This window comes from Amycolatopsis sp. NPDC059027 (genome assembly GCF_042739735.1).
Classification (GTDB): Bacteria; Actinomycetota; Actinomycetes; order Mycobacteriales; family Pseudonocardiaceae; genus Amycolatopsis.
The window spans coordinates 1-42,018 of record NZ_JBHYIK010000064.1 but is presented as its reverse complement, the minus strand read 5'-3'; the positions used below and the strand labels follow the sequence as shown (position 1 = coordinate 42,018).

30 protein-coding genes and 1 tRNA gene are annotated in these 42,018 nt (G+C 68.5%); 20 read left to right on the top strand and 11 right to left on the bottom strand.

Annotated features, from left to right (window positions below; translation table 11 throughout):
* Positions 1 to 102 precede the first annotated feature (102 nt).
* Positions 103 to 1,071, top strand: coding sequence for a zinc-binding dehydrogenase (locus tag ACFWY9_RS34415; RefSeq protein ID WP_378325280.1), 969 nt, complete (start codon positions 103 to 105; stop codon positions 1,069 to 1,071).
* A 7-nt stretch (positions 1,072 to 1,078) separates the two neighbouring features.
* On the opposite strand, the gene ACFWY9_RS34410 is transcribed toward ACFWY9_RS34415, so the two are convergent.
* The gene (locus tag ACFWY9_RS34410) at positions 1,079 to 1,957 is read right to left on the bottom strand and encodes an alpha/beta fold hydrolase (protein WP_378325278.1); all 879 of its coding nucleotides are present in this window, start codon (positions 1,955 to 1,957) and stop codon (positions 1,079 to 1,081) included.
* A 97-nt stretch (positions 1,958 to 2,054) separates the two neighbouring features.
* Here ACFWY9_RS34410 and ACFWY9_RS34405 point away from each other — a divergent pair, with 97 nt between their 5' ends.
* The 6 genes from ACFWY9_RS34405 (at position 2,055) to ACFWY9_RS34380 (ending at position 9,384) form a co-directional block, all read left to right on the top strand.
* The gene (locus tag ACFWY9_RS34405) at positions 2,055 to 5,198 is read left to right on the top strand and encodes a BTAD domain-containing putative transcriptional regulator (RefSeq protein WP_378340820.1); all 3,144 of its coding nucleotides are present in this window, start codon (positions 2,055 to 2,057) and stop codon (positions 5,196 to 5,198) included.
* A gap of 209 nt (positions 5,199 to 5,407) precedes the next feature.
* The gene (locus tag ACFWY9_RS34400) at positions 5,408 to 6,664 is read left to right on the top strand and encodes a DUF222 domain-containing protein (RefSeq protein ID WP_378340819.1); all 1,257 of its coding nucleotides are present in this window, start codon (positions 5,408 to 5,410) and stop codon (positions 6,662 to 6,664) included.
* Positions 6,665 to 6,778: 114 nt separating this feature from the next.
* Positions 6,779 to 7,123 (top strand): hypothetical protein, encoded by a 345-nt coding sequence (locus ACFWY9_RS34395; RefSeq protein WP_378340829.1) that lies wholly within the window; start codon positions 6,779 to 6,781, stop codon positions 7,121 to 7,123.
* Positions 7,011 to 7,256 carry a DUF397 domain-containing protein gene (locus ACFWY9_RS34390; protein WP_378340818.1) on the top strand — a complete coding sequence of 82 codons (246 nt, stop codon included), beginning with the start codon at positions 7,011 to 7,013 and terminating at the stop codon, positions 7,254 to 7,256. The genes ACFWY9_RS34395 and ACFWY9_RS34390 overlap by 113 nt, the downstream gene beginning before the upstream one ends.
* A complete protein-coding gene (locus tag ACFWY9_RS34385; RefSeq protein ID WP_378340817.1) occupies positions 7,193 to 8,257 on the top strand; it encodes an FkbM family methyltransferase in 1,065 nt (354 codons plus the stop codon). The genes ACFWY9_RS34390 and ACFWY9_RS34385 overlap by 64 nt, the downstream gene beginning before the upstream one ends.
* A gap of 140 nt (positions 8,258 to 8,397) precedes the next feature.
* Positions 8,398 to 9,384: a helix-turn-helix transcriptional regulator gene (locus ACFWY9_RS34380; protein ID WP_378340816.1), complete on the top strand. Its 987-nt coding sequence runs from the start codon at positions 8,398 to 8,400 to the stop codon at positions 9,382 to 9,384.
* Here the strand turns inward: ACFWY9_RS34380 and ACFWY9_RS34375 are convergent.
* The 3 genes from ACFWY9_RS34375 to ACFWY9_RS34365 all read right to left on the bottom strand — a co-directional run bounded on the left by ACFWY9_RS34375 (position 9,370) and on the right by ACFWY9_RS34365 (position 17,248).
* Entirely contained in the window at positions 9,370 to 11,274 is a 1,905-nt protein-coding gene (locus ACFWY9_RS34375; RefSeq protein WP_378340815.1) for an alpha-L-fucosidase, read from the bottom strand. The genes ACFWY9_RS34380 and ACFWY9_RS34375 overlap by 15 nt on opposite strands.
* An 11-nt stretch (positions 11,275 to 11,285) precedes the next feature.
* Positions 11,286 to 13,100, bottom strand: coding sequence for an alpha-L-fucosidase (locus tag ACFWY9_RS34370; RefSeq protein ID WP_378340814.1), 1,815 nt, complete (start codon positions 13,098 to 13,100; stop codon positions 11,286 to 11,288).
* Between the two features lie 122 nt (positions 13,101 to 13,222).
* Positions 13,223 to 17,248, bottom strand: a complete 4,026-nt coding sequence (locus tag ACFWY9_RS34365) for a glycoside hydrolase family 2 TIM barrel-domain containing protein (RefSeq protein ID WP_378340813.1) — start codon at positions 17,246 to 17,248, stop codon at positions 13,223 to 13,225.
* A gap of 329 nt (positions 17,249 to 17,577) precedes the next feature.
* Between ACFWY9_RS34365 and ACFWY9_RS34360 the strand changes: the two genes are divergently transcribed.
* From ACFWY9_RS34360 to ACFWY9_RS34335, 6 genes are all read left to right on the top strand, one after another.
* The gene (locus ACFWY9_RS34360) at positions 17,578 to 18,000 is read left to right on the top strand and encodes a hypothetical protein (RefSeq protein ID WP_378340812.1); all 423 of its coding nucleotides are present in this window, start codon (positions 17,578 to 17,580) and stop codon (positions 17,998 to 18,000) included.
* Between the two features lie 177 nt (positions 18,001 to 18,177).
* A tRNA-Leu gene (locus tag ACFWY9_RS34355) sits at positions 18,178 to 18,261 on the top strand.
* A gap of 118 nt (positions 18,262 to 18,379) precedes the next feature.
* Complete coding sequence (gene drmB, locus ACFWY9_RS34350) at positions 18,380 to 18,958, top strand: DrmB family protein (protein ID WP_378340828.1); 579 nt, start codon at positions 18,380 to 18,382, stop codon at positions 18,956 to 18,958.
* Entirely contained in the window at positions 18,955 to 19,716 is a 762-nt protein-coding gene (gene drmC, locus ACFWY9_RS34345) for a DISARM system phospholipase D-like protein DrmC (protein WP_378325269.1), read from the top strand. Before drmB ends, drmC begins: the two co-directional genes overlap by 4 nt.
* A 69-nt stretch (positions 19,717 to 19,785) precedes the next feature.
* Complete coding sequence (locus ACFWY9_RS34340; protein WP_378325268.1) at positions 19,786 to 22,569, top strand: AAA domain-containing protein; 2,784 nt, start codon at positions 19,786 to 19,788, stop codon at positions 22,567 to 22,569.
* Between the two features lie 332 nt (positions 22,570 to 22,901).
* On the top strand, positions 22,902 to 23,306 hold the full coding sequence (locus ACFWY9_RS34335; RefSeq protein WP_378325266.1) for a hypothetical protein: 405 nt from the start codon (positions 22,902 to 22,904) through the stop codon (positions 23,304 to 23,306).
* Positions 23,307 to 23,752: 446 nt separating this feature from the next.
* Here the strand turns inward: ACFWY9_RS34335 and ACFWY9_RS34330 are convergent, their stop codons facing one another.
* A complete protein-coding gene (locus tag ACFWY9_RS34330) occupies positions 23,753 to 24,325 on the bottom strand; it encodes a zinc ribbon domain-containing protein (protein WP_378325399.1) in 573 nt (190 codons plus the stop codon).
* 313 nt (positions 24,326 to 24,638) lie between these two features.
* Between ACFWY9_RS34330 and ACFWY9_RS34325 the strand changes: the two genes are divergently transcribed.
* On the top strand, positions 24,639 to 25,601 hold the full coding sequence (locus ACFWY9_RS34325; RefSeq protein ID WP_378325265.1) for a helix-turn-helix transcriptional regulator: 963 nt from the start codon (positions 24,639 to 24,641) through the stop codon (positions 25,599 to 25,601).
* A gap of 1,165 nt (positions 25,602 to 26,766) precedes the next feature.
* A complete protein-coding gene (locus ACFWY9_RS34320; protein WP_378340811.1) occupies positions 26,767 to 27,480 on the top strand; it encodes a hypothetical protein in 714 nt (237 codons plus the stop codon).
* A 26-nt stretch (positions 27,481 to 27,506) separates the two neighbouring features.
* On the opposite strand, the gene ACFWY9_RS34315 is transcribed toward ACFWY9_RS34320, so the two are convergent.
* Together ACFWY9_RS34315 and ACFWY9_RS34310 are read right to left on the bottom strand one after the other, a co-directional pair.
* On the bottom strand, positions 27,507 to 28,073 hold the full coding sequence (locus ACFWY9_RS34315) for a TetR/AcrR family transcriptional regulator (RefSeq protein ID WP_378340810.1): 567 nt from the start codon (positions 28,071 to 28,073) through the stop codon (positions 27,507 to 27,509).
* Positions 28,074 to 28,136: 63 nt separating this feature from the next.
* Positions 28,137 to 30,122 carry a BTAD domain-containing putative transcriptional regulator gene (locus ACFWY9_RS34310; RefSeq protein ID WP_378340809.1) on the bottom strand — a complete coding sequence of 662 codons (1,986 nt, stop codon included), beginning with the start codon at positions 30,120 to 30,122 and terminating at the stop codon, positions 28,137 to 28,139.
* 341 nt (positions 30,123 to 30,463) lie between these two features.
* Between ACFWY9_RS34310 and ACFWY9_RS34305 the strand changes: the two genes are divergently transcribed.
* Positions 30,464 to 31,237 (top strand): BTAD domain-containing putative transcriptional regulator, encoded by a 774-nt coding sequence (locus ACFWY9_RS34305; RefSeq protein WP_378340808.1) that lies wholly within the window; start codon positions 30,464 to 30,466, stop codon positions 31,235 to 31,237.
* Between the two features lie 89 nt (positions 31,238 to 31,326).
* Here ACFWY9_RS34305 and ACFWY9_RS34300 read toward each other — a convergent pair whose 3' ends face one another.
* On the bottom strand, positions 31,327 to 31,887 hold the full coding sequence (locus tag ACFWY9_RS34300; RefSeq protein WP_378325241.1) for a TetR/AcrR family transcriptional regulator: 561 nt from the start codon (positions 31,885 to 31,887) through the stop codon (positions 31,327 to 31,329).
* Between the two features lie 84 nt (positions 31,888 to 31,971).
* Here ACFWY9_RS34300 and ACFWY9_RS34295 point away from each other — a divergent pair, with 84 nt between their 5' ends.
* Together ACFWY9_RS34295 and ACFWY9_RS34290 are read left to right on the top strand one after the other, a co-directional pair.
* Positions 31,972 to 32,703, top strand: a complete 732-nt coding sequence (locus tag ACFWY9_RS34295; RefSeq protein WP_378340807.1) for an SDR family oxidoreductase — start codon at positions 31,972 to 31,974, stop codon at positions 32,701 to 32,703.
* 102 nt (positions 32,704 to 32,805) lie between these two features.
* On the top strand, positions 32,806 to 34,263 hold the full coding sequence (locus ACFWY9_RS34290) for an aldehyde dehydrogenase (protein ID WP_378340806.1): 1,458 nt from the start codon (positions 32,806 to 32,808) through the stop codon (positions 34,261 to 34,263).
* 33 nt (positions 34,264 to 34,296) lie between these two features.
* Here ACFWY9_RS34290 and ACFWY9_RS34285 read toward each other — a convergent pair whose 3' ends face one another.
* Together ACFWY9_RS34285 and ACFWY9_RS34280 are read right to left on the bottom strand one after the other, a co-directional pair.
* On the bottom strand, positions 34,297 to 35,460 hold the full coding sequence (locus tag ACFWY9_RS34285) for an acyl-CoA dehydrogenase family protein (RefSeq protein WP_378325238.1): 1,164 nt from the start codon (positions 35,458 to 35,460) through the stop codon (positions 34,297 to 34,299).
* 100 nt (positions 35,461 to 35,560) lie between these two features.
* Positions 35,561 to 36,166, bottom strand: coding sequence for a TetR/AcrR family transcriptional regulator (locus tag ACFWY9_RS34280; protein ID WP_378325237.1), 606 nt, complete (start codon positions 36,164 to 36,166; stop codon positions 35,561 to 35,563).
* 77 nt (positions 36,167 to 36,243) lie between these two features.
* On the opposite strand from ACFWY9_RS34280, the gene ACFWY9_RS34275 reads away from it, so the two are divergent.
* Positions 36,244 to 37,044 (top strand): SDR family NAD(P)-dependent oxidoreductase, encoded by an 801-nt coding sequence (locus ACFWY9_RS34275; RefSeq protein WP_378340805.1) that lies wholly within the window; start codon positions 36,244 to 36,246, stop codon positions 37,042 to 37,044.
* Between the two features lie 682 nt (positions 37,045 to 37,726).
* Here ACFWY9_RS34275 and ACFWY9_RS34270 read toward each other — a convergent pair.
* Positions 37,727 to 38,038 (bottom strand): recombinase zinc beta ribbon domain-containing protein, encoded by a 312-nt coding sequence (locus tag ACFWY9_RS34270; protein WP_378324600.1) that lies wholly within the window; start codon positions 38,036 to 38,038, stop codon positions 37,727 to 37,729.
* A gap of 1,070 nt (positions 38,039 to 39,108) precedes the next feature.
* On the opposite strand from ACFWY9_RS34270, the gene ACFWY9_RS34265 reads away from it, so the two are divergent.
* Positions 39,109 to 41,826, top strand: coding sequence for a GH92 family glycosyl hydrolase (locus tag ACFWY9_RS34265; RefSeq protein ID WP_378340804.1), 2,718 nt, complete (start codon positions 39,109 to 39,111; stop codon positions 41,824 to 41,826).
* Positions 41,827 to 42,018: the final 192 nt, after the last annotated feature.

Here is a 42,018-nt window from a genome sequence, read left to right as displayed (position 1 = left end):
CTGGGGTCCCGTGATGCACCACTCCCCGGCACCCACGGGCGTTAAGTATCCAAACACGGCAGGGCTTGACCTCCAGTTGGCTAGAGGTTCCAGACTCGGGGCATGCGAGCGATCATGGCGACCCGATTCGGCGCCCCCGACGTCCTGGACCTTGTCGAACTGCCCACCCCCGAACCCGGCCCCGGTGAGGTCCGGATCGCCGTGGCCGCGGCCGGGATGGGATGGCTCGACGCCCGGATCCGCTCCGGCGACGGCCCCGACGTCTTCGCGGTGGAGCCGCCGTACATCCCCGGCGGCGCGGTGGCGGGGACCATCGACGCGCTCGGCGCCGGGGTCGACGACCACTGGCTGGGCAGCCGCGTGCTCGCGCAGGCCGGTACGGGATACGGCGGCGGCTACGCCGACACGGCGATCGCGGCCACGGGCACCCTCTTCCCGGTGCCGGACGAACTCGGCCTGCACAGCGCGCTGGCGTTGCTCGACGACGGCAGCACCGCGGTCGCGCTGCTGGAGAAGACGCCGGTGCGTGCCGGGGAACGCGTCCTGGTGGCGCCCGGGGTCGGCGGCCTCGGCAATCTGCTGGTCCAGCTCGCCCTCACCGAGAACGCCCGTGTCATCGCCGCGGTCCGCGGCCCGGAAAAGCTTGCCATAGCACAGGATCTGGGCGCCGCCGCGATCGATTACTCCGCGCCGGACTGGGTCAGGCAGGTCCGGGACCTCACCGGCGACCAGGGGGTGGACGTCGTGTTCGACGGCCTCGGCGGCGACGTCGGCGCGGCGGCGGTGGCACTGCTCGCCGACGGCGGCCGTTTTTCCGGCTACGGCATGGCGAGCGGCGCCGAGACCACCATCGCCGAGGCCGACCGGCGACGCCTGACCGTGGTGGACATGACCCAGCTCCCGGAGTTCTGGCCGGAGACCCCGCGCCGTGTGAAGCACGTCCTCGCCGAGGCCGCGGCGGGTAGGTTACGGCCGGTCGTCGGCCGTACTTACCCCCTCGCCGAGGCCGCCGCGGCACACGCCGACATCGAGGCACGCCGCTTCGTCGGGAAGAGCCTGCTCGTGCCGTGACGCCCGGCTACCTGGCGAGCAACGCGCGCAGCGCCTTGACGACCTGGGTGGGCGCTTCCTCGGCCATGAAGTGCCCCGAGGACATCGTGACGTGCTCGAGGTCGGGTGCCCACGCACGCCAGAGCGCGGCGCCGTCGAAGCCCATCGCCGCGCCCCAGTCCTCCTGCAGCACGGTCACCGGCATCTCCAGCCGCCGTCCCGCCTCCCGGTCGGCGAGGTCGTGCTCGATGTCGATGTTCGCCGTGGCCCGGTAGTCGGCCACGATCGAGTCGACCGCGTCGCGCGACGCGGCGAGGTACTCGGCACGGACGTCGGCCGGAATCGCCCCGGGGTCCCGGCCCCAGAGGTCGAGGAAGTAGCCGAAGAACACGTCCGGGGCGCCGGCGATCAGCTGCTCGGCCAGTCCGGGCGGCTGGGCCATCAGGTAGAGGTGGAACCCGATCGCGGCCTCCCTGCCCTTCATCGCCGCCCACGTGTCCAGCGTGGGCAGCACGTCGAGCAGGGCGAGGTGGCTGATCGCGCCAGGGTGGTCGAGGCCCGCGCGGAAGGCGACCAGCGCGCCCCGGTCGTGTCCGGCCAGCGCGAAGCGGTCGAAGCCGAACTCCCGCGCCACCGCGACGGCGTCGGCGGCCATCGTGCGCTTCGCGTACGTCTCGCCGTCGATGTCCGCCGGCTTGCCGCTGTCGCCGTAGCCACGCAGGTCGGGGCAGATCACGGTGTGGTCCGCGGCCAGATCGGCCGCCACGTGCCGCCACATCAGGTGGGTCTGCGGGAAGCCGTGCAGCAGCACCACGGGACTCCCCGAGCCGCCGACGGCCACGTTGAGCCGCACGCCGTCCGGGGTGGTGACCTCCCGGTAGCCGAATCCGGCGATCTTCGTCTTCACGATGTTTCCTCTCGTCCCCGGCGCCGGTCCGGCGCCTGGTCACCACCCTGCGCGGCGGAGATCAGCACCGGATCAGTGCCGGATTAGGGTGGTCCCCGTGACGGTGGAATTCGGCGTGCTCGGCCCGCTCGTCGCCGCGCGGGGCGGGTCCGGCGTCGACCTCGGCGGACCCCGGCAGCGCGCGGTGGTGGCGCGGCTGATCCTCGCCAAGGGCCGCGTCGTCCCGCTGTCGCGGCTGATCGACGACCTGTGGGAGGAGCCGCCGGAGAACGCCGTCGGCACGATCCGGACGTTCGTCTTCGCGCTGCGCCGCGCGCTCGAACCCGATCGGCCGCCCCGGTCGCCTGCCCGGCTGCTGGTCACCTCCGCGCCCGGGTACGCGCTGCGTGCCGAGGCCGGAGCGGTGGACGCCTGGCGGTTCGAGGCCGCGGTCACCGCCCGGGACGCCACACTGTCCAGTTTGGACGATGCGCTGGCGTTGTGGCGTGGCCCCGCCTACGCCGAGTTCGCCGACGAGTCTTGGGCCCGGGCCGAGATCGACCGTCTCGACGAGCTTCGGTTGCTGGCCGTCGAACGGCGAGCGGAGGCCGCGCTCGCGCTGGGCCGGGCGGACGCGGTCGTGCCCGATCTGGAAGCCCACCTCGCCGAGCGGCCGTGGCGGGAGGCCGCCTGGCGCCTGCTGGTACTGGCGCTCTACCGCGCGGGACGCCAGGGTGACGCCCTCGACGCGCTCCGCCGGGCGAAGAAGATTCTCGACGTCGAGCTGGGCGTCGATCCCGGGCCGGAACTGCGGCAGCTCGAGGCCGACGTCCTCGCCCACGCCCCGCACCTCCTGCCCCGGCAGGCCGCGGACGTCGGGGAAATCGTCCGACCAGGACCCGATGAACGGCCTTTCGTCGGGCGTGACGGGGAGATCGCCGACCTGCGGGCCGCCGCCGCGACAGCCAAGGCGCACGGAAAACTGAGCCTGGCGCTGGTGTCCGGCGAGGCGGGGTCCGGCAAGACCACACTCGCCGAGGCGTTCGGCGAGCGGCTCGCGGCCGAAGGCTGGACCACGGTGTGGGGGCGCAATCCCGAACACGCGGGCGCACCGACCGCGTGGCCGTGGACCGAGTTGCTCGCCGCGCTTGCGCTACCGGCCGTCGAAGCGCCCGACGGCTCCCCCGCTTTCCGCAGGCGCCAAGCCATCGCCGCCGCGTTGAGCACTGCCGCCACGAAGTCGCCGCTGCTGCTCGTACTCGACGATCTGCATTGGGCGGACGAGGAAACCCTCGCGACACTGACCGCGCTGGCCGCCGCCCCGGTGCCGGGACCGATCCTGCTCGTCGGGACCTATCGCACCACCGAGATCTCCGCCGAGCTGACCGCCGCGCTCGGCCGCGTCGCCCGCGCCGGACCCGTCCGGATCCACCTCGGCGGGCTGTCCGAAGCGGACGTCGCGGAGCTGCTGAATTCGACCGCTCACCAGGACGTCGGCCGGGAACTCGCCCGGACGGTCCACCATCGCGCCGGGGGCAACCCGTTCTTCGTCACCGAACTCGCCCGGCTGCTGGATGCCGAAGGGCCCGAGGCGCTGACTTCGGTGCCGGTCGGTGTACGAGACGTCCTCCGGCATCGGCTCGGCACGTTGTCGGAATCAGCCCTCACGACGCTGCGCCAAGCCGCCGTCATCGGTCTCGAACTCGACCTCGACCTGCTGATCCCATTGTCGGGCAACGAAGACGGTGTGCTCGACGCCGTCGAGTCGGCGTTGCTGGCTGGCTTCCTCGTCGACGACGACGGCATCCGGTTCTCGCACGCCCTGGTCCGGGACACGCTGTACGAGGACATCTCCCGGCCGCGCCGCGCGCGCTGGCACGCCGCCGTCGGGGAAACGCTGGAACGCTTGCGCCCCAACGACTTCGACGCTCTCGCCCGGCATTTCCTCCGTGCCGATGGCCGGTCCGCCGCCGCCCGCGCGGCCCGCTACGCCCGCACGGCCGCCGAACAGGCCGAACGACGTTTCGCACCCCACGAAGCGGCGCGGCTCTGGCGCGACGCCGTCGAAGCGCATGACCGTTCCGGCGCCGACGACCCGCTGACCCGGCTCGACTCGGTCATGGGCATGGTGCGGGCGCTGGCGGTCACCGGCAGGCTGGAGTCCGCGCGCACGCACCGCGCGGCGGCGATCACCGCCGCGGAACGGCTCGGCGATCCCGCGCTCACCGCCCGCGTGATCACCGCGTTCGACGTCCCGGCGATCTGGACCCGCAACGACGACCCGGGCCTCTCCCGCCAGGTCGTCGACGCCGCCGAACGCACCCTATCCGCCCTCTCGCCGGAAGAAACCGAACAGCGCTGCCGTCTGCTGAGCACCATCGCGCTGGAACTCCGGGGCATGCCGGACGAGCGCGGACCGCGCGCGGCAGCCGAGGCCGAAACACTCGCCCGGCAGCTCGCGGACCCCGGTCTCCTGGCGTTCGCACTGAACGCCCGTTTCATGCATTCCTTCGCCCACGCCGGGCTCGCCCAGGAACGCGCGGAGATCGGCCGGGAACTGGTCGATCTCGCCGCACGCCACGAATTGATACCCTTCGAGGTCCTCGGACACCTGATCCTGCTGCAAGCTTCGGCGGCGCTCGCGGATTTCGCCGCCGCGGACCGCCACGCGCAGGCGGCGGACGCACTCGGCGAACGACACGAACTCCCGCTCGTGAGCGTCTTCACCGACTGGTACGCCGCACTGCGGCTGGCGGCAGCGGGCCATTCGGCCGAGGCGGAAGCCGCGTATCGCACGGCGGCCGTCCGGCTGCCCAGCACCGGAATGCGCGGAGTGGAGGACGGCCTCCTCCCGCTGGCTCTGCTGTGCCTCCACGTCCAAAGTGGACAGTCCGCTATGGACACTCTGGACTACGGCCCGTACGGACCGTGGGCCCGCCCGGCACTCCTGCTCGCTTCCGGCCGTCGCAACGAAGCAGCGGCTGCTGTACGGGAACTCCCCGACTCGCCCCGCGACCTGCTCTACGAGGCCAGGCTATGCCTCACCGCCGTCGCCGCTTTGGGTGCCGGCGACAAAGCCTTGGCGCGCAAGGCTTATGACGCCCTCTTACCCGCCGCCGATGAACTCGCTGCCGGTAGCGGCCTCGTCACCCTCGGGCCTGTCGCGCATTACCTCGCCGATCTCGCCGATGCCCTGGGGCTGGCCGACGAAGCCGCGCAACACCGCGAACAGGCCCGCAGGCTTCACGTCGCGACCGGATAGCTCTCGTCAGCGAGGCTGACCAGCAGGTCCTCCACACCCCACTCCGGCTGCCGACCACGACGCGTGCGTACGGGCGAAGCGCGCCAAGTCTTCCCCAAGCTCCACAGCTGCATTTTGCCGAAATCCCTTATACGGCAAGGGAAACTGCGCCCTCAAGGTTCACCCGATCGATAGCACACATGTTCGATCGGGCGGGGTATCGTGGTGGCATGTCAGTCGACAGCAGCACCTCCGCAACGCCCACCGAGTGGTGGCGCGTCGATGTCGACTGCCTGCTCTCACGGCTCCTGGAGTCCGAGTCCGTGCAGCGGCGCGAGGCTGCCGTGCAGGGCGAGGTCATGGCCGAACTCGAACGCCGCGGAGTGCGGGACACCACCGGCTACGGAAGTCTTGTGCGGCTGTTGCAGGAGACGCTGAACATCCCGTACGCCGAAGCACGAGCACGCGTGACACGGGCGCTGGCGTTGAACAACACCCACGATCTCACCACCGGCGAACAGCCACCCACGGCACCCGCGACCGCGCAGGCCGCTGCCGAGGGTGCGATCGGCGCCGCCCAGATCGACGAAATCCTGCGCATGCTCGACAAACTCCCCGCCGCCGTCCCGGTGCAGCAACGGGAACAGGCCGAGAAGATCCTCGCCGAGTTAGCCCGAGTCGCCGGACCCCGCGAAATCCGCACCGCCGGACGACGCCTGCTCGCCCAGCTCGACCCCGACGGACGCGAACCCAAAATCCGCGACCCGAAATCCTTCCAACCCGAGTTCTCCATCGCACCGCACCGCGACGGCGGGCAGCAGATCAAAGCCCGCGTCGATGACGAAACCTCCGCGCGCCTGCAAGCGATGCTCGATCCGCTCGCGAAACCCCGCCCCGCCACCGAAGAAGAAGGCCGCGACACCCGAACCCAGTGGGAACGGCAAGGTTGCGCGTTCTCGGAGCTGGTGCGGATGTGGGCTGAACATCCCGACCTGCCCACGCAGGCTGGAGAAGCCACCCACATTGTCGTCACTGTCGGGCTCAAGGAACTGCGGTCCGGGATCGGACAGGCAACTCTTGATCTTCTCGGCGAGATCACCGCGTCCGAGGCACGACGACTGGCGTGTAACGCCAAAATCATCCCCATGGTGCTGGGCTCACACGGCGAACCCCTCGATGTCGGCCGCGCCCAACGCCTTGCCACCCCCGCCATCCGCCGCGCCTTGATCCGCCGCGACGGCGGCTGCGCTTTCCCAGGTTGCGATGCGCCTGCTTACCGTTGTACGCCGCACCACATTGTCTACTGGGCACACCACGGTGAGACCAAAGTGGACAATCTCGTGCTCCTATGTTCCGTCCACCACAAGGTAATCCACCACTCCGAATGGGAAGTCCGCATCGCCACCGACGGGCTCCCGGAGTTCATCCCGCCCGCGTGGCTGGACGCCACCCGCACACCCCGACGCAACACCATCCATAGGACCTGACGGCGGATCAGCGATGTAACACCACCTCCCTTGTGGTGAATCCGCGCGTTCCTGTCATGACGATGGGACGCGGAGTACGTACCGTTCGCGGGCCTGAGGACGAGAGTGGCCGCGATGCGGACCGCTGCCAAACTCAAGGCGCGACGCGAGGCGCAGAGTCTGCGGGAAGTCACCACCAGGATCGATCACAACCCGGGCATGCTTTCCCTGGGGGAACGGGGTTTGCGCACCGTCGAGACCGGGGAGGCCGGGCTCTACCTCGGCGCGTGTCCGACCCCGATGCACGAGAGCCTGCGCATCATCAGCCTCTTCCAACCACCCAGCGACCAGGTCCAGTATCTCGTCCTTGCCGCCATTCTTCCGCACTGCTCGATCCGGGAAGGAAACCAGCGGTTGCGTCGAGGTCGCCCAGATTCCCCCGTTCACCGCGGTCCGCGACTCCACGGCCCCCACCGGTAATCTCACCGTCAGCCACCACGCCTGGGCGCGTTCCGCACCGCCCTCGCTATCGCTGAAAGGTAGGTACGCATGTCGCGTCTCGCTCCGCGTCTGGACGGATTCGACCCGGAGCTGGCGCGCCGGATGGCCATGACCGTGTCCTGCGGGGACGCGGACGCCATCCCGAAGGTCGGCCAGGCCGGGGAATGCCGCGACCACGACGGCGGCCGGGTCCAGGTCATGCACAACGGCCTGCTCGTCGAGGAGGGCGGCTACTACGGCGCGTGGATGGCCGAGATCATCCATGCCCTGCGCGGGCACCACGAACCGCAGGAAGAGCGGGTCTTCCACCGCCTCGTCCAGCGGCTCGCCGCGGACGGCGGTTCGCCGGCGATGATCGAGTTCGGCAGCTTCTGGACCTACTACGGCCTCTGGTTCTGCCACGCGCTCCCCGGCGCCCACGTCGTCGCGATGGAACCCGACCCGAACTACCTCGAGGTCGGCCGCCGGAACGCCGCGCTCAACGGTTACACCGGCCGCGTCACGTTCGTCCACGCGGCGATCGGCGACCGACCCGGCCACGTCCTCCCCTTCCCCGCCGAAAGCGACGGGCGGAACCACGACGTCGTCCAGCACGACCTCGCGTCCCTGATGGACGCCACCGGCCTCGACCACGCCGACCTCGTCCTCGCGGACGTCCAGGGCGCCGAAACCCTCCTGATCGAAAGGGCCGCCCACGACCTTCGCTCCGGCCGCGTGCGGTTCCTCATCGTCTCGACCCACCACCACTCGATCTCCGGTGATCCGCTCACGCACCAGCGCGTCCTGCGGATGCTGACCGACGCCGGCGCACACGTCGTCGCCGAGCACAGCGTCGGGGAATCCGTCAGCGGTGACGGGCTCATCGCCGTCTCGTTCGACCAGCGGGACAAGGACTTCCACGTTCCGGTGAGCCGCGCCCGCTACCGCGACTCGCTGTTCGGCGAACTCGAACACGATCTGGCCGCGGCCACCGCTCCCCTCCGCGCGGAGCTGGCCCGGGTGACCGCCGAACGGGACGACCTCCGGACCCGGCTCGACGCCATCACGGCCACGAAGACCTGGCGCTGGGCCGCCATCCCCCGCCGCGCGTACGCCCGCCTCCGCCGCCGCTGACCCGCACTCTGCTCCATTCGCGTGGCCGTACCGCCCGGGCGATCCAAACTTTCGGTCCAGTGGAGCATGCTGCTCGCTGGCCCGGCGGCGATGGCCGGGCCCCATGTCACCGGCATCCTGTTCGCCAAGGAGTCCTGACCATGGCCGCCACGCCACGGAACCTGCTGTTCGAGACCACCGACCACGACCAGGCGGGGGAGCACCTGACCGGTATCTACGGTGGCAGCATCCGGCTGGGCGGCCGCAAGAACGGCGTCTTCCGGCTCACCCGGCTGGTCACCGACACGTTCGCTGTCAGCACGGCCACCCACGTCGCCGAGATCGGCTACACCCTGGAGTCCCTGCCGATGCTGATGATCGCCCGGCCCCGCACCGCGGTGGTGGACTACCGGTGCGGAAGCGCCGAACGCAGGTTCGGCCCCGGCGAGGTCCATCTGTCCAACACCGCCGCGGACCATCCTCCCATCCAGGCGGGGTGGGACAACGGGGCGGTTCAGGCGGTCACCTTGCCTTTCGCGACGTTGGAGCAGGTGGCGGACGCCGCGCGGACTCGTCGTCCGGAACCGGTCCGGTTCACCGACCTGTGCGCCGTCGGCCCGGGCCCGGAGTACCAGCTCGCCGCGACCATCGACTTCCTCACGGCCAGCCTCGGGGAATACCCCGAAGCCATGAACGAACCCCTCGTGGTCGGCGCGGCGGGCAAGCTGCTGGCGGCGGCGGTACTCAACACGTTCCCCAACACCGCCGTGATCGAGCCCGGCATCGAGGACCGTCACGACGCCCACCCCCGCACCCTCCGAAGAGCCATCACGTTCATCGACGACCACGCCCACCTCGACATCTGTGTCGCCGACATCGCCGCCGCGGTGCACGTGACCATCCGCACGCTGCAGTACGCCTTCCGCCGCCACCTCGGCATCACCCCCATGGGCTACCTGCGCCGGGTACGCCTGCACCACGCCCACCAGGAACTGATGGCCACCGACCCCACCAGCGGCAGCACCGTCACCCAGATCGCCGCGCGGTGGGGTTTCTTCCACCCCGGTCGCTTCGCCACCTACTACCGCACCACCTACGGCCGCCCGCCCTACCGGACCCTCGTCTATCAGTCCTCAGTGGACGCCTAAGCGGGGTTCGACGGTGCGGTACAGCGCGAAGGTGCTCAGGTACGGCCGCGCTCTCGACTGAGTGACCTGCACCCGGACCCGGTCGGTCGTGACCGGCGCGGGCAGCGTCACGATCCGTGAGTAGCCGATCGTCGTCACCGTCGCGACCGTGGTCCACTGGCCGTTCTTCAACGCCTGCACGACGGCACCCTCCACGTGCTGACCGTGACGGATGTCCTCGCCCAGCCGGAGCTGGTCGAACGTTCTGGCCCCGGACAGCGGGATTTCCAACGTTCCTTCTAGCGCACCCCGCTCCGGCGACCACGACGTGGCGAGCGCGTCGTCGGTCACCGCACGTACCGCGGGCGAGGTCGGCTGCCCCGGCGACGGCGCGGTGAGGTTGACCGACTCGGTCCGGCGGATCGCCGTGCCGAACGCGGCCAGCGCGGCCGAGTCCGCCGGGGCGATCGAACCGTCGGTGCCGGGTGGGACGTTGAGCAGCAGGGAGGCGTTGCGGCCCACGGATTCCCGGTAGAGATCCACGAGCTGCCGGGGAGTCTTCGGCTGTTCCGAGGGATGCCAGAACCAGCCAGGCCGGATCGAGACGTCCGCCTCGGCCGGAGCCCATTGGAGGTAGCGGACCGAGGGGTCGGCCAGCACCGCCCTCGAGCCCAGGTCGGCAGCCTCCGCGCCGCCGAGGAACAGTTCCTCGTTGTGCGCGGTCCGCGGATCGCCGGTGGTCGGCAGCGGGCTCCATTCGGTGGTGCGGGCGCGGCCGTTCTCGTTGCCGACCCACCGGACGCCGGCGGGCCCGGCGAACGTGACCGTGTTCGGGGAGAGCTGGTGGATCAGCTTGAACCACGTCGTGAAGTCGTAGTTCTCGGTGACGCCTGCGCCGCGCCACGGGTTGGCGCCGTCAAGCCACATCTCGTCGATCGGGCCGTACTGGGTGAACAGTTCGTACAGCTGGTTGAGGTAGTAGGCGTTGTAGTCGTCTTCGTCGACCGAGAACTTCGGGAGCTTCCCGGCGGCCAGCGCCGCCGCCCGATCGTCGCCCGGGACGAGGGTCGGGATGGTCCGCCGGGTGACCGCGCTGCCGGAGCCGTATCGGCCCTGTCCCGCCGGTTTGTTCGCCCGATCCTCGTAGACGGCTCGTTCCTCGATCGACAGGCTCTCCCCCTTGGCGACCTTCGCCTCGACCGCTTTGACCTCCTCCGCGAAGAAGGACGACGTCAGCTCCGAGCCGTCCGCCGGTGAGAGATAGACACCGATCTTGAGCCCCGCCTTGCGCGCCGACGCCACGTAGTCGGCCAGGATGTCGCCGCGTGCGTTGGCGCATCCCGCGTCGCGGACCTGCCAGTACGCCGACGGGTTGTTCGCGCGCTCACCCTGGGCCTTTTCCCGAGCTGCCTGGACTTCCGGAAGCTTGACGCAGTCCTTTGTGGATAGCCACCACGGGCTCGCGACGACGGAGTGGTTGGTGTAGCGACTGGGATAGAGCACGAACCCGTCGTGGTGCTTGACGGTGAGCATCACCTGGGAGACACCGGCGCTCTTGAGCGAGCGCATCCACTGGTCGGTGTCCACCTTGGACGGCGCGAACGTCTCTTCCTTCTCCGCACCCGAACCCCATTCGCGGTTGGTGAAGGTGTTCATCCCGTAGTGGGTGAACGCGGTGACCGGACGCTGCTGCCAGGCGAGTTGCCCCTCGTCCGGCACCGTGTTGGCGGCCTTCGCGAGAATCCGGGCGAAGTCGTCGCACGGCAGCACGGGGATGATCGACGACGGCGTGATCTGCTGGCCGCACCGGGAATTCGGGGCCGGAGCGGCGCCCGCCGGCGCACCGGGCACCAGCGGAAGCACGGCGGCGAGCGCGACGGCTCCGGTCAGCAGGCGGCGGAAACGGCGCATCGACGATCTCCTCAGGACGCCGGGTAGAGGTTGGCGGCGGGGATGATCCGCTGGGGGGTGTCCGGACTGGACCACAGCAGCTTCATCGTGGATTCCCCACCCTGCTGGGTCTGCTCGACCTTGATCGAGTACCACTGCCCGGCGAGCAGGCGGACGCTCGCCTTGTCGATCGTGGCGTCGTGCGGCGCGGAGTTGTCGATCACCAGCTTGCCGTCGATCCACACCTTCACCGTGTCGTCGGAGATCGCGGTGATCGTGTAGTCCTCCGAGAAGTCCGGGGTGATCGCGCCGGTCCACCGCGAGGAGAACGTCCCGTTCGGCACCGACGGGGCCGGTGAACCGCTGTATTTCCAGCTGTAGTTGACCGCCGGGTCCACTCTGGACACCACGGGCTCACCGGAGAACGTGGCGTTCGGCCAGAACTGGGCGGTCAAGCCGGTCCCGGCGACGGCGGCGGGACGCGGCGTCCGGATGGTCAGTTCGATCTCGGTGGCGGTCGGGTTGGTGGCACTGCCCGACGGCGTGATCACGACCTTGTTCCGGTCCCGCGCCGCGGTCACCTTCTGGGCGCTGCCCAGCACGCGGACGCCGGTGACGTCGAACGGGGCGAGCGCGTCGAGCGTGAGCGGCTTTCCCTCGCCGGGCCACTGGAACACCGACGCGTACAGCTTGTCGCCCTTGCGGCTGACCACGCCCCACGACGGTTCGGCCACCACTCCGGGGCTGCTCGCACCCGCGATCGCCTTGCCCTGCCCGGCGGTGCGCTGCCAGTCCCCGATCGCCTTCAGCCGGTCGATCGACTCGGCGGGCACCGCGCCGTAGCGGTCCGGGCCGATGTTGAGCAGGTAATTGCCACTGCGGCTGGCGATGGACAACAGCTTCCGCGTCAGATCGGCGGGCGACTTCCAGTTGTGGTCGTACTCGGCGAAGCCCCAGTGGTCGTTGAGGGTCATACAGGATTCCCACAGTTGCCCGTCCACCGGCGCGGCCGGGATCTCCTGCTCGGGCGTGCCGGTGTCGCCGTCGGTCACCCGCCGCTTGCCGACCCGGTTGTTGATCACAATGGCCGGATCGAGGCTGCGAACGTAGGCCTGGAGTTCCTCGCCGTCGCGGGCGGACCAGTTGTTGACCGGGTTGTCGGTGTTCCATTCGCCGTCGAACCACAGGATCTTCGGGTGGTAGTTGTCGACGAGCTCCTTGAGCTGGGCGTACATCCGCGCCTTGTACTTCGGGAACGTCGCCGGGTTCGCGAAGTCCGGGTCGTGCCAGTCCCAGATGGAGTAGTACAGGCCGTAGGCGATGCCCGCCTTGTCCGCGGCGGTCTTCATCTCGGCGAGGATGTCGCGCTTGCGGTCGAACGACGAATGGTCGCGCAGGTTCCAGGTGTTGACCTTGGTGGGCCACATCGCGTAGCCCTCATGGTGTTTCGCGGTCTGCACGATGTACTTCTGCCCAGCGGACTTGGCCGCGGCGACGATCTTGGCGGCGTCGAAGTCCTTGGGGTTGAACTGCGACGCGATCGTCTCGTACTGGTCCATCGGGATGCCGCACTGCCGCTTGATCCACTCCGCGTCGCGGCAGACCGTGCCGTCCGGCCGGGTGTAGGTGCCCTGCAGCTGGGAGTACGCGCCGAAGTGGATGAACATCCCGAACCGGTCGTCGCGCCACCACTGCGTGCGCGGCGAGGTGAACGGGTCGTCGATCGCGTAGTTCGTGCCCGGCCCCGGCTGTTCCGCCGGGGCCGCCGTGGCGGCGACTGGGGTACTCAGCGCGGCCACGGCGGCCAGTACCGCCACCAGCCCGCGTCGCATGGTCCGACCGATCATGACGCCCTCCGCGATGAGGTTCCTCGAGACGATCCGACGTTAGCCGATAAACATCCGATGAAACACCCTCCAATGGCGGATCCGCTCCGGATTGTCTCGGGATTCAGGTACAGGACATCGGATCACTGCGTGGTGAACTCCCGCGGTAGCGCCTCGGTGTGCTCGTCGACGACCGCCCTGACCTCCCCCGACATCGTGGGCACCCTGAGTTCGACGGAACTCTCCTGCCCGGCCGGGACCCGGAATGGCCGGACGACGCTCCCGACGAGGACGTTCCCTTCGGAGGCACGTCCGCTGACGCTGGTGAGACGCACCGTCAGCACGGCCTCGCCGCCGTCCCGGCGGGCGGTCACCGCGGTGATCCGGACCGGGCTGGTGAGCACGCGCCAGGCCAGTTTCTCCCCGTTCGCCGCGCGGTCGTAGGTGAGCAGCCCCTTGTTGTGGAAGCCGGGCACCGGGATCGGGTTGCCGCCACCCCCTGCCGGGGTCAGCGCGAACTCGGTGGACGTCCAGTACATCTGGCCGAGGAAGTGCGGTCGGTCCTCCAGCTGCCGGTTGTGGATGTCGACGAACTCCGCCTGGTAGCGCTCGGTTCCCTTGCCGGTGCCCGGCCGGTCCTTCACCGCCTCGGCGCCGTATTCGCTGAGCACCAGGGGTTTGTCCCCGGACAGCCGTTGGAGGGTGTCGACATCCTTGCCGATGTCGGTCGCCTTGCCGTAGTACCAGCCATCGTAGCGATTGAGCGCGACGAAATCGTCGGAGGCGAGCGCCCTGTCCTTGTCGAACCACGCGCTGACATGGGTGAACAACCGCTGCGCGTCCAGTGTGCGACCGTAGCGGATCAGCTCGTCCACATAGGACGCTCCCTCGGCGGTATTCGTGGCGTTCTCGTTCCCGACCGACCAGGCGAAGATCGACGGATGGCCGCGGTCGCGCCGGATCATCCGGGACAGCCGGTCCTTGGCATACGTCCGCGTCTTCTCGCTCGCCAGCTGCGCGGCGTTCGCCTGGGTGACCGGGATCTCCTCCAGCACCAGGATGCCCAGCCGGTCGGCGGCGTCGAGCTCGGCCGGCGTCGTCGGGTAGTGCGCGGGCCGGAAGAGGGTGAATCCCCTGGCGCGCATGACTTCCAGCTCCCGCTCGGCGAGGCCGTCGGGCTGGGTGCGGCCCAGCCCCGGGTAGTCGGCGTGCCGATTGAAGCCACGCAGATCCCGCACGGTCTGTCCATTGAGGACGACGTCGGAGCCGCGCACGGCGATCGTGCGGAACCCGGCGTGGGTCGTCACGGGCCGCCCTGCCGCCGGAGTTACGGAGACTTCGTAGCGCGCGGGATCGGCCATTGACCACAACCTCGGCTTGTCGACCTTCAGCGTCACCGGATCCGCCGCGTCCGAGCCGGCGGGCACGGTGAACGTCTGGTGCGTCCGCAGCGCGATCCGGCCGTCCGGGTCGCGCACGGTCACGTCGGCCGGAACCGCTTTCGGGCCGGCGCCGGGGTTCGCGGCATCGGCACGCACCGTGAGCGTCCCGTCGGCTTCCGCCTGCGCGGTGACCCCGGTCAAGGTGCCCGGGTCGCAGTACTCGAGGCGGACGCCCTGGGTCAGGCCACCCCAGTTCCAGTAGAGATCGGTGTTGATCCCGTACGGACGAATCGTCGAAACCCGGTTGTCCAGCACGACGGCGAGCACGTTGCGGCCCGGTCGCAGCGCGGTGGTGACGTCGAGTTCGACCGGGAGGTATCCGCCGGTCGCGCTGCCGACCTTGGTGCCGTTGACGAAGAACGAGCAGGCGAAGTAGCAGGACTCGAAGACCAGCCTCGCCTGTTTGCCGGGCCTCGCGCTGAACTCCTTGCGATACAAGGCGAGCTGACCCGCGTCGTCATTCCAGCGGGCCCGCACCGCGCCGTAGCTGCTCGGCACCATGATCCGCGACATCGCCCCCTCGTCGAACCCCGGAGCGACGCCGGCCGGCCTATCGCCGTCCAGCGCGCCCGCGGGTAGTTCCGCGGCGGGCGCGAACTTCCAGTCCCCGTCGAGGTTCGTCACGCCCGGTTCGCCGGGCGGACGCCGGGTCGTCACCGTCTTGGTGGCGGTCACCGTGCCCTGACCGGTCACCGCTTCGGCGACCAGCCGGTGGCTGCCAGGCGTGAACCACGAGGCGTCGGTCGCGGTCTTCCACACCGGCGCGAGCCCGGTGCCGTCGGCATAGGTGCGCGTCACCTCGGCGAAAGCCGTGCCGTCCCAGGAGAATCGAACCGATCGGGTGTCGAACGGCGCCGCGACCTCGATGTCGGTCAGTCCGGCGAGATCCGTCCCGGTGGGCTGAGTGAAGCGCACCGCCCGGTCCTGCGGCGGCGCGGCGGCGCCAGCCTGCCCGATCACCCGGCGGGCGTCCTCGGGGAAGCTCGTCAGGCCCATCTGGTTCGGCCCCCATTGCTTGGTGGGGCCCGGGTTGTGCGGCGGCGCGGGCGGCGCGTCGGTCCAGTTGCCGCGGATGATCAGGTTGGTGCTCCACGAGGCCCATGACGAGATCCAGTTGAACTCGGCGGGCACGTTCTTCGCGTTGCGGATCACGTTGGCCGTCGTCGTGTAGTACGAACTCTTCTCGTCGTGGTAGATGCCGTTTCCGTGATCGGTGCCGGCGAAATCGATGTCGTTGCCTTCGACGCGCGAGCCGGGCGACACGGCCTGCGTGTAGATCGCGCCGCCGTCGTACAACTTGCCCATGTGGTACGCGATCCTGTTATGGGTCACCAGAATGTCGCGCTGCGTCGGCGTGTCGCCGACGAAGTTCCAGCCCCAGCCGACCGAGATCCCGGTGTAGGGCACGTGCTCGACGGTGTTGCGATCGACGGTGAGCCCGTCGTTGTAGAGCCCGACGATGCCGACGGCGTCACGAAATTCCCGGCCTATATAGGTGATCGTGTTGCCCCGCACCACATTGCCGGCCGTCTTCGCCCTCGATGCGTGCTGCGTGTCGCCGACGAACACGCCGCCACCGGCGATGTCGGTGAAGACGCTGTTTTCGATGACGCTGTCCCGCGTACCACCGTCCAACGCCAGCCCCGCGCCGCCGAGCCCGGTGAACGTGTCACCGGTGAACCGGACTCTGAGCCCGCCGGTGACCGTGACCGCCGCCGGCGTGCGCGCGTAGTCCTCCCCCGCTCCGCCGATCGTTCCGGTGCGAACGCCGTTGACGTAGTAACCCGCCTGTGCCCCGGCGTATCCCTCGGGAGTGTCCGGGTTACGCCACGTCGTGCCGGTGAACGTCAGTCCCTCGAACGCCACGTCGTGCACGTTTTTCAGGACGAGCAGCTGTTCGGACACGCCCAGCTCGACGTCGGCGGTTTTCAGGTTCTCACCGGGCCGCGGGACGTAGTAGAGCTTGTTTTCGCGCTGGTCGAGGAAGAACTGGCCAGGCTGCCCCAGCAGTTCGTACGCGTTCTCGAACCAGTCGACACCACGCCAGCCCTTCAACGGACTCGCACTTTCCCAGCCTGTCTGGGTTTTCGCGTTCGCGTTGTCCCAGCACGGCTGCGCCACGGTCACCTTGGCACCCTTCACCGAAGTGACGCCGCAGTGGAAGTCCCGCCACCGCGAGTTCGTCACGAGCCGCAGATCCTCGGGATGCGCGAACGAGGCGATCCGCGGATCGACGCCGCCGATCCCGGTGGCGTCCGGCTTGCAGACGTCCTTGCCACAACCGAGCCCCATGGCCCTCTCGGCCCTCACACCGTTGACGGACATGTCCCGCGACCGGGTCCCGGCGGGTACGTCGGCCGCCCAGATACCGGCGTCGTGCATCGTCCAGCCGGTCACCCGAATCGCCCCGGTGAACCGCGGCCGCGCTCCCCGCTCGGCGCGCCAGGTGACAGTATGGCCGCCGGCGCCGGAATCACCCGCGTCCAGCTCCATCGGCGCGGCCATCCGGTAGTCCCCGCCGGCGAGTTCCACCACCACGTCGCGGCGCGGATGGGCCATCCTCTCCCGCACGACCTGCCGCGCGGCGGCCACCGAACACGGCCGCCCGGCCGAGCACACGATGCCCGAGCCGCCCGGACCGGCATGCAGCACCTCCGGCCCCGTCTCGGCACCTGCCGCGTCCCCGGCCCCGACGATCAGGCCGCCGACCACAGCCACCAAACCCACCCAGAGCGCACCTCGACGTCGCCGCATGCCCCACCACCGCTCATCCGATGTCTGGATGCTCATAGTTGCGCGCAACCTCGATAAAAGCAACATCTTCCAGCACTCCGGCCTGCATGAACGCACACCACGTCCACTAACCCAAACGCCTTACATCCGATGACTTCCTCGCACGAACCGCGCACCACTTCGTGACATCCGTCACGGCGAGTTATATGAAGGTTAAACTATTCGGGTGAACATCGGGACGTAGCCGTGTCTCCGACTGCTCAGCGTCATCCCCACACATGACCCTCCGCGGGGGCGCGGAGGGGAACGCTAAGGAGACGCGGATGGCGACAGGACCGAACGACAGCACACGCGAGCCGCGCATGAACACCCGCGGCCGGTTGTACGCCTCCGCCGAGACCTACAACGCGGCCCACCCGGATGCCGCCCTGCCACTGGAGATGTCACGACGGCACCGCCTGCGCTGTTACACCGCCGCCCACCGGGGCCTGATCGACGATGTCACCGGCACCGACTTCACCTGGGCGATCACCTTCCTGCCGGACCTCCCCACCGACCACGACCGGCCCGGCGTCGTCCTGGCGACCCGCTGGGGCACCCCTCCGCTACTGGTCCTCGCCCAAGACGTCGGCCTGCGCACTGCCTGGACCACCCTCGTCGACCGCTGGCCGACACGCCTCTCGGAGGCGGTCAGCCTACTCGGCGCACTCCCCCACACCCCGGTGTCGACCGACTCCACCGTGTAACCACCACGGGCCCGCCCTCGGTCCAGTCCGCCCGACCGAGGGCGCCCACGTCACATCACCGCAGCTCACGACACCCTCACAGCACGGAACCGCGCGATCATTCCGGCTCCCCGCTCCCGCTGACAACCACCCCGCTGAAGGTCCACTCCAGGCGGACGTATACTCTTTCACCAGCAGGTCCGAGTGGCGGAATGGCAGACGCGCTAGCTTGAGGTGCTAGTGCCCTTAACGGGCGTGGGGGTTCAAGTCCCCCCTCGGACACTCAATTACCCCACGGCGCGGGCCGGTTCGAGCCGGAGGCCGCTGCGATCGTAAATAATCGACTGGCCTCCCGTGTGGAGGATTCTCGCGAGTTCGGCGTGGTCGGTGCGCGGCGGGCATTCCAGGCAGCAGCGAAGTCTGTCACCAAGGACGTCCTCACGGATGTAGATGCTGCCACAAGGACGCCTACGCCGAGTTCCGCAAGAACCGCTACTCCGACCGTATCCCCGCGCAGTTCGACCCCATGCTGCACTGGCCAGGCGCACGCTATATCGCACTGCACACCTTGGCCCACTTGCTCATCCGAACCATCGCGCTCGACTGCGGTTACAACGCGGCGAGCCTGTCCGAGCGGATCTACGCCGGAAACGAGGACGCCCCCCGCAGTGGCATCCTGATCTACACCGCAGTGCCGGACGCCGAAGGCAGCCTCGGTGGGCTGGTTTCCCAGGCTGAGCCCGAACGGCTTGTGCGCCTGACCCGACGCGCCCTGCACGACGCGAAGCGGTGCTCGTCCGACCCGCTGTGCAAGGAAAGGCTGCCGCAGCCGCCTGCCGACTTTCTGCACGGCGCGGCCTGCCACGTCTGCCTGTTCGTCTCGGAAACCACCTGCGAGCGCGGCAATCGCTTCCTCGACCGCCGCTTCGTAGTACCGATCGACGACCCCAAGCTCGCCCTGTTCCCCGAGCTGCCATGAACCCGTTCGAGCAGGCCGCCGCCGCAGCGGCGCCCCACCTGGAAGTCGCCGCACTGCGCGGCCTGGCTGACCGCATCGGATCCGGCTGGCCGGACGCGGCAGTCCTCGACTGGATCGGCTACGCCCTGAGTGAGACCGCAGCACCCGTTCTCGCGACGCGCGACAAGTCCGTCGGCAACGCGGAAGCTGCCGCCTACCTGCGCGGACTCGCGGCAGCCTACGAACAACTGACCGCAGCCGTGAGCGTGGAAACCGTGTGGACCGGACCCAGCAGCCACTCCGTACCCGTCCGGGCCACGGCACAAGCGCTGACCGAACTCATCACGCAAGCGCGGCATGAACTCCTGCTCATGACCTACTCGGCCAAGCCCCACCCCGACATTCGCACGGCCCTCGCCGACGCCCGCGCACGCGGCGTCGAGATCACCACCGTCGTCGAGACCCTGCAAAGTGCAGGCAGCGCGCTGGTCGGGGCAGAACCGGCTGCGGCGTTCGCCGCGATTCCCGGCGTCCAGCTCTGGCACTGGCCCGTCCCGCAGCGCACCGAAACAGGGTCCAAGATGCACGCCAAGCTCGCCGTCGCCGACCGCCGCGTTCTGCTGGTCTCCAGCGCCAATCTCACCCAGTCCGGCGTGGCCAAGAACATCGAAGCCGGGCTCCTTGTTCGCGGAGGCCATACCCCTCGCCGAGCCGCAGAGCACATCGCCGAACTTCAAGCCACGAAGGTATTGAAGCGACTGCCGGCTACCAGCCAATGATCCTCCTGCGAACCCGCTCGTCCGTCCGTTCTGGCCTTCCGAGTCGGCCTGCTGTGGGAGCATGGGGAGGTGATCGATCCGCGCAGCGAAATGGTGCTGATCCGCAACCGTGAAACCGGCGTCTTCGAGGACGAGACCCGAAAGATCGCGCGATACGAGTTTCAGCCCGTGGGGCAGCGAATCGGGATCGTCTTCGCCAACCGGAGCAGGCTTTTTACCTACGGGCCGGACCGCGTGCAGATCCTGCGCAATCCGGTGCAACGTGTCATGGCGGGCGAAGACCGGGTCGAAGTCGGCGGCAGCATCTGGGACAGCGCGACCGAGACTGTCACCTTCACCGGCGCCCACAGCGCGTGGTGCCGGGTCTTCTATCGAACCCGCGCAGGCGAGAAGTACCAGACCTACCCCGCTGGACAGGTCCGCGTCATCGCCTCGGGGACCGCTGTCCCGCGTGTCGACGACGTGATGCGCTATTGGCGCACGATCGTCTCCCGGCTCGACGCCGACGATTCATTGCGACCGCCCTATGGCCGGCTCACCTTCGTCCACCCGGAAAGCGCGCTCGGGTCCTACCTTGCCGGAGCGCCGATCGTGTCGCGGCCGGTGGACGTCGCCCCGATCTTTCCGTTCCGCTGCAACCTGAGTCAGCGCCAGGCCGTCGAGAACGCCCTGAGCCGATCGGTCTCGGTGATCGAAGGACCACCGGGCACCGGGAAAACCGAGACGATCCTCAACCTGATCGCCACCATCGTCGCGGTGCAGCGCAAGACCGTCGGCATCGTCTCGTTCGGCAACGCCGCCGTCGACAACGTCCGCGACAAACTCGGCGAACTCGGGTTCGGACATGTGCTCGGCAACCTCGGCCGCAAACAGAAGCGAGAGGAGTTCTTTGCGGGGCAGACGATTCGAAACGCGGCTGTCTCACAGTTCGTGGCCGCTGCCCCGAAATCGCCTGAGCCGGCACAGCTGGCGGAGCTGGACCGGCGCCTGCGTGGGCTGCAGGAGGACGAACGCGTCCGGGCGGACCGGCGCAAGGCACTCGATGCCCACCGGCTCGAACTGCGGCACTTCGAAGATCATTTGCAGCAGGTACGACTTCCCGATCTGGAACGGCTTCCCCTGCTGAAGAAGTCGGCCGACCGGATCATCGAATACCTAGCTGAGACCCAGGTGGAACTGGCGGGCGCGCGCCCCGGGCTGCTCCGGCGGATCGGGAAGTACTTCAAGTACGGGTCCCTGCAGTCGCTCGACCCGGCCGACACCGACGTCGTGCTCCGGCTGCAGCTGGCGTACTACACCCGGCGAATCGCCGAACTGGAACGGGAGATCGAACTGGTCGACGGTCGGCTGCGGCGCGCCGACTTCGACCGGCTCGCCCGAGAACACCAGCAGTTGTCGGCCCGGTTCTTCCACGCCGAGCTCGCCGATCGATACCGGAAACTGGCGCGGACCACCTATGACGCGGATTCCTACCGAAGCGGCCGTGCGTTCGCGAGCTTCATCGAGGACTACCCGGCGTTGCTGAGCACCTGCCATTCGCTGCGGGCCAGCATCTCCGACGGATACCTGCTCGACTACCTCATCATCGACGAGGCTTCCCAGGTCAACCTGCTGACGGCCGGTCTGGCGATGTCGTGCGCCCGCAATGTCGTCGTTGTCGGCGACCAGAAGCAACTCCCGCCTATCCCCGTCGAGGCCGCGGCCGACCTCACGCCGCCGATGCCGGCCTACGACTGCCGGCGGCACAATCTCCTGTCCTCGTTGTCGGAAATGTACGGGGCCGAGCTGCCCAGTGCGCTGCTACGGGAGCACTACCGGTGCGACCCGGTCATCATCGGATTCTGCAACAAGAAGTTCTACGACGGCGACCTGATCCCGTACACCACCGGCGGCGCCGAGCAGCCGATGATCGTGGTGCGCACCGTCGAGGGCAATCACATGCGCCAGCACCGCGGGGGAGGCCGCTCCAACCAACGCGAGGTGGACATCATCGCCCAGGAGGTGATCCGCGACCACTGCCCGGGCTTCGCCGACACCGACATCGGGGTCACCACGCCCTACCGCCTGCAGGCCGACAAGACCAGTGACGTGCTCGACCAGGTCGAAGCCGACACCATCCACCGTTTCCAGGGCCGGCAGAAACAAGTAGTCATCCTGACCACAGTTCTGGACGAGACCTGGCGCGGCCGCACCGGGCTGCCCTTCGTGGACGACCCGCAGATGATCAATGTCGCGGTGTCGCGGGCGATTCGGCGGTTCATCCTCGTGACCAACAACGACATGCTGCCCACCAGCCGGCACATCCAGGACCTGGTCGGCTACATCCGCTACCACAACCCCGGCGACGAAGTCGTCGACAGCGCGGTGGTCTCCGTCTTCGACCTGCTCTACTCCGCGTACTCGCAGCGACTGCGCCCGCTCGCCGCACGACTGGGGAAGAAGTTCAAATACCCATCCGAGAACATCATCTGGACCGTGCTGAACGACATCTTCACCGAGCCGGACTATACGCACCTGACGGCGATTCCCCAGGTCCTCCTGAAGAATCTCCTGCCCAACCTCGAGCGGCTCACCCCGGACCAAGCCGCCTACGTGAGAAACCGAGCGTCCCTCGACTTCGTCGTGTACAACCGGGTCACCAACCGACCACTGCTGGCCATCGAGGTCGACGGGTTCGAATTCCACGAAAACAAGCCGACGCAGCTGAAGCGGGATGTACTCAAGAACGAGATCCTGCGCGTGCACGACTTACCCCTGCTGCGGTTGCCGACCACCGGCAGCGGCGAGCCGCAACGAATCCGGGACGCATTGACCAGAGCCGAAGCCCACTGGGACCACCGCTCAGCCCAGTAATCACGTCAGACACTGCTCGGCGCCGCCGTCCCGCCGCTTGAGACAGCAGCCAGCACCGACAGTCGGCGGCTGCGCCCTCCGACTGCGCAACACTTCCGCCTGAACGGCTGGCTCTCTGATCCCGCTAGGGCTTCATGGCGGTTTGGTTGGATTTGGCGGCCAGATCAGCGGATGTCACCGAACGTAGTCGCGGTCTAGTCCAGGCGAGTACGTTTGCTTGGCAGGAGAACCAGTTACACTGGCGTTCTTCAGTGTCAGGTGATTGTGATCCGTCAGGACCGCACACATTCAGGGTCTTTACCGGACGGGAGTGGACCTTACGATAGGAACACATGGGGAGGAAACGGAAGAAGTCGTCCGGGATCGTAGGCCGCTACTTCGGCTACCTGTTGTTGCCGGTCATCGTGTACGGCTGGACGTCGGGCAACATGAGCGCGGCCTTCATCCTGATCGCCTCGTCCCTGACCATCCTGTACACGCTCTTTGCGGTGCCTACATGGTGTATGGCTACGACACGCGAAGGACTCGCCTGCCGCCGGAACTCCAACGGGTTGCTGCTTGGATGTTCCCTACGCGAGCACAAGTCGCAGAAGCTGAAAATGGCATTTCGCGCCAGCAAATGGGGCGAATTGTTCGGCAAATTCTGGAGCAACACAGCCAACGCCGCTGCAGCTGTCAGCGCCATGGCCGGCACCGGGTCCGCACTCGTCGCCGCCGTCACACTTGCCACGAAGTAGCCGCACCGAGCGCCCGGCGTTGACACAGCCCGCTGCCGCTCCCATACCGCCTTGATCAGCGTGCCTCACCAGTCACCCAGCGTGAGCGTTGTGGTTAACACGCATGATCGTCCTCGGACCACAAAGTCGGTGAATCTTCCCGCACCAACGAGTATCCACGAACAGCACGTGGGACGCCTGGACAAGGCGCCCGCACCAGGCGCTCTAGCTGCTTCGAGGGCAACTTGAACACCTCGATGATGACTGCGGCAACCTCTCAGGCACCATCAGAGCACCGACCCGACACCACTTACTGACCCAAACCCGTTGAGAGATAAGCATCTTGACCAGCGAGATCGATGAACACCGGCTGGCGCTCGGCCATGATCTACAGCTATGGTCCGTCGCATGAACACGCATCCTGCGCAGGGATGCTACGAACATGTATTCGAGTCTCGGAGACTCCCTTACCCCACGGGTTTCGGATCCGTAGGGTAAATTTGTGCCAGTACACGGCTACCGCAGTCTGATGGTATCGGTCGCTCGTCGACGGCGGGAATGCACGATAGACCTCTTCGGCGGCCTCTGTCCGGTGCTGTCCCTGCGTGGCGGCTGCAGTCGAGCTCGAGAGTGAGCTGGTCCGGTGGTTGTGCCGGGCAGACAGTCTGTCGCGCGACAGCTGGCCGGAGTTCGCGAGTCTCGCGACCGCAGCAGATTTCCAGCCCGCGACGACACAGGTTCTCCCGCATCTCGCGCGGGCTGCGGTCGCCGGCCCGTCCGTCCGCCGGAAACAGACCTGCCACAGTCTGCAGAAGATGTTCCTCGCGGACGTAGACGTTGCGCGGCCCGTCGTCCGGTCGCGGTGCGGCGGTGCTGTACCCGCGACGGCACCGATACCCCGCGCGGCCGTGAACCCAAAGCGCCTCCATCCGCCGACCACACACCCCGCACACAACCAGCCCGGACAACACGTACTCGCGCGTACCGCCGTCCTTCGTATGCCGCCCGGCGCGGATCCGCTGCACGGCGATGAATGTCATCTCGTCGACCAATGGCGGATGAGCCAGACGCTCGGACACCTCCCACTCCCCCGCGGCGTTCCATCGCACGGCACCCGAGCCTCGACCGCTGCGACGTCCGCCGACACCGTGTCCCGGGTCTGTGCTCCGACCGGGTGGTCACCCCGGCTGAGGGCTGTCGTTCGTGGGCGGGCAGGGCCAGTCTTGGTGCCCCACAGGCGATGCCAGGACCCGCGCCGCCGTGCCCGCCAAGGAGCGCCTCGATGATTGACGCGACACCGCCACCCTGCCCCCGTCAACGATGGGTTACCGGTGACGGGGATATGGGAAGACTGTGAACGTAGGTTTCGAGAGCCGCGACCTGGAGGAGATCGAGGAGTTCTGCAGCGCCAGCTACGCGTCGTCGCGGTTCAACGGCCGTCAGGAGCAGCCGTACCGGGCCCGGATCACCCAGTACCCGTTGGGGCCGGTCAGCCTGGACCAGGTGGACTTCGACCTCGAACTGGACTACGTCGTCAACCCGACGGGCCGCTTCTGCGCGCTCGTGGTGGAGTCCGGTTCCTTCCCACGTTGGGACGTCGGCGGTGTCCGGGACAGCCACGGCCCGGGCGAGGTGTTCCTGGCCGCCCTGCCTGAGCTGCCTTTCGCCGGCCGGATCAGCAGGGCGCGCTACAGCTGCGCCCTGCTGGAACCGTCATTACTGTCCCGGGTGGCCGACACCGCGCCCGCCCGCACCGCGGAGCCGGTGCGGTTGACCGGTCACCGGCCGATCTCCCCCGCCGCCGGGCGCCATCTGCTGCACACCATGGCGTTCCTGCGCGAGCAGGTGGCCTCCGACCCGGCGATCCGGGACGCCCCGTTGATCGCCTCCACCGCGTCCCAGCTGCTGGCGGCCACGGTGCTGACCGCCTTCCCCAGCACCGCGCTGACCGACCCCACCATCGAGGACCGCCACGACGCGCGCCCGGCCGCCCTGCGCCGGGCGATCACGTTCATCGACGACCACGCCCACGAAGACATCAGCGCCGCGGACGTCGCCGCCACCGCACGCACCACCATCCGCGCCGTCCAGCACGCCTTCCGCCGCCACCTCGGCACCACCCCGATGGGATATCTCCGCCAGGCCCGCCTCCAGCACGCACACCGGGAGTTGCTGGCCGCCGATCCCACCACCGGCGCCACGGTCACCGAGATCGCCGCCCGCTGGGGCTTCTTCCATCCCGGCCGCTTCGCCCACCACTATCGCACCGCCTACGGCTGCCCGCCCTACCGCACACTCTGTCGCGGCGCACCCTGACCCAACCCCGGACACGGCCAACCCGGAACCCACATCCAGCACCCGAACGTCCGCACATGCCGCGTACCGGCCGTTCGGAAACACGGCCTTCGCCAACCGACGGCACGAGAGCCTGTTCCACGTTTGCGCTGCTGTCGGTGGTCCCATGACTGGCGACGTGGTGGTCCCACAACAGTGGCAGGCGACAGTCGGACTAGCCCTGCGCAAGGCCCACGGCACAACTACCTCGTGCGACTTCGTGGTGGCTCAACCAGAGGGTCTATCCCATGATCGGTGTTCCCGGCGTTGTTGATCACCGGAACCGCCAACCTCGTGGCCATGGTGGTCTGTCGGGACCCCGAAGCGTTGTACCAGTATGTGAATAAGCGCATCGGTTCGTTCGACTCGGTGCGGTGATCTGCGCGAGCATGTCATCGGTTCGTGCTGAATCGGCATCCGCATTGAAGAGTTCTGTGATGTCCCAATACCTCGGGCCGGCCGGATCTGCGCCCGTCCTCGAACCGTGAAGACAAACCGGCGTTCATGGCGCTCGGGGGCGATATTCACCAGATATCGATAGTGTTCGACTCTTTTCACGAGCAGATCGAGAATCTCATTTAGGATGAAGCCGTGGCCATCGCCCGGTACTCGATGTGGACGCAGTTGAGATCCGGGGTGACGACGCTCGCCGCAGCGGCTCAGAGCGCAGCACACCCTGCATGGCCCTGGGCCCAGGCCTCGTCGCCGGCCTACCGGGGCTGGGGCTGGTGGCAGGGCTGCTCGTCGGCGCTATTGGCTCCGGCAATGCACTCGGCAAAGGCCACTCCCCCTTTCGTTGGGTCACCATTGCCTGGGGAATCTTTGCCGTCGCCACGACCGCCGCCTACCTCCTCTGACCTGACGTCCCGAGGCGAGAACGCGCCGTTGCCGACGATCAACGTCCCGAACGGAGCGTTCGCGACACTCAAGACCACGGCACCAACCCCAATGGAACGCCAAAACTGTGACCGCCACGGCGCCCGATCCAGCGGAATCCCCGAGGATCCGCATGGTCGATCGGCAGGCTCCCGTGACGACGGCGATGCGGCCCGTCAGTGGCCGGTCCCCGGTCTCACCGGACTTGTCGACCGCGCGTATACGGCGGCTGTCGATCGTTCGTCCACCCGCCCCAGGTTGACTCCGTCCCATGGCGACACCCGGCTTCCCGCCCGGCACCCTCGACGAGTCCGGCTTCCCGGTCTGGTCCAAGGAGCTGGCCGGCGACGACCCGAACCATCTGGTGCACGTGGTCCGCGACCTCGTTCCCCGGACCGCGCTGCGGGTTCTGGGTGCCGAACCCGACCGGATCGTCCCGTGCGTCCTGCCCGCGGCCAGGCCGGACGAGTGGACCAGCCTGCCGCAGGCCGCACTCGGCACGGACGCGCCGGAGGACGGAACCGTTCTGCTGGCAGGGCGGGCCGGCGCCTGGACGTTCGTCTACGACGACGCGGGCCTGACCTACGCCGCCGGGCCGGACGACATCGAGGCGGCGGCCGTGCTGTCAGCGGCAGGTGGTGTGGCGGCGATGGCGAACTGGACCATCGACGGCGACACCGGTCTCGACTACGGCGTCGACGGGATGCTGGTGTTCAGCACCGCGGAAGGCATCGATCCCGAACTCGACGGCGACCGGCTGCCCGCCGAGCTCCGTCCCGCGGTCGACGCGGCCGGCTTCTTCGACCTCGCCGACCTGCGCGCCTCCGGTCTCGAAGACCCGGACGACGGGATCGACGACATCGACGAGGAGTATCTGGACTGCGGCCGGAACTGGCGCGTGGTGTGCGCGCTGGCCGGGTTCCGGCTCACCCTGGACGACCTCCGGCGGATGCCGCTGCTCATGGCCCCGCGCGAAGGGAACTGAGCTCCCGCCGTTCCCGGTTGCGAGGCTCAACTGGTACGGCTTGCGCCCGCCTGCTCCGCGCCGAAGCCCCGCAGGAACGTATCGACAACGACATCAGCGGCGTGCGCGTCGCTCAGGTCGGGGAGTTCGCGTGACGCCAAGCGCAGCAGCTGCCCGAGCACACGCCCCGGCCAGCGGTCAGGCAGGCCGGGGCGGAGCAATCCGTCCTCGGTGGCCCGCTGGAGAAACCGTTCGACCTCGTCGACCGCCCGCAGCCGCCGCTCCCAGATCTCCGGCACCGCCCGCATCTTGCTGAGTTCGACCGGCCACTTGCGATTCACGCCGATGATCCCCTCGACGTACCGGTGCAGCGCGACCGGCACAGGCGCCACGCGGAGCCGGGCGGCCTCGATCGCCGCCTCGATCGCGTCCAGCCGTGCCTCGTACACCGCCGCCAGCAGTTCGTCCCGTCCGGCGAACCGCCGGTACACGGTGCGGCGGTCCACGCCCGCCTCGGCCGCGATCGCGGCGACGCTGGTCGCGGGTTCGTCGGCGAGCATGCGAGCCCCCGTGGTCAGCACGAGCTCGAGGTTACGCGCGGCGTCGGCTCTCATCGTCACCAAGATACTCGCCGATGTAGCGCTTGGTACGGATATCCGCTACATCACCGTGGTGTTTTACCTCCGGACGGCGAGCACGCGCGCAAGGACGGCGCTTTCGCCGTCGACCGTTCGTATACGGGCTGTGGACGTCGTGAGAGGAGCGTTTCCGGTGCGGTGGCTTGTCCGGGAGGGGGTGTTCGGGTGTCGTTGGAGATGCCGAAGGAGCTGGCTTGGCTCCTGGTACCGGTCTTCGGTGGTCTGTGGCCGCGCGGAGACGAAGACGCCCTGCGCGCCCTCGCGGACGAGTGGGAAGCCTTCGGCGATCAGCTCGCCGGTTCCGGCCTCGCGCTGCCGAAGCTGGGCGCGGACGTCGCCAACGGCGTCGGTGGCGCGGTAGGGAGGAACTTCTTCCGCGCCGGTTACGAGCTGGGCAAGTTCGACCAGGACTTCGTCGGCATGGCGCGGGAACAAGCCGCCACACTGCGGGCGCAAGCACTGGCCATCGAATCGAAACGGAACGTCGTCGAGCAGAGTGTCCAGCACCGCGTCGACCACGAACCGCACGGCCTCGCGCCGTGACGGCTGCCCGGTGTGCGACATGCTCCGGCCGACCTCGGCGGCCAGCGACAGCACGAGCGGGTTACCCGCCGCGAAATCCACAATGGACGGAGCGAACCCGGCGTCGGCACCACGCGCCTCGACCAGCGCCGCCGACTCCGCCGCGCTGAGGGCTTCCAGCTGCCGCGCCACGATCGCGCCGGACCACGCCGGGTCGGTGATCCACGCGACGCTGGGCCCGGCCCGGCCCGCCACGACGACGATCGAATCGGCGGGAAGCGTGCGGAGGTAGGTGTCGCGCAACCACGGCTCGAGTTCGACGTGCCGCTCGAAGGAGTCGACGAGGACGACCGGGCCGGCGGAGGTCCCCGCGACTCCTTTGGCGAGTTGTTCGAGACGTTCCCGCAGCTCCGCGGTCGTGAGGTCATGCAGATGCCACACCGTTCGGCCCGCGGCCACGGCGTCGTCGCTGTACCGGCGCAGCAGGGTCGACTTGCCGATGCCCGCGTGACCGCACACGAAGAACACCTCGAGGCCTTCGCCGCGACCGCGTTCGAGCATGGCGGCGAACGCCGCGCGCTCGGCGTCCCGCCCGACGAACCGGGAACCGACGTTGCGGTCCAGTGCCGCGCCGGCCGATTCGCCCGGTGGCTCCCCGGCAGGCGGCGTGGTCACCCGGGGCCGCGGGGCGGGCACGAACTCGTCCTCGGCGTCGGTGTCGGCCCGCAGAATCTTCTCGTGAATGGCCCGCAGCTGCGGGCCAGGGCTGACGCCCAGCTCCTTGCCGAACAGGTCGTAGACCATCCGGTAGACCTCCAGCGCCTCGGCGCGACGGCCGCTGCGGTAGAGCGCCAGCAGGTAGATCTCGTACAGCGGCTCCTCCAGCCGGTTCAGCTGGATGAGCAGCGGCACCTCGGCCACCACCTCGGCGTGCTCGCCCATCTCCAGACGCAACTGCAGCAGTTCCTGCACGGCGGTCAGCTTCAGCCGCTCCAGGCGGGAGCGTTCCCGCTCGGCCGCCTCGCCCGGCACTCCGGCCAGCGCGGTGCCCGTCCACAGGTCGAGCGCCTCGCGCAGGTGCGCGGCCGCATCCGGCACGGCACCGCCCACGCGTTCCTGCCGCGCCGTCTCGACCAGCCGCGTGAACTCGGCCGCGTCCAGCACGAACAACGACGGGTCGAGCATGTAGCCGCCGGACTGCGAGCGGATCGCCGAACCCAGGCCGTGCTCGGAGAACACCCGGCGGATCCGCGAGATGTAGGTCCGGATGACGGCCTCACCGGTCGCCGGGGCCCGATCGCCCCACAGGCCGTCGATGAGCTCGCCGATCCGGACGAAAGTCCCGCTGCGCACGAGAAGCAGCATCAGCACCGCCTGCTGTTGCGGCGCGCCCAGATCCAGCTCCGCGTCACCGCGGCTGAGCCCGGGCGGTCCGAGAATGGTGAACCGGCACTGAGCCGAATCCGCGTGTTGCCGTCCAATCACGACTGCCTGGCTCCGCATACCCGGAAAGTAGGCCTGCCGGAACGGCCCTCGCGAGCGTCACCTGACGCTGTGCCTGTACGTCGCCCCATCGTCAGGACGGCCGACGGTGTCCCGCAACCCCTTGCGGTGACGACGTCCTTGCCCACCGCGTACCTCTCGTCCGTCACACTTTCCCGTCAGCGCACCATTCCTAGGGCAGTGGTGTAGACAACCTGTAGACGTCCTGTCCACGAAACGCGATGCGGCGGGTTCCCGCGAAGCCGTCCCGGTGCTTCTGTCACAGTGGTGACAGGGCCGGTCGGCGTCGCCGTGGCTCGACTTCACAATCTCGCGCATCGCGAAAGGGCGGGGAAACCATCATGGCCGGGGTGAGTTTCGGGTTGCTGGGCCCCATCAGGATCTGGCACGACGGTCAGGAGCTGGACGCAGGATCCCCGCAGCAGCGCGGGGTGCTCGCTCTCCTGCTGCTCAGCGAGGGACGGCAGCTCACGCTCGACGAGATCGTGGGCGGGTTGTGGGGCGCCGAGGCGCCGCGCAGCGCGATCGTCACCACGCGCACGTACATTTCGCGGCTGCGCCGGCTACTGGCCGAAGCAGGCGCAGCCGGGCGGGGCACGGAGGCGGAGATCCGGTCCGCCGGCCGCGGCTACCAGCTGCTCGTCGACCCCGCCGCGGTCGACGTGACGATGTTCCGCCAGGCCACGGCCGAGGCGCGCGAGGCCTGCGCCCGCGGCCAGGACACCGAGGCCTCGCGGCTGCTGCGCGGTGCGCTCGCGCTCTGGCGCGGGCCCGCGCTCGGCGGTCTGGGCGGCCCGTTCTTCGAGGGCCGCCGCACCTGGCTGGAGCAGCTGCGGGCGTCGGCGACGGAGGAACTCTGGGCACTGGACATCGGCCAGGGCCACTGCGCGGACACGATCGCCGAACTGACCTTGGCCACGGCACGCGAGCCCTACCGCGAGCGGTTGTGGGAGCTGCTGATCTGGGCACTGGACAGCGAAGGCCGCCAAGACGACGCGTTGTCGGCCTATCGGCGGATCGCCCGGTTGCTCGACGACGACCTGGGGCTGGAGCCCGGCCCCGGCCTGCGGCGCATGCACGCGCGGATCAGCGCGGCCCGCGCTTCCCTGGTCTGATCCGCGCGGCGGCGTCGCCCGCCCCGGGGCACTCGTCGACCGTCCATCCACAGTGGACACCGCGGTGACCCGCCGCGCGCTCGGCGGGGCTAGCGCCCCGGGGCGCGCATACCGGCGAGCACCAGGGCGAAGACGCGCCCGCGCTGGACGTCGTCGACGTACTCGATGGTGCTGATGCCCGCGACCAGCCGCAGCACATCGTCGATCGTCATGTCCGGATTCGCGGCACCCGCCCGCTGGGCTCGTTCCACCAGCGGGCGACCCGCGTCCCGCATCGCCTTGCGGCAGGCCTGGAAGCCGCCCGTGGTGCGGTTGAGCGCGTCGGCGAAGACGAGCTTCGTGCCGATGTAGTCGGTGAAGTGGTGCAGCCAGGTCACCAACGCGTCCCACGGGTCGAGGTCGTCGAGCCCGGACGCCGCCCGGCAGAGCTTTTCGACCTCCTCCCGGTGAACCTCCTCGACGAGGTCCTCCCGCGTCGGGAAATTGCGGTACAGCGTGGCGATACTCACGCCGGACCGCCGGGCGATGTCCTCCAGGGACACCTGCGATCCGTTGTCCGCGAACGCTTCCCGGGCCGCCGTCACCAGCGCGTCGAAGTTGCGTCGTGCGTCCGTCCGCTTCGGACGGCGCGTGGGCAGGGAAACCTCCATGACACCTCCTCGGGTTGACAACCGTAGTCTACCTACGCTTAAAGTGTAGGGGTACTTTCACTTCTTCTTTTGCGAGGCAGGCACATGTCCCCCACCAAGATCACCCTGGTCACCGGCGCCAACAAGGGCCTCGGACTGGCCACCGCACGCCGGCTGGCGGAACTGGGCCACACCGTGCTCCTCGGCAGCCGTGACCCGGAAAAGGGCGCCCGGGCGGCCGGAAAACTGGCCGGGTCCGGGATCATCGTCCACCCGGTACGCCTGGACGTCACCGATGACAGCTCCGTCCAGGCCGCGGCGGCGCACATCGACCGCGAGTACGGCCGTCTGGACGTCCTGGTCAACAACGCCGGCATGCTGATCCGCAAGCCCGCCACCGACGTCACCGGCGAGGACGCGCGCCCCGAGTTCGAGACCAACGTGTTCGGCCTCATCCGCGTGACCCACGCGATGCTCCCGCTGCTGCGGAAGTCCCCCGCAGCCCGGGTCGTCAACGTCGCCAGCGATTCGGCGATGTTCAGCAAAACCACGGAGCCCGGCTCGATGTTCGCCCGCTCGCACGAGTCCTTTGTGTACTCCGCGGCGAAGGCGGCGGTGAACATGCTCACCGTCAAGTACGCCAACGCCTTCCTCGACGATCCCACGCTGGCGCATATTCAGGTCAACTCTGTCACGCCGGGCTACACCGCGACGGACCTCAACGGTTTCGCCGGTGTCCGCACCGTCGACGAAGGCGCCCGCGCGTCCGTCTACTGGGCAACCGAAGGCAACGGGACGGGCCGCTTCCACAACGACGAAGGCCCCCTGCCCTGGTGAACGACCGTCCGGCCACACTCTCCGTCTTCTGCCTCACATCTGTGCCACTAACTCATCAGAACTGCTACATTTATGAGACAGAACAGCCTGAAGGAGGCCTCAGTGATCACCTACGAGCATCTCTTCATCGGCGGCGAGTGGGCCACGCCGAGCAGCGCGGAGCTGATGGACATCCGGTCCCCGCACGACCAGTCGGTGCTGGGCCGCGCCGCGCAGGCGCAGCCCGCCGACATCGACCGCGCCGTCGCCGCCGCCCGAAAGGCCTTCGACGAAGGGCCGTGGCCGCGCACCTCGCCCGCGGAACGGATCGCGGTCATCCGCAGGCTCGTCAAGCTCCGCGAGGAGCACGCCGAGGAGATCGCGGCACTCATCTCGGCCGAGAACGGTTCGGCCCTGTGGTTCACCAAGGCGGGCCAGCCCGGCCTGACCCGTCAGGCGAACGCCTACCTGAAGGCGGCCGAGGAGTTCGCCTGGGAGGAGACTCTTCAGCCGTCCGATCCGGGCGCGCCGTTCCGCTCGATCGTGCGCCGCGCGGCGGTCGGCGTCGTGGCCGCGATCATCCCGTGGAACTCACCGTTCTCGTCGGCCATGGCGAAGATCCTGCCCGCGCTGCTGACCGGCAACACGGTCGTCCTCAAGGTCTCGCCCGAGAACACGCTCAGCATGAACCTGCTCGCCCGGCTGCTGGCGGAGGCCGGTCTGCCCGAGGGCGTAATCAGCGTGCTGCCCGCCGACCGCGAGACCAGCGAGCACCTGGTCAAGCACGCGGACGTCGACAAGATCGCCTTCACCGGCTCGACCCGCGCCGGCCGCCGCATCGCGTCGCTGGCCGGGGAGCAGCTCAAGCGGGTCAGCCTGGAACTGGGCGGCAAGTCCGCCATGATCATCCTGCCCGACGCCGACATCGACGCCGCGATCCAGGGTGTCAAGTTCGGCTCCCTGCTGAACAACGCCGAATCGTGCATCGCGCAGACCCGCATCCTCGCACCGCGCGGCCGCTACGACGAGATCGTCGCCGGCCTCAAGGAACTCGTCGAGTCCCTGGGCGTCGGCGACCCGGCCGGCGAGTCGACCTTCATCGGCCCGATGGTCCGCCGCGATCAGCAGCAGCGCGTACTCGACTACATCCGGATCGGCGTTTCCGAAGGCGCTCGGCTCGTCACCGGAGGTCCGGAAGTGCCGGCGGGACTGGAAAGCGGTTTCTACGTCACGCCAACGCTGTTCGCCGACGTGGACAACTCGATGCGGATCGCCAAGGAGGAGATCTTCGGCCCGGTCCTGGTCGTCATCGCCTACGACGACGAAGACGACGCGGTCCGCATCGCCAACGACTCCGAGTACGGCCTGTCCGGCGGCGTGTGGTCGGCCGACCCCGCGCACGCGCTGGAAATCGCGCGCCGCGTACGCACCGGCACCGTCACGATCAACGGCGCCCCCATCGGGTTCGACGGCCCGTTCGGCGGTTTCAAGGCCAGTGGTCTCGGCCGGGAGTACGGCGCGGTCGGGCTCGGCACCTACACCGAATACCAGACCATCACCGTTCCCGGGCGAGCACGCTGACGACCACCCCCTGGACACCCCGGCACAGTGCCGTCAGAACAACGGCAAACCGGGTTCCAGGCCGAGCCGCACGCGTCCCGAACCGCCGAAGAATTCCGGGGCCTGGTTGACGTGCTGCAGCGCCACCATCCCGTCGCGGTACAGCCGCTCGAGAGCGTTGCCCCGGTAGAGCGAGGTGGAACTTCCCAGCTGGTACATCGCGACCAGAGCCTCCCTGCCGACGACGGCCGCGTGGGCCATGGCCGAGTGCAGATCGGCATGGAGGGCGGGGGTGGACGGCTCGGCGCGCCCGGCGGTCTCGTCGATCCGCCGGGCCACGTCGAACAGGAACAGCCGCGCGGCCCGTACCGCGGTTTCCTGGCGGGCCAATGATTCCTGGACGTGGGGCTGCTCGGCGAGCAGACCACCGAACGGAGTCGTCTTGCCGGGCGCGAGCGCGACCAGTTCGTCGATGGCCTGCTCGACCGTGCCCAGCGCGACGGCGGTGCAGCCGGCGAAGACCAGGAGGATGGGGTTGAGCCGGTATGGGGGCCGGTCCAGGCGCAGCGGGGTGTCGATCCTCGCGGTCAGCTCGGCCGGGACGAACGCGTCCTCGATCACCACCCCGTGACTGCCGGTCGCGCGCAGGCCGCTGACGTTCCAGGTGTGCTCGATCTTCAGCTGGTCCTGGCGAACGTGAAACAGCCGTACGTCCGGTCCGCCCGCCTCGGTCGTCGCGGGCTGCTCGCCGTCCATCACGACGCCGAGCGGGACGAACCACTCGGCCGCTTCGATCCCGCTGACGATGCGCCAATGCCCGGAGAGCCGGTACCCGCCGTCCACCGCGACGGCGGTGCCCGGCTGGCCCGCGTTCGCCAGTACCGGTTCCGGGCCACCGGCCCAGACCTTCGCCGCGCCCGCCTCGCCGAGCATCGCCGCGGTGAAGCCGAAGTTGGCGTTCCACACCACCCAGGCGGCCGAGGTGTCGATCCGGCCGAACCGCTCGTAGACGGTCAGCGCGGTGGTGAGCGAAACCTCCAGCCCGCCGTACTCGGCAGGGGTGAACAGGCTGAAGGCACCCGCATCGCGCAGTTCGGCGATCAGGTGACCCGGCAGGCGGCCGAGCTTGCCGGCTTCGTCCCGCGCGGCCTCGATCGCGCTCCGCAGCAGGTTCGGCAGGGCAAGTGCCCGGGATTCCCCGGAAGTGGTGTCGGACATGAATCCAGCGTGCCGCCACGGTGCATACACGCGATCGACGTCGTCGGCGCGACGACCTGCCGCTCTCTGCTCGCGCGGCACCAGTGGCGCCGACGCCGGGTCAGCCGGGCACGGGTCCCGGGTCGGTGTGTGGCTCGACGATCGTGGTGAGGACGCGGATGACCTGATCCGTCAGCTGTTCGGGATCGGCTTCACGCAGTGCGGGGGTGCCGATGATCCGGCGCATCAGCCAGGTACCCGCCAGCAAGGCCAGCCCCAGCTCGGCACGTTGCCCGGCATGAGCGCCGTGCAGAGCGCCGGTGAACCGCGCGCCGACGTTTTCGCGGATGCCGGCACGCATGATCTCCGCGGCTTTCGGGTTGGCCGCCGACTTGAGCATCAGCTCGAACGGGCCCAGATGGTCGGCGTCCGCGGCGGTGCGGGCGACGAGAGCGCGGGCGATCTGGACGGCCAGGTCGGTCGTGTCTCCCGGTTTCCCCGGGATCATCGTGGGTTGGGCGAAGGAGACTGCGACGACCTCGGTGAACAAGGCTTCTTTGGAGCCGAAGTAACGGTTGACCAGGATCGCCGTCACGCCGGCCGCGGCCGCGATCTCGCGGAGACCGACACCGTCGTATCCGTGGCGGGTGAACGCCGTGACGGCCGAGTCGAGGATGGCCTGTCGCGTCGCGGCGGCGTTGCGGGGGCGGGGTGTGGGGCGGCTCATACCGAAAAGTATACAAGCGGCAACTTAACTGTGAGTAGTATACAAGTGTAGACATTGCCTGGATCGGAGAATTTCCCATGGACTTACAACTCACGGGTCGTCGCGCCCTGATCACCGGTTCGACGGCCGGGCTCGGTGAAGCCACCGCTCGGCTGCTCGCCGCCGAGGGTGCCGAAGTCGTGATCCACGGCCGTAGCGCCCAACGCGCGCAGGAGGTCGCCGGCTCGATCATCGAGAACGGCGGCAAGGCGGCCGTCGCGGTGGGCGATCTCGGCACCGACACCGGGGCGGACCGGACCGCCGAGCAGGCGCTCGCCGGCGGCGTCGTCGACATCCTGGTCAACAACGCCGGCGCCTACGAACACCTGAACTGGGGCGAGACCACCTCTGATATCTGGCTGCACACCTACAACGTCAACGTCGTCTCCGGCGTGCGGATGATCCAGCGGCTCGTCCCCGCCATGCGCCAACGCGACTACGGACGGATCGTCACCATCGGAGGTGGGCTGGGAACGCAGCCGTTCGACAGCCATCCGCACTACAACGCGTCACTGGCCGCCCGGCACAATCTGGCGGTATCCCTGGCCCGCGACCTGGCCGGTACGCACGTGACCTCCAACATCGTCGCGCCCGGCGCGATCCTCGTTCCCGCGGTCCGGGACTTCCTGACCGCGCTGTCACCGGAGCGCGGCTGGGGGCAGACCTGGGAAGAGATCGAGTACAACTCCGTCCGCGAGATCGTGCCCAACGACAGGAGCCGCTACGGCAGGCCCGAGGAGATCGCCGGGGCGGTCGCCTACCTGTGCGGCCCGCACGCCGAGTACATCAGCGGCGCGACGATCCGCGTCGACGGCGGCACCGTCCGCAGCGCGTTCTGACACCCCGGCGGCCCCGCGAAGAACGCACGGATGTTCCTGTGCAACAACACCGTCGACATGGGTGGTGAGAACCTGCACGCACCCGAGCCCGCGAGCCGCCTCGACGTCGGTGGTGTCCGATGTGGATGGTCACAGGACTATTGGTGCGCCCGGATATCCGTGCTTGTGGACCTGAACCAAGCCCGCCCCTCGACGACCGCGGAAATCAGCAGTTCGCGGGACGGTTTCGTGTTCGTGGGGTTGCCGTACGGGCCTCCCCGGGGATTCGAACGCACACTCAAGGAAGTTGCAGGTCAGTAGCCTGGACAAGGTTGGGGATCTGGTTCAGCTCGCCCCTCGGACACAGACCATACCCCCAACTGTGCGGGTCGAGAGCCGTCTCGGCTCGCACTGTTCGTTTGCCGGGTTGGTAGACCAGCCGCAAACCCTAGCTGGCGGTAGACCTCCGCCTTGTCCGCGGGATCGGCATCAGCGATCACCTGCCGTAAATCACCGAGTGTCCGCACGATGGTTTCGATCCCGTCCTTCGACATCCGCCTGCGGCCACCGCCCGACGGCAACCGCGCTGTCGCCTCCGCACGGCGCGCTTGTACTTCGGCCATCCACTGGGCCACCATCCGCGGATCGGCGCCAGCTTCGAGAGCGGCGCGATGCCGTGCGAGTTTCTGGTCGCACTCCTCGATCAGCCGAGAAGCAGCCGAGGCCCCGGGTCGTGATCGCCGTCAGGCTGAGCGTGACAGAGAGCCTCGATCGTGTCCGTCAACCGGTGCGACGCGAAGGCTGTAGTGAGCCACTGATCCAGCGGCTCGATCAGTTCCCGCTCGGCCAGGTACACATTGCGCGGGTGCCGCACCTTGTTCGCCAACCCGTACTCGGTCGGGAACCGGCAGCGGTAATACAAGGTCTCCTTGCTTTGTTGTCCCTGCATCCGCCGCCCGCACAACCCACCATGCAGCAGGCCACGCAGCAGGTACACGATGATCGACGCCCCCACCCGAGGCACCCCCATCGGCACCCGCAAGATCCACTACCCCGGAGACGACATCGCCGGAGGAGGCCGCATCACCGCGTAAGCGACCGATGTAGAGTCTCAATGATCTTGGCATTTTCTCAGTGATCTTGGCACCTGGATAGCACTTGTGCCATCCAGCATGAGATTCGTTGCAGGCGCCCGGTATCACTGCGACGTTCGGTTGCCGTCGCCCGACGCGCCGTCGAAGTTCCTCCGCCCACTCGGCGAGTGGGTGTATTCGTCCAGTTGCCAGCACTTTTCCGGTCGCAGACAGGTGGGAAGGTCGCGATGGTCACGGTGGACGCCGACGAGGTCTTCGTGCGCGTACGCGCCCTTCACCTGCAGGCGTAGAGCGCGTCTACAGCTGGCTTGGTATGGACGTCGCGATGACCGGGTCCGCACTGCCGTGGCGAAAGTTCCATTGGCACAAAGGGCATCGGCACTTCCCGGGGTTGTACTGGCCGGCGACCGAGAACGATCACGTGCTGTCAGGAACGCGGGCGCAGGACTTTACCCGGCGTGGTCGCCGAAGTCCAGAGTGGACCGTGAGCATCGACCCGGGTCGCTTGCCGTTAGTCAGAACACCACCGAAATGCGAAAAGAATTCAGTGTTACCGAAATTTCGGTTCTCGCGACGTGTTGCCCTTCGCCCTTTCCGCGCTTCGTTGCCGAGGGCCCGACTGGCAGCGATCCCGCCCGCTCGCCGGGTCAAGGCCTTACCCAAGAACCGGCCGGCCGGGCCGGTGACCGGGTTTCCACCATCCACTTTGGACTCTGCACTGGCCGGCCTGTACTCGCGCCGCCCGCCGCGATCGTACGGGACCGTTCGTCCGCCAGTCATGACAACGATAACGAGACAGGACAGATTGGCATGCATTCGACGAAGGTCGATTGCACACGGCGGCCGGCCGTGGCATGGTCTCTCAGCATCAGACCCCGGTTCCTGGCCAGGAGCAGAATCCGCTTCGGCGCGCGGGAGGCATTTTCCGGTTGTCTGACAACGTTGTCATCGACGGTTCGCGCGGTGGCGCGCGGCGGAGAGGGAAGAATCCATGTCGAGTACATGGTCACGGCGCGTCAGACGCGTCCCCGCGGCGATGCTCGTCCTCCTGACGCTCGCGGCGAGCGCGACCGCGGTCACCCCGGCGAGTGCCGCGACGCTCGCTCTCACCCAGTACGTGAACCCGTTCATCGGCACCGACGACAGCAACGCGCCCAACCCGGTGCCGGGCGGGGCGGGCGGCAGCACCTATCCCGGCGCGGTGGTGCCGTTCGGCATGGCGCAGTTCAGCCCGGACACGCCCACCGCGTCCCCCTCGGGCTATCGCTACGGCGACACCAAGATCGAGGAGTTCAGCCTCACCCACTTCAACGGCGCCGGTTGTCCCAACAACGAAGACCTCGGCCTGCTGCCGGTCACCGGCGCGCTCGGGAAGTCCCCCGGCACCAATTGGACGAGCTACGCGAGCAGCTACACCAAGGCCAACGAGTCGGCCGCGCCCGGCTACTACAAGAACAAGCTCGACACCTACAACACCACCGCCGAGCTCAGCGCCACCCAGCGCACCGGCATGCTGAAGCTGACCTACCCGAACACGACCAGCGCCCGGCTGCTGGTCAACACCGGCCGCAGCGCCACCGGCAGCCGCGACGGCTCGATCAGCATCAGCGGCCGCCAGCTGACCGGCTCGGTCACCGGCGGCGGCTTCTGCGGCTCGTCGAGGACCTACCGCATCTTCTACGTGATCCAGTTCGACCGCGCGCCCAGCGGGTTCGGCACCTGGCTCGGCGACAAGGTCACCGACGGGTCGTCGAGCGCAGGCGGCACGAACTCGGGCGGCTATCTCACTTTCGACACGTCCGGCAACACGACGGTGCAGGCGAAGGTCGGTATCTCTTTCGTCAGCGTGGCCAACGCGCGGGCGAACCTCGACGCGGAGAACTCCGGATTCGACTTCGCGGCCGTGCGCGCCGCCGCGGACAAGAGCTGGAACACCGTCCTCAACCGCGTGCAGGTCGGCAGCGGCGCCGGTTCGGATCTGCAGAAGTTCTACACGGCCCTGTACCACGTGTTCCAGAATCCGAACATCGCCAGCGACGTCAACGGCGAGTACTTCGGGTTCGACCAGAAGGTGCACACCGCGAACCACACCGTCTACCAGAACTACTCGGGCTGGGACATCTACCGCTCGTGGTCGGCGTTGATCGGTCTGCTGGCGCCGAACGAGGCCAGTGACATCGCGAAGTCGATGGTGCTGGACGGCCAGCAGGGCGGGCTGCTGCCGAAGTGGTCCCACAACAGCAACGAGCACTTCGTGATGACCGGCGACCCCGGCCCGATCATCGTGTCCAGCATGTACGCCTTCGGGGTGCGAGACTTCGACACCACCGCGGCGCTGGCGCTGATGGACAAGAGTTCCCGCGGCGGCACCATGCAGGGCCGGGCCATCCGGGGGCGCGAAAGCGGCTACCTCGACCGCCACTACATCTACGAGGACCCGTCGGACTCGCTGGAGTACTCCGCTTCGGACTTCGCCATCGCGCAGTTCGCCCGCGCACTCGGCGACACCACGAAGTACGACACCTACATGCAGCGGGCGCAGTGGTGGATCAACGTGTTCGGGCGCGACTCCGGCTACATCCAGCCGCGTGGCAGCGACGGCACCTGGGCGTGGCCGGTCACGCCGTCGAGCGACGCGGGCTACACCGAGGGAAACCCGGCGCAGTACACGTGGATGGTGCCCTACAACTACCAGGGCCTGATCAACCTGATGGGCGGGCCCAAGACCGCGATCCAGCGGCTCGACCACCACTTCACCAAGCTCAACGGTGGCCTGACGCAGCCGTACTTCTACATCGGCAACGAGCCCGAGCACGGTGTGCCGTGGGCGTACAACTACGCCGCCTACCCGCAGGGCACCAGCGCGGCGGTACGGCGCGTGATGAACGAATCGTTCACCACCGGCCCTGGCGGCCTGCCCGGCAATGACGACCTCGGCGCCACCTCGGCGTGGTACGTCTGGTCCGCGCTGGGCATGTACCCGGCAACGCCGGGCACGGACGTGCTGGCGCTGCACGGCCCCCTGTTCTCCTCGGTGACCATCAACCGTCCGAACGGGACGGTCAAGATCACCGGAACCGGTGCCGGGCAAGGGACCCAGTACGTGCAGAACCTGAGCGTCAACGGCACCGCGACGACGAAGTCGTGGATCCGCTACAGCGACATCGCGGGCACCGCGACGCTGAACTACACGATGGGTTCCTCGCCCAGCGCGTGGGGAACCGGCGCCGCGGACGTCCCGCCGTCCTACAACGACGGGTTCACACCCCCGGCGGCGGCGCCGAACCTGGGCACGAACCTCGCCCAGGGCAAGCCCGCCACCGGGTCGGCGCCGTGCACCTCGGCCGAAGCCGCGGCCAAGGCGTTCGACGGCAGCATGGCGAACAACAGCAAATGGTGCTCGAACGCATCGGGGACGAAATTCCTCCAGGTCGACCTCGGAGCCGCGCGGACCGTCTCGTCGTTCGTGCTCGAACACGCCGGGCTCGGCGGCGAGACCACCGGCTGGAACACCGGCGCGTTCACCATCCAGACCTCGGCCGACGGAACGAACTGGACGACCGTGGTGAACGTCAGCGGGTCACGAGCCAGTCGCACCTACCACCCGATCACCGCCAGATCGGCGCGGTACGTGAAGCTCAACGTCAGCACCCCGGCGAACAACGGTAACGACGCCGCGCGGATCTACGAATTCGAGGTCCACGGCTGATGGTGGTGTGCCAGGAACGGAGGCGCGGGGCCTCACCCGGCGTTTCGCGCCGCAGTCCGGAGTGGACTGTGAGCCTGTCCGGTCATGTCTCGGGAGTGCGTATCCGTCTGCTGTTCGCCCTCGTCGCCGCGACGCTGCTCGCGGTGGCGGTGCCCGCGACGGCGGCCCCGTCCCCGAATCCCGCCAAACCCT

Excerpts from the sequence above, each read along its gene's own strand:
- ACFWY9_RS34415 (WP_378325280.1), top strand. The coding sequence starts at position 103 with ATGCGAGCGATCATGGCGACCCGATTCGGCGCCCCCGACGTCCTGGAC.
- ACFWY9_RS34400 (WP_378340819.1), top strand. The coding sequence starts at position 5,408 with ATGTCAGTCGACAGCAGCACCTCCGCAACGCCCACCGAGTGGTGGCGC.
- ACFWY9_RS34395 (WP_378340829.1), top strand. The coding sequence starts at position 6,779 with ATGCGGACCGCTGCCAAACTCAAGGCGCGACGCGAGGCGCAGAGTCTG.
- ACFWY9_RS34385 (WP_378340817.1), top strand. The coding sequence starts at position 7,193 with ATGTCGCGTCTCGCTCCGCGTCTGGACGGATTCGACCCGGAGCTGGCG.
- ACFWY9_RS34380 (WP_378340816.1), top strand. The coding sequence starts at position 8,398 with ATGGCCGCCACGCCACGGAACCTGCTGTTCGAGACCACCGACCACGAC.
- ACFWY9_RS34375 (WP_378340815.1), bottom strand. The coding sequence starts at position 11,274 with ATGCGCCGTTTCCGCCGCCTGCTGACCGGAGCCGTCGCGCTCGCCGCC.
- ACFWY9_RS34370 (WP_378340814.1), bottom strand. The coding sequence starts at position 13,100 with ATGATCGGTCGGACCATGCGACGCGGGCTGGTGGCGGTACTGGCCGCC.
- ACFWY9_RS34360 (WP_378340812.1), top strand. The coding sequence starts at position 17,578 with ATGGCGACAGGACCGAACGACAGCACACGCGAGCCGCGCATGAACACC.
- drmC (WP_378325269.1), top strand. The coding sequence starts at position 18,955 with ATGAACCCGTTCGAGCAGGCCGCCGCCGCAGCGGCGCCCCACCTGGAA.
- ACFWY9_RS34335 (WP_378325266.1), top strand. The coding sequence starts at position 22,902 with ATGGGGAGGAAACGGAAGAAGTCGTCCGGGATCGTAGGCCGCTACTTC.
- ACFWY9_RS34330 (WP_378325399.1), bottom strand. The coding sequence starts at position 24,325 with ATGACATTCATCGCCGTGCAGCGGATCCGCGCCGGGCGGCATACGAAG.
- ACFWY9_RS34320 (WP_378340811.1), top strand. The coding sequence starts at position 26,767 with ATGGCGACACCCGGCTTCCCGCCCGGCACCCTCGACGAGTCCGGCTTC.
- ACFWY9_RS34315 (WP_378340810.1), bottom strand. The coding sequence starts at position 28,073 with ATGAGAGCCGACGCCGCGCGTAACCTCGAGCTCGTGCTGACCACGGGG.
- ACFWY9_RS34310 (WP_378340809.1), bottom strand. The coding sequence starts at position 30,122 with ATGCGGAGCCAGGCAGTCGTGATTGGACGGCAACACGCGGATTCGGCT.
- ACFWY9_RS34305 (WP_378340808.1), top strand. The coding sequence starts at position 30,464 with ATGGCCGGGGTGAGTTTCGGGTTGCTGGGCCCCATCAGGATCTGGCAC.
- ACFWY9_RS34300 (WP_378325241.1), bottom strand. The coding sequence starts at position 31,887 with ATGGAGGTTTCCCTGCCCACGCGCCGTCCGAAGCGGACGGACGCACGA.
- ACFWY9_RS34295 (WP_378340807.1), top strand. The coding sequence starts at position 31,972 with ATGTCCCCCACCAAGATCACCCTGGTCACCGGCGCCAACAAGGGCCTC.
- ACFWY9_RS34285 (WP_378325238.1), bottom strand. The coding sequence starts at position 35,460 with ATGTCCGACACCACTTCCGGGGAATCCCGGGCACTTGCCCTGCCGAAC.
- ACFWY9_RS34280 (WP_378325237.1), bottom strand. The coding sequence starts at position 36,166 with ATGAGCCGCCCCACACCCCGCCCCCGCAACGCCGCCGCGACGCGACAG.
- ACFWY9_RS34275 (WP_378340805.1), top strand. The coding sequence starts at position 36,244 with ATGGACTTACAACTCACGGGTCGTCGCGCCCTGATCACCGGTTCGACG.
- ACFWY9_RS34265 (WP_378340804.1), top strand. The coding sequence starts at position 39,109 with ATGTCGAGTACATGGTCACGGCGCGTCAGACGCGTCCCCGCGGCGATG.